Origin of the sequence: Pararhizobium polonicum, assembly GCF_001687365.1 — a bacterium.
Classification (GTDB): domain Bacteria; phylum Pseudomonadota; class Alphaproteobacteria; order Rhizobiales; family Rhizobiaceae; genus Pararhizobium; species Pararhizobium polonicum.
This window is the reverse complement of sequence record NZ_LGLV01000004.1, coordinates 397060-453978: the sequence shown is the minus strand read 5'-3', so window position 1 is coordinate 453978 and position 56919 is coordinate 397060. Positions and strand designations below refer to the sequence as shown.

Here is a 56919-nt window from a genome sequence, read left to right as displayed (position 1 = left end):
GCTGGAGAAAATCTCCAACTTCGACATCAACTGGAACATCGTCTCCTATCCCAACCCCGCCTGGGCGCGACAGATGTTTCCCGGCGATACCGAAGCCGTCGCCGTCGAAAAGCTCGCCAATGCGATCTTTGCCGCCTCGCGCGTCGATGTTGCCGATCCCGTTGCGGCCTGGGCTGAACACAATGCCAATCTCGCCAAACGTTCCTCCTGGCTGAACGGCGAGCGCTTCTCGGCGCTGCATTTCACCGGTCCGGGTACGGATCTCACCGTCGGTCTCGCCGATGGCCATGAGTGGCACGGCGGCGCCTCGACCGCGAAGAACGGCATCACCTGCAATCCCAATATCCCGACCGAGGAAGTCTTCACCACGCCGCACGCGTTGCGGGTCGAAGGTCATGTGTCGAGCACCAAGCCGCTGTCGCATCAGGGCACGCTGATCGACAATATCCGGGTTCGCTTCGAGGGCGGCCGGATCGTCGAGGCCAAGGCTTCGAAGGGCGAAGAGGTGCTGAACAAGGTTCTGGATACGGACGAGGGCGCGCGGCGCCTCGGTGAAGTGGCGCTGGTGCCGCATTCCTCACCAATCTCGGCCAGCGGCGTGCTGTTCTACAACACGCTGTTCGACGAGAATGCCTCCTGTCATATCGCGCTTGGCCAGTGCTACTCGAAATGCTTCCTCGATGGCGCCTCGCTGTCCCAGGAACAGATCACGGCGCAGGGCGGCAATTCCAGCCTGATCCATATCGACTGGATGATCGGCTCCGGCGAGGTCGATATCGACGGCGTGCGGGCCGATGGCGCGAAAGTGCCGGTCATGCGCAAGGGCGAGTGGGCTTGACCACAGTCGGCGTCATCGGCGGAACCGGCTGGCTGGGCGGCACTTTGCTCCGCCCGGCAGCAGATGGCAGGCGTGCAATGGCAACGGAAATGGGCCGCTAGGGCCTGACAGATTCCGCCGCAGCGGATGCAACTGGCTGCGGTCTCATCTGCGCCCGCTGACCGAGCCATACGCTCACGAGTACGGTGACCATGCCGATCATCTGCAGCGGCGTCAGGTTCTGGCCGAGCACGCCCCATCCGAGCAGCGTCGCCACCAGCGGGCTGAGGAAGCCGAGCGAGGCGACGGCTGCGGGCTCGAGCCTGGACAGGCCGCGAAACCACAACAGATAGGTGAGCGCCGCGCCGATCAGCCCGAGCCAGGCGATGCCGAGGATGTTGGCCGTGGTCGGCACCGGCAGGCTGGGCTCGAACAGAAGGGCGACCGGCAGCAGCAGCAGGCCGCCGGCGGTCAGCTGCCAGGCGGTGAAGGTCAGGCTCGATACCGGTGGCGCCCAGTGCCGGGTCAGCACCGTGCCAAAAGCCATGGAGACGGCACCGGCCAGCCCGGCGACGATGCCGACCGGATCGAGTGCCGCACCGGGCGTCAGCACCAGCAGTCCGACCCCGGCCATGCCGACGACGCCTGCGATAATGGCAAGCATCCGCACCGGCGTACCGATCAGCATGCGCGCCAGCATGACGACGATCAGCGGCTGGATGGCGCCGACGGTCGCCGCCACGCCACCCGGCAGGCGGTAGGCCGAGATGAACAGCATCGCCCAGAAGAACGAGAAATTGAGTGCGCCGAGAATGAGGCTGCGCGCCCACCAGATGCCCTGCGGCAGCTGCCGGACAATGAGCAGAAGGATGATGCCGGCCGGCAGGGCGCGCAGCATGGCGACCGTCAGCGGATAGCCGTGCGGCAGGAATTCGGTGGTCACCAGATAGGTGCTGCCCCAGATGGCGGGTGCAATGGCCGTCAGGCCGATATCGGTGAGCGATGAGGATTTTATCTTCACATCAAATATCTCGATTTCAAGATAAAATCAGCATAGCGGCGATTATCTTGACGTCAAGATGATTTCTGCCTACCACGAAAGCATGGATGAAGATCACGTCGACAGAATTCTGGCGCAATGGCGCAGGGAGCGGCCGGACCTCGATGTCGCGCCGATGGGGCTGCTGGGCCGGCTGGCCCGGCTATCGACCTATCTGGGACGTGAAGTCGAAAAGACATTTCTGGAACGCGGGCTGTCGTCGGCGAGCTTTGACGTTCTGGCCGCACTCCGGCGTTCCGGCAAACCGTACCGCCTGTCGCCGGGCGATCTCCTGACGACGATGATGATCACCTCGGGCACGATGACCAACCGCATCGACCAGCTGGAAAAGGCTGGCCTTGTCGAGCGGCTGACCAATCCGCAAGATCGGCGCAGCGTGCTGATCGCACTGAGGCCGGAGGGGCTTGATCTGGTCGAGCGCACGGTGACGGCGCATGTCGCCAACCAGCATCGGCTGACGGAGCTGATCGATCCGGAGGAGCGGGCAGCTTTGGATGCGGTCCTCAGAAAATATCTAGCGGCCTTCGAATAGACCTCAGCAGGCGAGATCGGCAACCACCGCATCGAGGATCAGCATGCCGGCGGGCGTGCAGCGCAGGCGGGAATTGCCCAGCCGCTCGATGAAGCCATGTTCGATCAGGAATTGCTCGCGGTCCGGATCGGGCTCGCGGCCGGACAGGCTTTGCCAGCGCACGAGATCGATGCCCTCTTTCAGCCGCAGGCCCATCAACAGCAGTTCGTCGGCCTGCTCGTCATAGCCGAGCACTTCCTGGTCGATCATGCCGTGGCCGTGGTCCTCGACCCGTTGTAGCCAGTCCTCCGGCTTGCGCTCGGTCGATGTGGCGATCTTGTCGCGGCCGCGCGTCAGCCGGCCATGCGCGCCGGGGCCGATGCCGGCATAATCGCCATAGCGCCAGTACGTCAGGTTGTGGCGGCTTTCGGCGCCGGGAGCGGCATGGTTGGAAACCTCGTAGGCCGGCATGCCGAAGCCTTCGGTGATCTCCTGCGTCGCCTCATAGAGCACGGCGGAGTGCTCCCCGTCCGGCACGATCAGCTTGCCGGCCTTGTGCAGGCCGTAGAAGGGCGTGCCTTCCTCGATCGTCAGCTGGTAGAGCGACAGGTGATCGACGGCATAGGAGACGGCCTGCTTCAGCTCCTGCTCCCAGGCCTCGACCGTCTGGTTCGGGCGGGCGTAGATCAGATCGAAGGACATGCGCGGAAAGATATCGCGCGCCAGCCCGATCGCCTTCAGCGCATCCTCGACATTGTGCAGCCGGCCGAGGAACTTCAGGTCCCGGTCGTTCAGCGCCTGCACGCCGAGCGAGACGCGGTTGACGCCGGCGGCACGGTAGCCGCGGAAACGGGTCGCCTCGACACTCGAGGGATTGGCCTCCATGGTGATCTCGATGCCATCGGGCACATGCCAGAGATTGGCGATGCCATCGAGAATGGCCTCGACCGTCGATGGGTTCATCAGCGACGGCGTGCCGCCGCCCATGAAAATGCTGGTGACGGTGCGCGGACCCGACATATGCCGCATCGCCGCCATTTCGGTCAGAAACGCGGTGACGAAACGCGGCTGGTCGACCGGCTGATGCCGGACATGGCTGTTGAAATCGCAATAGGGACATTTGGCAGCACAGAATGGCCAATGGACATAGACCCCGAAACCGGGCTCCTTGCTGTCGCTGAGGGAAGAAAAAGTAGCCATTCTGTTTCAGGTCTTTCAGGCGCTTTGGCGCAGAGTAATCGAGGTCGCAGGTATTTACGGGTTGGATCGGAAACTTACCACACCGTCATTCCTGTGCCCGTCACAGGAATCCAGCCACGCGACGTCCGTCGCGTGAAAGAGTCCCGAGCGTCGCAGACGCGACGCCACTGGATCCCTGTGACTAGCACAGGGATGACGGAGGAGAGATATTCAGTCAACCTCCAACTCACCCACTCGCGGCACTCGGGAGAGCCTTCGATCTACGCACTCAGGCAGGTCTCGGCAAAAAGCTTGAACGCCCGCGCCCGGTGCGACAGCGCGTCCGCATCGCCCAGTTTCCAGCCGTGTTTTTCCTCAGCGCTCATTTCACCGAATGTGGTGTCGTAACCGAGCGGTTGAAAGACCGGGTCGTAGCCAAACCCTTGGTCCCCGCGCGGCGGCCAGACGATGTGGCCTTCGACCTCGCCGCGGAACAGCTCGACATGGCCATCCGGCCAGGCCAGGCAAAGCACCGAGACGAAGCGGCCGGTGCGCCGGTCGAAGGCGGTAGCGCCCGCGTCCTGAATGGCGGTTTCGACCTTTTGCATCGCCATGGCGAAATCGCGCGTGCCGTCGGCGGTCTCCGCCCAGTTGGCCGTATAGACACCCGGATCGCCGTTCAGGGCATCGACGACAAGGCCGGAATCGTCCGAAAGGGCAGGCAGGCCCGACGCCTTTGCCGACGCCAGCGCCTTGATCGTCGCGTTTTCCTCAAATGTCGTGCCGGTCTCGTCCGGCTCGACGAAGTTGAGATCAGCGGCCGACTTGGCCTCGAAGCCCATCGGGCCGATCAGGTCGCGGATTTCGCGGATCTTGCCGGCATTATGGCTGGCGACGATCAGGGTCTTGTCCTCAAGCTTGCGCATCTACGTCTTTCTCGCCAATTCGTGTCAGTTCAAATTCCAGAGGCTGGCCTCTGCGCATTCCAGGCTATTTCCCGCCGGATCGCGGAAGTAGAAGGAGCGCGCACCCGACGGCCATTGCACACCGGATTCGATGGCGATGCCGGCGGCCTTCAGCTTTTCTTCCCAGGCATCCAGATGTCCGGCCGGCACCCGCAAACACATGTGCCCCGAACCCTGCGTGCCATGCGGCGGAACCTGCAAGCCGTCTGCCGGCGGCGGCTTCACCGTTTCCAACGGATTGAACAGCAGAAGCACACCGGGTCCGCAACGAAAGAAGATATGCCTGTTGCCGGCGCGGCTGATTTTCTCAAGTCCGAGAACGAAGCCGTAAAAGGCCTCCGCCCGGTCGAGATCGTCAACATAGAGCGCCGTCTCCAGAATGCCTTCGAATTTCAGTTCACTCATGCGCATTGCCCCTCACCCCAGCCCTCTCCCCGCCTGCGGGGAGAGGGGACGACCGAGATTGCCGTCTGGTCCGTCTCCCCGTCACGACGGGGAGAAGGTGCCCGATAATGAGGGGCATTGATCGCATGAACGCAAGCTCCTCAGCCCCCGATCGTCTGCTTCTGCAGGGCCACCAGTTCGGCGATGCCGTTCTTGGCAAGACCCATCAGCGTGCCGAACTCCTCTTCCGAGAAAGGCTTGCCTTCCGCCGTGCCCTGGATTTCGACGATGCCGCCGGAGCCGGTCATGACGAAATTGGCATCGGTCTCGGCCGCCGAGTCTTCCAGATAATCGAGATCGATCACTGGCTGGTTGGCGAAGATGCCGCAGGAGATGGCGGCGATATGATCCTTCAGGACCTTTTCGACCTTGATCATGTTGCGGGCTTCCATCCAGGCGAGGCAATCGCGCAGTGCGATCCAGGCGCCGGTGATGGAGGCCGTGCGGGTGCCGCCATCGGCCTGGATGACGTCGCAGTCGATCGAGATCTGGCGTTCGCCGAGCGCCTGCAGGTCGACCACGGCACGCAGCGAGCGGCCGATGAGGCGCTGGATTTCCTGCGTGCGGCCGCTCTGCTTGCCGGATGCCGCTTCGCGCTTCATCCGTTCGCCGGTGGCGCGCGGCAACATGCCATATTCGGCGGTGACCCAACCCTTGCCGCTGTTGCGCAGCCACGGCGGCGTCTTTTCTTCCAGACTTGCCGTCACCAGCACATGCGTGTCGCCGAACTTGACGAGGCAGGATCCTTCTGCGTGCTTGGAAACGTTGCGCTCGAAGGAAACCTTGCGCATCTGGTCGGTTTTTCTGCCGGAGGGCCGCATCATGAACTCCTGTGATGTTTGTCAGCCTTCTAGCCTAAGTTCGGGGGAAGGGAAATCATTTGCGCTAAAAGAGTGGAGGAGAGGCAAAAGGCGCTGTACGGCGGGCTTTCCGGCCAATTTCTCTTTTGCTATCCGGGCCGGGATCACTATATTTCAATAGACTTCAACAACATGGGTTTTCGCGTTCGAATGGTACTGGATAAATCTGCAATGCGGGAAAGACTTTCGGCGCTCGACGAGCGTTCGGGCGAAATCTTCCGTCGCATCGTGGAAAGCTATCTGGAAAGCGGTGAGCCGCTCGGTTCGCGCAGCCTGTCGCGTATTCTGCCGATGTCGCTGTCGCCGGCTTCCGTGCGTAACGTCATGAGCGATCTGGAAGATCTCGGCCTTATCTATTCGCCGCATATCAGTGCCGGCCGCCTGCCGACCCAGGTGGGGCTGCGCTTCTTCGTCGATGCCTTCATGCAGGTCGGCGATCTGTCGGCGGAGGACCGCGCTTCGATCGACCGGCACGTGCGCCGCGCCGACCGCGACCAGCCGGTCGAAACGCTGCTGAACGATGCCAGTCAGATGCTGTCGGGCATGTCGCGCGGGGCAGGGCTTGTCATCACTGCCAAGAACGACCCTGTACTGCGGCATGTCGAGTTCGTCCGCCTGGCGCCGACCAAGGCGCTGGCGGTGCTGGTCGGCGAACACGACCAGGTTGAAAACCGCATCATCGAGCTTCCCGCCGGCGTCACCAGCTCGCAGCTGACGGAAGCGGCCAATTTCCTCAACGCCCATCTGGCCGGACAGACATTGCCCGAGGTTCGCGGCCAGCTTGAAAAGGTCAAGGAAACCCTGCGCCGCGAACTCGACACGCTCTCCCAGGATCTGGTCGAGCGTGGCCTTGCCATCTGGTCGGGCAGCGAGGTGGACGACAAGCCGACGCAGTTGATCGTGCGCGGCCGGGCCAATCTGCTCGAGGGCCTGGCCGGTGCCGAGGACGTCGACCGGCTGCGCATGCTGTTCGACGATCTGGAGAAGAAGGACAGCCTGATCGAGATCCTTAATCTTGCCGAAAGCGGGCCGGGCGTGCGCATTTTCATCGGCTCGGAAAACAAGCTGTTCTCGCTCTCCGGTTCGTCGCTGATCGTCGCCCCCTACAAGGATAGTGACGACAAGATCGTCGGCGCCGTCGGCGTCATCGGGCCGACGCGGCTGAATTACTCGCGTATCGTGCCGATGGTGGACTATACGGCGCAGCTGATGTCGCGTTTGTCGCGGTAATCGCCCGGGAAGAAGCCGGTTTTTCCGGCAGCTTTCGATTGCACCCTTGATTTTTCGGCTTCAAAGCTCGATATCGACACCAAATCCAAACATGTTGACATTCCGGAGACCGTCATGACCGACGATACGAACAAACACGGTGCTGAAGCGAACGTGGACGAAGCTGCCGCCACCTATGCCGAAGCCGCCGCTGAACAGGTCGATGCGGCCGTTTCCGAGCCGGATCCTTTGGAGCTTGCCAAGGCCGAAGCGGCCGACATGCGCGACCGTTATCTGCGCCTTGCCGCCGAGATGGACAACCTGCGCCGCCGCACCGCCCGCGACGTCAAGGATGCAAAATCCTATTCCGTTGCCGGCTTTGCCCGCGACATGCTCGCCGTCTCCGACAATCTGCGCCGCGCGCTGGACGCCATTCCGACAGAGGCCCGCGAGTCCGGCGATGCCGGCTTCAATGCACTGATCGAAGGCGTTGAGATGACCGAACGCGCCATGCTCTCGGCGCTCGAGCGCCACGGCGTCCAGAAGCTGGAGCCGGTCGGCCAGAAGTTCGACCCGAACTTCCACCAGGCGATGTTCGAAATCCCGAACACGGAAGTCCCGAACAACACCGTCGTTCAGGTCGTTCAGGCCGGCTACACCATCGGCGAACGCGTCCTGCGCCCCGCCATGGTCGGCGTCGCCAAGGGCGGACCGAAGGTTGTTGCTGGGGAAGAGACGCCGGCGGCTTGATTTTTTGCAGTTCCATGAGAACTGGTATCAGGCTGGGCGAACTTCCAGCCTGATACCGCGTTGACTGCCAGAGTCATAAATAAACCGGTACTTTCGCCTTCAGCAATGCGATCAAATTCGGGTCCATAAAATCGTATTCATCGGGAATATGCAGGCAGATCAGCCGTTTTCCGTTGAGGTTGGCCCTATATTTGGCCTGGACCTTGCTGCGATGCGCCTTCTCCATGACGAAGATGATATCGGCCCATTCGATTTGCTCTGATGACAGTGGGTTTTCCGCATCCTTGTTCGTTCCGGCGGACAAGGTCTCGATACCGGGCCAATTTGCGAACACTTGCTCGGCAGTCGGGCTGCGCAGCTTGTTCTGGCTGCATATGAATAAGACGTTTTTCACCATTCCTCCGTTTGCGTTACCCGAACAACTGCTTCAGGTGATCGTTCAAGAAGCGCCCTTCCGGATCGAGCCTGTTGCGTAGAGCCTTGAAATCTCCCGCGCGCGGATAAAGCGCCGTCACGTCCTCCGCGCCCATGAAATGCAGCTTGCCCCAATGCGGGCGCGAACCGAACTGGCGCAGGATGTCGTCGACATCCTTCAGGTAGTTCCAGTAGTCCGTGCCCGGCTGGCCGGAGACTGAAAGCGTGATCGAGTCCTGCTCGAAAAACGGGCTGATCCAGCCGCCGTCGCCGGCGGTGAAGCGGTATTCGATCGGGTAGATGCAGGTCGGGTGCTTCTCCAGCATCAGCTTGCGCACTTCGGTGCAGGCCTGCTTGCCGTATCTGACCGGCACAGCATATTCCAGCTCGTGGAAATTCGGCACATATTCGATCGGATAGATTTCCGAGGAATAGGCGATCTTCTCGAAGCCGCTTTCCATCGGCGGCGCGTCGGTGATGTCGATGGTCTTCATCTCGCAGACGTCGGAGAGGCTCGTCGTGGTCGAGACGGAGGATGTATCCGGCAGGCAGTAGCAATGGCGGCTTTCCGGCACGGGGCACCAGAAGAAGCCGAAATGGCGGTGGTTGGCGGCCAGATCGTCGTGGCTCTCCATGCATTCGCCGAAGCTGCAGCGCCAGAGCTTTTCGTGCAGATTGTAGCTGTCCATCACCTGCAGGGTGATTTCGGAGATGACGCCGAGCATGCCGATGGACACGCGGGCGGCGTTCAGCATGTCGGGCTCGCTGTCATCAATGGCCAGAATGCTGCCGTCCGGCTGCACCAGCCGCATGCCGACGATCTGCGAGGCCATGTTGCCGAGCTTGATGCCCGTGCCGTGCGTGCCTGTGGTCAGCGCTCCTGCCAGCGCCTGGCTGTCGATATCGCCCTGGTTGATCATCGACAGGCCGCTGCGCTTCAAGGCCTTGCCCAGCGTGTTGATCGTCGTGCCGGCATGGACGGAAACCCGCTTGCGCGCCGTGTCGATATGGGTGATGCCCTGCAGGCCGGACAGCGTCAGGTGCAGCCCGCTGGTCAGCGCCACCGGCGTGAACGAATGGCCCGAACCGGCGCAGCGCACGTTCAATCCGTTCGATGTCGCCTCACGCACCATCTCGGCCAGTGCCGCCTCGCTGTCCGGCGCTCCTCTATGCCGGACGATGCACGATTGATTGCCGACCCAGTTGCGCCAGTGTCCGCCTGCTTCCATCATGTTTCCGCTTCCTTATAAAAATCTGCCAGATTGTTGGAAATCCTGGATTTTCTCCACCAGCCATATCGCAATTTTCTCGACGGGCCCCGTGTAGTCGGTGTCAAGAAGGCACTTCTTCGGGTTGTTCGGATTGACAAGCAGTGAAACGGCGTTTCCCCGAGAATATGTCATCGCATCGTTGGAGCCCGTATTGAGCTTGCGAACATGAAATTCGCCGTTCAATTGAAACCGCACAGTAATAACGATCGTCGTTTCACTTGCAGGTGGTGGGACATCGCAATCAATGATCGAAGTATCGATCGAGATCCATTTACCTCGCAAATACAACTGTCGCGCCCTGACACTGATGTAGGTCCCAAAAATCATGATAAGCAGCGCGAAAAAAATGCCCAGGGAATTTCCCAACTGAGTTCCAGCCACTGCGCTTCCTTTTTCACATCGCCGTAAAGCAGTTATCCACGAACAGATGGGTGCCGTTGATGAAGCTCGACTCGTCGCTGGCGAGGAACAGGGCAGCCTGTGCCACTTCCATGGGGGCACACATGCGGCCCTGCTGGGCGGCGATTGCCGCGTCGGAGACATCGACGCCGTATTTGGCGAGACCCACCAGTTCGCGCTTGCCGTGGTCGGTAGCGATGAAGCCTGGGCAGACGGCGTTGGAGCGGATGCCGCGGTCTCGGAACTCGACCGCGATCGCCCGGGCAAACATGTGGCAGGCACCCTTGGTCGTGTCGTAGAGAACCTCCATCGGCGTTGCGGCCACGGCCGAGATCGACGAGGTGGAGACGATGCTGCCACCACCGGCGGCCAGCATGCCGGGCAGCACGGCCTTGGTCATCAGGAACATCGAGCGCACATTGACGGCCATCAGCCGGTCCCATTCGTCTTCTTCCGTCTCGAGGAACGGACCGACGGCGAGAATGCCCGCATGATTGAACAGAACGGTGATCGGCCCGAAGGCATCCTCGACGGCTTTTACCGCCGTCTTGACCTCGGACGAGACGGAAACGTCAGCGGGTGCAAAGATTGCCTGTCCGCCTTCGGCGCGGATGGCGGCGGCGAGCTCTTCGCCCTTGCTGCGCGGCAGGTCGACAATGCCGACTCGGGCGCCTTCGCGGGCAAAAAGCTCAGAGGCGGCAAGGCCGCATCCGCCTGCACCACCGCTGATCAACGCTGTCTTTCCCGCCAGACGTCCCGCCATTGCCGTTCTCCTTCTTGTTTGTTGGAAGGAGTATTGTCGAGCCGCGGGGCCGTGTCGATATCTCTTTGAACGGGAGCAGATAAAGTGCGCAGGCTGGCGAAACGCCATGGGCAAACAAAAAAAGCGCAGCCTCACAGCCGCGCTTCCATATATCGTTCGGTGTTGTTCGTCAGGCGGCGTTGGAGGCCTGGTCATCGCTGAGGAAAGCGTAGATCGCCGTGGCGGAATCCGTCGCACGCAGGCGGGCGACCATATCCGGATCGCGCAGGACGCGGGCAATCCGCGACAGCGCCTTCAGATGATCGGCGCCGGCCCCTTCGGGGGCGAGAAGCAGGAAGACGAGATCGACCGGCTGGTCGTCCAGCGCTTCGAAATCGACCGGCGATTCAAGGCGCGCAAAAATGCCGACGATCGACGACAGGTCGGTGAGCTTGCCGTGCGGGATGGCAATGCCATTGCCGACGCCGGTCGAACCCAGACGCTCGCGCTGAAGGATGACATCGAAGATTTCCCGTTCGGGAAGCCCGGTGATCTTGGATGCTTTTGCCGCCAACTCCTGAAGCAGCTGCTTCTTGGAATTGGCCTTCATGGCCGGAAGTATCGCATTCTGCTGCAGCAAGCCTGCCAATGCCATTCTTTTGTCCTCGTTCGCAGGTAGAAACCGCAGCGCCCGGCAAATGCCGGACGGCGGCTCTATCCATCGTTCTTTCGGCGGTTTCCCGGCGGACCATCAACGGTCTTCCGCGCATCCACCACCAGAAAAAAGCGGCCGTTCGAATGCCGGCGTGCCGGCACTCGAACGGATCCACTCAGCCCTTGATATTGGCTGCATCAATCCAGCCAATGTTTCCATCGTTGCGTCGATAGACGATATTCAACTGTTCATTACCAGGACTACGGAACATCAGAACGGGATCATCCGTCATGTCGAGCGCCATCACGGCGTTTGCGACAGACATCGTCTTCAGTTGTTTTGAACTCTCCGCAACGATCGTCGGTGCATAATTGTCCGGAAGCTCATCGTCTTCATCGGGCACGGAATCCATTACGGTGTAGGCTACTTCGGCAAATCCAGCATGGCCATTGCCATTGTGGTGGTCCTTGAGCTTCCGCTTGTACCGGCGGATGCGCTTGGCAATCCGCTCGGAGGCCGCGTCAAACGCGGCTTGCGGGTCGTTCGCTTCTCCACTCGCCTGCAAGGCGGCACCAGAATCGAGGTGTATCTTGCAATCGGCGCTGAAACGAGATCCAGACTTTTCCACAGTGACCTGGCTTGAATATCCTCCGTCAAAATATTTGGTTACGGCCTGTTCGATCTGGTCTTCGATCCGCAGACGAAACGTTTCGCCGATTTCCATATGTTTACCGGATACACGCACACTCATGGAGTTTCCTCTCTTTTCGTGATTTGCGTAGCCAGTCTATTCCAACCGCATCCGTCATCCAAGCATTTCACGCACGCAAAAGAATTTTGCGTCGGAACGGCCTGGATTTGGAGGGATATGCTTACGGCAGGCTCTATGCCCGTGCCCATTGCGGCCGCCTCATACTATCGGTTGCTGTCAAAGTCAATAAAACAGTTAAGGAATCTGAAATATCGGGCCCCGGGCCTGTTAATGACCGGGATAACGGGGATAACGAAAAGGCTATTGCCGGGCATTCACATCGGTCATGCGGAAACCTTCGCCATCGCCCGTTTCTCCCGGCGGCGCTGGACGGAGGAGGGGATGTTCATCGCCTCGCGGTATTTCGCCACAGTCCTGCGGGCAATGTCGACGCCGCCCTTTTTCAGGATATCGACGATATCGTCGTCGGAAAGAACGGCCTCCGGGCTCTCCAGCACGATCATGTTGCGAATGCGGTGGCGCACGGATTCCGCCGAATGTCCGTCTCCGCCCTCCGCCGATCCGATCGAGACGGTGAAGAAATATTTCAGCTCGAACAGCCCGCGCGGCGTCAGCATGTATTTGTTCGAGGTGACGCGGCTGACGGTCGATTCATGCATCTTGATGGCGTCGGCGACGGTCTTCAGGTTGAGCGGCCTGAGATGATCGACGCCGTTCATCAGGAAGGCATCCTGCTGGCGCACGATCTCGGTGGCCACCTTCATGATCGTCTTGGCGCGCTGGTCGAGGCTGCGGGTCAGCCAGTTGGCGGTCTGCAGGCATTCGGTGAGGAAGGCATGGTCGGCGCTGTTCTTCGGCGCATGACGGGAGACCGTCGCATAATAGGTCTGGTTGACGAGAACGCGCGGCAGCGTGTCGGGGTTGAGCTCCACCGCCCAGCTGCCGTCCTGCGCCGGGCGCACGACGATATCCGGGGTGATCGTCTCCAGGGGGCTGGCTTCAAAGCCTGTGCCGGGCTTCGGGTCGAGCTTGCGGATCTCGGTGAGCATGTCCATGAGGTCTTCCTCATCGACGCCGCAGATCCGCTTCAGGCTGGCAAAGTCGCGCCGGGCCAGCAGGTCCAGGTGGTCGAGCAGGGCGGCCATGGCCGGGTCGAGCCGGTTTCGCACCCGCAGCTGGATGGCAAGACACTCGCTGAGCGTGCGCGCGAAGACGCCGGGCGGGTCGAGCTGCTGCAGGCTGTCGAGAACCCGCGCCACGTCGCTGCTGGCACAGCCGAGCCGTTCGGCCATCTCGGTGATATCGGCATGCAGGTAGCCGGCTTCGTCGAGCTGGTCGATCAGATGCTGGGCAATCAGAAGATCGGCGGCGCCATGCACGCTGAAAGGCACCTGTTCGTTGAGGAAATCGCGTAATGTCACGCGGTTGGCGACGAAATCGTCGAGGTCGTAGCCGTCGCTGCTCTCGCCTTCGCCGCCGCCCGGCATGGATTTCCACTGGCTGAGCAGTTCCGGCGCATCGGCGCGCTGCGGTGCCGTGTCGTCGGGAAAGACATTCTCGAAATTGGCGTCGAGCTGTTCGCTCATCCGCTCGCCGGTGGCCGAAGTGGTGCTGTCGTAAACGTCGCCCAGCGGGTCGAAGGAGGCGCCCTCGGCATTGTCGCGGTCGGTGCGTTCATCCGGCGTGATATGCAGTTCGTCCTTGCCGTGCCTGTCCGCAAGCGCTGGCGTATCGTCGTTGGCGGCGAATTCGAGCAGGGGGTTTTTCTCGACTTCCAGCTCGATGAACTGGTTCAGTTCGAAATGCGTCATCTGCAGCAGCTGGATCGACTGCATCAGCTGGGGCGTCATGGCCAGGGTCTGGCTTTGACGCAGAAAGAGGCTGGCTGAAAGTGCCATTCGGACGCGAAACTCCCCTCAATTCTCCGAGCTGGCCCTCATCTTTTCAAGGGGTGAAGGTGCCAGTTCTTCAATTGGCCCAAAAATTGCTTATTAATGGGGTTTGGTCAAGCGGTCGCGGGAAATAAGATGAATATCGAGCGCGCCGGGCACTTTAATATGCAGTGAGCGTCTAAAATGATCGAAACGGGCAAAATCAGCCATATTTCGCGCGTTTGACGCATACCGGCGATCTCTTCGGGGCAGCCGTTGCTGAGGCAAATTTGCGGCAGCTGCGCTTTCCAAGCGCGTAAAAGTTGCGCGAATCCGGCAGCCGGTCAAGAGGCATGTTCCAGAAGCGGCAGATTTTCGCTGCCGCCGCCGTTTCCATTTACCATGTTGCCAAAAGTTTGCGCCTCAAAGGCTGAAATTGTCGCCGAGGTAGAGGCGGCGCACGTCCGGGTTGGTGACGATGTCGTTGGCCCGTCCATGCGTCAGCACTTCGCCCGCATGGATGATGTAGGCGCGGTCGATCAGTCCCAGCGTCTCGCGCACATTGTGGTCGGTGATCAGGACGCCGATGCCGCGCGAGGTCAGGTGGCGCACCAGCGCCTGGATGTCGGCGACCGAAATCGGATCGACGCCGGCGAAGGGCTCGTCGAGCAGCATGAAGGTCGGATCGGTCGCCAGCGCGCGGGCGATTTCCAGGCGCCGCCGTTCGCCACCCGAAAGGGCGACCGCCGGCGATTTGCGCAGGTGGGAAATGTTGAACTCGCTCAGGAGCTCGTTGAGCTTGCTTTCGCGCCGCTCACGGTTCTTGTCGTGAACCTCGAGCACGGCACGGATATTGTCCTCGACGGTCAGGCCACGAAAGATCGAGGCTTCCTGCGGAAGGTAGCCGACGCCAAGCCGGGCGCGGCGATACATCGGCATCGTCGTGACGTCGTTGCCGTTGATCTCGATCGAGCCTTCATCGACCGGCACGAGGCCGGTGATCATGTAGAAGCAGGTGGTCTTGCCGGCGCCGTTGGGGCCGAGAAGGCCGACGGCCTCGCCGCGGCGTACGACCAGCGACACGCCATTGACGACCCGGCGCCCCCGATAGGCCTTCGTCAGGCCGCGCGCGATCAGCGTGCCTTCGTAACGCGCCTTGTCGACGACACGGGCGGCCGCTTCGGGCTTGCCGCCCTGTTTGCGTTTGTGAAGAAAGGGAATGTTCACGTGGGCGTCTGCATCAGTTCGTTTTCTGGGACTTCGGGTCGAGCTGGATGCGAACCCTGTCGCCGCAGGCCTTCAGCTGAGCTTCGCCCGTCTCCATCTGGACGTCCAGCTGGCAGCCGGTAAAGACGTTCTTGCCCTCAGACAGCACCACCTGCTTGCCCTTCAGCACGAGCGTCTGCGCCGTCATGCTGAACTCGCCGGTATCGGCGGTCGCCTGCTGGGTGCCCGACTGGAGGAACACCTTCTGGCTGACTTCGATACGATCGATATCGGCATTGCCGCCGGAAATCGCGCCGCCGCCCTTCTTGTAGAAAACCACCATATTGCCGGCTTGCAGCGTCGTCGTTCCCTGAACGACCTTCACATTGCCGGTAAACAGCGCCTTGCTTTCCGCATCCTTGATCTCCAGCTTGTCGCTCTCGATCTGGATCGGCTCGTCGTTGGATAGCTGCAGCCCCTTCATCTTGCTCGTGGTCGCCTGGGCGGCGGCCGGGGACAAGGAGGCGCTGGTGAAAAGGCTCAAGAGAATGAATGTTCCGGCAAGCCGAAAGGAAAAGGCGGAAATGGCCGACATATGTGCACCGGTTTTCTAGTTGGCGGTTTTCTGGATGGTTTTGGGATCGACAACGACCTTGACCATGCCTTCAAATGTAACAATGCGTCCCTTATCCGTCATTCTCAGCGACTGTGCAACAATGGAACCGCCATTCATCGTGATTGCAATCGGCTTCCGGGTTTCCATCTCGCCGGCGTTGATGTCGAGAGCGGCCGCCTGGAAATCGGCGACGAGGCCGTTGTTCATGGTGATGGTGAAGGGCGCGTTCATGTCCAGTGTGTTGCCGCCCCGGTCGTAGACGCCGCTGATCGCCTCGACGGTGGCGATCAATGTGTCGTTGACGGGCATCTCCGCGTGGATCGTCTCCAGCGTGATGATATCCGGATTGGCGATGTCCTGCAGCGCGCGCACGGCCTTCATCGAGTAGCTGATGTCCTGCTTGTTGCGTCCGGAAATCGCCGGGCTCTGCATGACGATCTTGCCGTTTTCGATCGTTGCGTTCTCGATCTGCAGGTTTTCCGGCAAAAAGGCACGCACCACGGAAACGGCGACAAAGATCGCGCCGATCAGGACCGCGATCAGCGGCAGGATGATCTTCAGGCGTTTGACGCGCCGGGAATGGCGTGAGGCCATCGAATAGGCATCGGCGAGGATCGGCCCCGAATGCGGCAAGGCGCCGGAGAATTGCACTTCATTCAGCATGAAATAGACCTGTCGTTCAAAATACATCGCGGCGCAAATGCGCATGCGCTCTGCCTGCCAGGCGATGTGAATGACCGCGAATATGGAGATTTTTTTGTTCCACTACAATGGAGGCGCGAATTTTGTTCAAGCCGGGTTACAACGTGGCCGCGCTGCGGCTATTAAATTGTCCGTTTGGTGCAAAGGAGCGGTTCGTCCCGCGGCCCGTGAAAAGAAGGAAAGACCATGGATCAGCTCGCCATCGCCGACCGGCGCCAGCTTCGGCGAAAACTCGGTTTCTGGCGGATCGTGTCCATAGCCCTCGTGCTCTGCGCGGGCATCGCGGCCTATTTTTATTCCGACGCGGGGCAGGGCGGCGGCTTCAGCCGTCCGCATATTGCACGGGTCGATATTTCCGGGATCATCCAGGATGACCGTGAACTGCTGGAAAGGCTGAACCGTATTGCCGAAACCGATGCGGTCAAGGCCCTCGTCGTCACCATTTCCTCGCCGGGCGGCACCACCTATGGCGGCGAAGTGCTGTTCAAGGCGATCCGCAAGGTCGCAGAGAAAAAGCCGGTCGTCTCCGACGTGCGCACGCTGGCCGCATCCGCCGGCTATATGATCGCGCTCGCCGGCGACCGTATCGTGGCGGGGGATAACTCGATCACCGGCTCGATCGGCGTGATCTTCCAGTATCCGCAGGTCAAGGACCTGATGGACAAGATCGGCGTGTCGCTGGAGGAGATCAAATCGGCGCCGCTGAAGGCCGAACCATCACCCTTTCATCCGCCGAGCGACGATGCCAAGGCCGTGATCCAGGCGATGATCGATGACAGCTTCAACTGGTTTGTCGATCTCGTTGCCGATCGCCGCAATCTGCCGCGCCAGGAGGCATTGCAGCTGGCCGATGGCCGCATCTTTACCGGCCGTCAGGCGCTCAAGCTGAAGCTGATCGACGAGCTTGGCGGCGATGATGAAATCCGCGCCTTCCTCGATAGCCGCAAAGTCGGCAGGGAACTCGACGTGATCGATTGGAAAGCGCCCAGCACGTCCTTGCCGTTCGGGCTTGGGTCGGCCGCGGCCGTGTGGCTCAAATCCTTGGGATATGAGGCTTTTCCGTATCTTGGCAGCCTCGAAAAATTGGGTCACGACAAGTTGTTTCTTGACGGTCTGGTTTCCGTTTGGCAGGTTGGCGGCGATTGAAAGCACGCGATGACCTCTTGCCTGCCGTTTTCGCAGGCTTGAAAACGCCATGGTATCCCGCACTATAGGTGGACAAGCCGGTCCGTTGGGCTTAACGCTTTAAGAACACATGTAAATTCACCACAGGGGGCGACAGTGATCAAGTCAGAATTGGTGCAGATTGTTGCGGCTCGCAATCCGCATCTTTATCACCGTGATGTCGAAAATATCGTCAATGCGGTTCTCGATGAGATCACCGATGCCTTGGCCGGGGGAAACCGGGTCGAACTTCGCGGTTTCGGCGCGTTTTCGGTGAAGAACCGGCCTTCGCGTTCCGGCCGCAACCCGCGCACCGGCGACAGCGTGTTCGTCGAGGAAAAATGGGTTCCCTTCTTCAAGACGGGCAAGGAATTGCGCGAGCGCCTTAATCCTGGCGCCGATGATGAAGATGATGAATGAGCCGTGGTGATCCGCCCGGCAGCAGATAACGCCGGGCAGGCGGCATGACGGAGACGGAATGATGATGAAGAAGCTGTTGAATATCGTGGTGCTGGTTCCGGTCGCCATCGTTCTGATCGTTCTTTCGGTGGCCAACAGACAGACGGTGACGCTGGCGCTCAATCCGTTCAATCCGACAGACAGCGTCCTGTCCGCGTCCGCGCCCTTCTTCGTCTTCCTGTTTCTCGCGGTCATCTTCGGAATGATCGTCGGGTCGTTTGCCACATGGTTCAGCCAGGGCAAATACCGCAAGCGGGCGCGCAACGAGGCGCATGAAGCAATCAAATGGCATGCGGAGGCCGAGAAGCATCGCACCCGCGCCGAAACCATCGCCTCGCAGACGCTGGTTCCAGTCTCTTCCAAATAAGTGCCGATATAAAATCGTTGCTCAGGCCTATCGTGCCGCCTTGGCAAGCGCGGCGTTGCTGAAATCCGAGAAAAACTTCGCCGCAAGCTTGTTTGCGCTTGAGCCGACAAGGCGCGATCCCAGTTGCGCGAGCTTTCCGCCGATTTCCGCACTGGCGTCATAGGCAAGGATCGTCTCCTCGCCATCCGCCGTAAGCGCTACGTCGGCGCGGCCTTTTGCAAGCCCCGCGATGCCGCCGGCACTTTCGCCGCTGAGCGTATAACTGTGCGGCGCATCGACATTCGACAGCGTGATATTGCCAGAAAAGGACATCGGGATCGGTCCGATCCTGACCTTGAGCGTTGCGGTGAAATCTGTCGCTGACAGGCGATCGATCGCCGTGCAGCCGGGGATGCAACCTCTGAGTACCTCAGGATCGTTGAGCGCCGCCCAAACGAGTTCGCGGGGCGCTGCGATGCGTTCTTCCCCCTTCATTTCCATCGGTATTTTCTCCTTGCCGCCGCCGCACGATGTCTCTCAGATAGGAAACAGCTTTGCCAACCGAAAGAGCGATGCTATTTGCAGCCTTTGAACCATACAAGCTGACGGACGAAACGGCGTGAAAGATAAAGATCGACGGCCAAAGGGCAAAGCCGGACCGGCCACGTCATCGCGCGGCGTGCAGGGCCGCGCCGGGCAGGTGACGGCAAACCGGCAACCGCCGGCAAAGCCTTATGCCACGGGAAGCGGCGAGAGCCGTTCGCCGGCAAGAAACGCTCCGGAAAAGAGTGTGGCGAGGCCTGTGGTGGCAGACGCCGCCGCGCCGCGCGCCGAGGTTCGCGTTCGTAGCGGCGCCAAGCCGGATGAGCGTATTCCGATCATTCTGGAGACAAAGGGCGCGCGCGACTATCACCTGATCGATAGCGGCGACGGCCTCAAGCTCGAACAATACGGCCCGTACCGCATCGTCCGGCCCGAGGCGCAGGCGCTCTGGCCGAAAACGCTGCCGGCGCATGTCTGGGACAATGCCGACTCGATCTTTACCGGCGATACCGACGAAGACGGCATGGGGCGCTGGCGCTTCCCAAGGCAGGCACTCGGCGAAACCTGGCCGATGCAGATTCTCGATGCCGAATTCTACGGCCGCTTCACCGCCTTCCGCCATGTCGGCGTTTTTCCCGAGCAGCTCGCCCACTGGAGCTGGATGAAGGAACAGATCGAGACGGCGGGCCGTCCGCTGAAGGTCCTCAACCTGTTCGGCTATACCGGCGTCGCCTCGCTGATCGCCGCAAAGGCGGGCGCCGAGGTCACCCATGTCGATGCCTCCAAGAAGGCAATCGGCTGGGCGCGGGAAAACCAGGCGCTCGGCCGCGCCGATCATCTGCCGATCCGCTGGATCTGCGAGGATGCGATGAAGTTCATCCAGCGTGAGGAGCGCCGCGGCAGCCGCTACGACATCATCCTCACCGATCCGCCGAAATTCGGCCGTGGCCCCAATGGCGAGGTCTGGCAGCTGTTCGAGCATCTCGCCCTGATGCTGGATATCTGCCGCGAAATCCTGTCGCCCGAAGCCAGGGGGCTGGTGCTGACAGCCTATTCGATCCGCGCAAGCTTCTATTCCATCCACGAGCTGATGCGCGAGACGATGCGCGGGCGCGGCGGCGCGGTGGAATCGGGCGAACTGATCCTGCGCGAAGGCGGCCTTGACGGCAACGAGCCGGGCCGGGCGCTTTCCACGTCTCTCTTTTCCCGTTGGGTGCCGAAATGAATGACTATCATCGCGACCAGGGTGCCCGGCGCGTCGGCCAGGTGAAGGAAGTCACCAGCCTTGCCAATCCGATCATCAAGGATATCAAGGCGCTGTCCAACAAGAAGGAGCGTGACGAAACCCGCTCCTTTATCGCCGAAGGCCTGAAGCTGGTGATCGATGCGCTCGATCTCGGCTGGACGATCAAGACGCTGGTCTATGCCAAGGCGGCCAAGGGCAAGACCCAGGTGGAGCAGGTGGCGTTGAAAACGGTTGCCACGGGCGGCCTGGTTCTCGAAGTCAGCGAGAAGGTGCTCTCGGCGATCACCCGCCGCGACAATCCGCAGATGGTCGTCGGCGTTTTCGAACAGCGTTATGCCAATCTCAGGGACGTGAAGCCGGCGCTCGGCGAAACCTATGTGGCGCTCGACCGCGTCCGCGATCCCGGCAATCTCGGCACCATCATCCGCACAGCCGATGCGGCGGGTGCCTCCGGCGTCATTCTCGTCGGCGAAACCACGGATCCGTTCTCTCTGGAGACCGTGCGCGCAACGATGGGCTCGGTGTTCGCCATGCCGCTCCTGCGGGCAAACGTTGCGGAGTTCGTCAAATGGCAGAAGGCCGCGGGCGTACAGCTCGTCGCCACCCACCTTGCCGGCGCCGTCGATTACCGCACCATCGACTACCGCAAGAAACCCGTCGTGCTTCTGATGGGCAACGAGCAGGCAGGTCTGCCCGACGAGCTTGCGCGGGAAGCCACGGCGCTTGCCCGCATTCCGCAGCAGGGCCGCGCCGATTCGCTCAATCTGGCAATCGCCACCGGCATCATGCTGTTTGAGACGCGCCGCCACCTGCTGACACTGGACGACAGGACATAATGGAAAAGACGACGCTTTTTTCACGCCCGCTGCCGATCCTTCTGCTCGTCATTGTCGCCATGCTGCTCGATCAGGCGATCAAGGTCGCGGTCGAGATGTGGCTGCCGTTTCAACAGGCGGTGCCGGTCATTCCGATGCTGGCGCTGTACCGGACCTATAATTACGGCGTCGCCTTCTCCATGCTGTCGGGCATGGAAGGCTGGTTCATCGTCAGCATGCGCCTGGTTGTCGTGGCCTTCGTCATCTGGCTGTGGCGCCGCACGCCAAAGGACCGGTTCTTCGCCCATCTTGGCTATGCGATGATCATTGCAGGCGCGCTTGGCAATCTCGTCGACCGGCTGATCTTCGGCTATGTCATCGACTACGTGCTGTTCCACACGGCGACATGGTCCTTTGCCGTCTTCAATCTCGCCGACAGTTTCATCACCATCGGCGCCGGCGCCATCATCCTTGACGAGCTGCTGCAGATGAAAAAGCGGGACCATTAAAATTTTACGGACCGGCTGAAGCCAATCAAAACGCTTGCCGTGCTAGGCAAGTGTCATGAGCGACCTGCCAAACCTGAGAAAACGGATTGCAGCCGAGTTCAGCGTGCCGGGCCGCACGCTGGGCCAGAGACGCGCGTCCGCCACGATCCCGGACGACGATCCCCACTCGCTGGAGCCGGACGATGGCTTCGATGTGCCGAAGGAGCGATACCCGGCGCTGAAGCCCGCATTGGCGGGAGCCGGGCTTCTCTGCTCGGCGGCGATCCTCGGTACCGGCATCGATGCGGGCTTCCGCCTGCTCTCCATAGGCCTTGCCATCGCCGGTGTGACCGGTGCGGCGCTCTTGCTGCGCGACTGGTACCGTTCCTCCCTTGCTCCCGTCGCGGTCCAGGGCGGCATACGCGCTGAAAAGGCGAGCGACAAACAATGGGAGCGCAGCGAGACATCGCAGCTGCTCTCCACCATCCACGATGCTCTCGGCGACATCGCCATCATCCGCGAGCCGGGCGGCAAGATCGTCCAGGCCAGCTCCGTCTTCTGCCGGCTGACCGGATGGTTGAAGCCGGAAGGCATGACCTGCGAGGCGCTCGGGATCGAATTCGAGCCGGCATCCGGCCCCAATCACTACCGCGTCCGGATCGTCACCGATACCGGCGTCAAAATCTTCGACTGGCATGACGTGATCGCCCGCGAGCCGGCAAGCGGCGCCTTCATGCTGCACAGCATTGCCCGCGACGTGACCGAAGAAAACCGGATCGCCCGCGAAAGCGAGGAGGCACGCCGCCGCGCGGAGAATGCAAGTCAGGCAAAGTCGCGATTGCTGGCGACTGTCAGCCATGAAATCCGCACGCCGCTGTCCGGTATTCTCGGCATGAGCCATCTGATCGGCCAGACACGGCTGACAGGCGAGCAGAAGAATTATCTCGCCGGCATGCGCCAGTCGGGCCATGCGCTGGTGCAGCTGGTCGACGATCTCCTTGATTTTTCCTCGATCGAGGCCGGCCGGTTCCAGCTTCGCCCGGCGCCCGAGCCCTTGCGCGAAACGATCGAGAGCGTCGTCGAGATGCTGTCGCACCGGGCCCATGAAAAGGGCATCGAGATCGGCGCCACCGTGACCGCGGATGTGCCGGGCCTGATGGATTTCGATGCGGCCCGCCTGCGCCAGGTGCTGTTCAACGTCATCGGCAATGCGGTCAAATTCACCCATGCCGGCGGCGTGCTGGTCAGCGCTTCGGTGGAGCGCGAAACCATCGTCATCCGGATCGACGACAGCGGACCGGGGATGAGCCCGCAGGAGCAGGAGCGGGTGTTCGACGAGTTCGAACAGGCGGGCGGGATCGCGCAGCGCGCCGGCGGTTCCGGCCTCGGGCTGGCGATCTCGCGGCACATCATGGAAGAATATGGCGGTTCGCTGACGGTCTCCAGCGTTCCCGGCAAGGGCAGCACGTTCGAAATCCGATTTCCAGCCCTTGGTTGCGATCTCGCCGCCGCCGCCCGCGCCAGAAAGGGTGTGCTGGCCGGCTCCCGTGTGCTGGTCATGGCACCGGCGGGGCCGGCGTCCAGGGCGCTTTCCGCCACGATCAGGACGCTTGGCGGCCTTTGCGACTGCGTCGAAACGGTGGAAGACGCGCAGGCCGCTGCAGTACGGGCGCTGTCGACGTCTGCACCGCTGACGGATATCATCGTCGATCATCGCCACGCCGGGCAGCTCCGCAGGCTGCTGGTGCAGATGCCTGGCCTTGAACGGCAAAAGCTGCGCAAGACCTATCTGGTCAACCCCGAAGAGCGCAACGGCCGGCCGATCAATCAGATGGATGGCTACCACGCCTGGCTTATCCGCCCCTTGCGGGAAAAATCACTGGTCGAGGTGCTGCGCGGCCGCATGAAGGGAATGGAAGTGCGCGACGCAATCAATGACAATCGCCCGATGTTGCGCGAGGTGCCGATCCTGCGTGACAGGCCGGCCGAAGGTGGCGTGCTGCTGGCCGAGGACGACCCGATCAATGCCTTCATGGTGCGTTCCGTTCTGGAGCGTGCCGGTCACTCGGTCCGCGTCGTCGGCGATTTCGAAGCATTGGCTGCGGCTCTGTTCGATGCGCCGGCCGCTACCCGATCCGCGCCGGAATTGATCATCACCGATCTGAATATGCCGGGTGGGGACGGCTTTTCGATGCTGCAGCGCCTTCGCGAGGATGAGCGGCGCTCGGGCCAGGGCCCTGTTCCGGTCATCGTCCTGACCTCCGATAGCCAGCCCGACACGCGCCGGAATCTCATGGCGGCCGGGGCAAGCGCCGTGCTGCTCAAACCCGCCGATCCCAAGGCACTGACGGCAGAGATAGACCGCCTGCTCGATCGTTGATTTTAAGTGGTTTTCTTGTAGCTCCAATGTCACTATCCTGTCGCAGAAACATGGTTTAAGCCGGATAGGATCAAAGCGACGAGGATGACGCGCGATGACAATCGAACCTTTGGATCTGGTAGTCGTGGCTGATCAGCCGCAGGCCCGTGTCCGGGGCGTCAATGCCCCCGCGCATGACGTGCTCGGCCGTATCGGCAATCTGGAAACCCGCCTTGCCCGCAATGCGTCGGAGATCGATGCGGCGCAGGCCGTCCGCTATAAGGTCTTCGTCGAGGAGATGAAGGCACAAATCCCGCAGGATGCCGATCGCCGCAAGCGCGATGCCGATGCGTGGGATCTCGTCTGCGATCATCTCTTGGTGCTCGATACGTCGATCGACGGCGATCCGGAAGACCAGATCGTCGGAACCTATCGCCTGCTGCGGCAGGATGTTGCCGCGCAGACCGGCGGCTTCTATTCGGCCTCCGAGTTTTCGGTGGGCTCGCTGCTGGAGCGCCATCCGGACAAGAAATTCATGGAACTCGGCCGTTCCTGCGTCCTGCCGGAATACCGCACCAAGCGCACCGTCGAGCTTCTGTGGCAGGGCAACTGGGCCTATGCGCTGAAATACGGCGTCGATGCGATGTTCGGCTGCGGCTCGTTTCCGGGCGTTATTCCGGAAGAGCATGCGCTGGCGCTGTCCTTCCTGCATCACAACATGGTGGTGCGCGACGAATGGGACGTATCGGCCCGCCCGGAACTGTTCCGCACCATGGACCTGATGCCGGTGGAAGCCATCAACATGCGCAAGGCGCTTGCGGCCCTGCCGCCGTTGATCAAGGGCTACATGCGTCTCGGTGCGATGGTGGGCAAGGGCGCCGTCGTCGATCACGCTTTCCGGACCACGGACGTGCTGATCGTTTTGCCGATCACCAACATCTCCGGCCGCTACCTGAACTATTACGGCGCGGATGCCGGCCGTTTCGCAAGCTGAAACGGCCGATGGAATGTTCGCGTCTGCGAAACAACTTGACGCGATGCAGCATTATTGAATACAGTTTGCTTGTGAATGGATGTTTTTCGATCATATCTTCGATACTGCGTAAGAAGTATTCACTCGCATCTTTTTGATCAAGCTCGATATTTCGCATGAAAAAGCCCGCTCCGGGGCTTCCGGGCGGGCTCTTTTCGTTTCCGTATTGCCGTCGGTCAACTGTTGGCGTTATGCGCCGCAAGTGCTGCCATGTTGACGATATCGGAATCCTTGGCTGTCATCGAGACGATCTGGACCGACTTGTCGAGGCCGACGAGCAACGGGCCGATCACGGTCGATCCGCCGAGCTCCTGAAGCATCTTCGTCGAGATCGATGCCGAATGGAACGCCGGCATGACCAGTACGTTGGCCGTGCCCGACAGGCGGCAGAATGGGTACTGTTCCATCACCTTGGCATTCAGCGCCACATCGGCCGCCATTTCGCCGTCATACTCGAAATCGACGCGGCGCTTGTCGAGAATGTTGACCGCTTCGCGCACCCGCTCCGAGCGTTCGCCGGACGGATGGCCGAAGGTGGAATAGGCCAGAAGCGCCACCCGCGGCACGTAGCCGAGCCGGCGGGCGAGATCCGCGGCCTCTTCGGCGATATCCGCCAGCTCTTCGGCCGACGGCATGTCATGAACCGCCGTATCGGCAACCAGTACGGTGCGGCCGCGGCAGAGCGCCAGCGACACGCCGATCACCCGATGTCCAGGCTTCGGATCGATGCAGCGGCGGACGTCATCGAGCGCGGTGGAATAGTTGCGGGTGATGCCGGTCACCATGCCGTCCGCATCCCCCATCGCCACCATGCAGGCGGCGAAGTGATTGCGGTCGTTGTTGATCAGGCGCTGCGCATCGCGGAACAGATAGCCCTGCCGCTGCAGCCGTGCGTAGAGATAATCCGTATAGGCGCCGGTGCGCTTGGAAATGCGGGCATTGACGAGCTGGATGCCGGGCCGGTCGAGATCGATGCCTTCGCGTTCCGCCGTCTCGCGCATCCGGTCCTCGCGGCCAAGAAGCAGCGCGGTGCCGAGTTCCTGGTTGGCATAGGCGAGCGCCGAGCGCATCATCTGCACCTCTTCGCCTTCGGCAAAGACGATCCGCTTCGGCTGGCGGCGCACGCGCTCATAAATGCGCTGCAGCGTCGAGGCGATCGGGTCGCGGCGAGCTGACAGCTGCCGGCCATAGGCGGCCAGATTCGGAATCTGCTTGCGGGCGACGCCGCTCTCCATCGCTGCCTTGGCGACGGCGACCGGGATGGCCGAGATCAGGCGCGGATCGAAGGGCACGGGGATGATGTATTGCGGGCCGAAACGCGGGCGGTTGCCCTGGTAGGCGGCGGCCACGTCATCCGGGACGTCTTCCTTGGCAAGGCTCGCCAGCGCCTGTGCGGCGGCAATCTTCATCGCCTCGTTGATCGTCGAGGCGTGCACGTCGAGCGCGCCGCGGAAGATGTAGGGGAAGCCCAGAACATTGTTGACCTGGTTGGGATAGTCGGACCGTCCGGTCGCCATGATCGCGTCGTCGCGGATGCGGGCGACTTCTTCCGGCGTGATTTCCGGATCGGGATTGGCCATCGCGAAGATGATCGGCCTGTCGGCCATCGAACGGATCATCTCTTCCGACAGCGCGCCTTTCTGGGAAAGGCCGAACACCACGTCGGCGCCGTCCATGGCTTCCGTCAGCGTGCGCCGGTCGGTCTTGACCGCATGCGCCGATTTCCACTGGTTCATGCCCTCGGTGCGGCCCTGGTAGATGACGCCCTTGGTATCGCACAGGATGATGTTGGCCGGGTTGAAGCCCATCGACTTGATCAGCTCGATACAGGCAATCGCCGCGGCCCCTGCACCATTGCAGACAAGCTTGGTGGTCTTGAAATCGCGGCCCGTCAGCGTCAGCGCGTTGATCAGGCCGGCGGCGGCGATGATCGCCGTGCCATGCTGATCGTCATGGAAGACCGGGATATCCATGATCTCGCGCAGCCGCTGCTCGATAATGAAACATTCCGGCGCCTTGATATCCTCCAGATTGATGCCGCCGAAGGACGGCCCGAGGAAACGCACGCAGTTGATGAACTCTTCGACATTCTCCGTGTCGACTTCCAGATCGATCGAATCGACATCGGCAAAACGCTTGAACAGCACCGACTTGCCTTCCATCACCGGCTTGGAGGCCAGCGCTCCGAGATTGCCAAGGCCAAGGATGGCTGTGCCGTTGGAGATGACGGCCACCATGTTGCCGCGCGTGGTGTAGTCGTAAGCCTTGGAAGGGTCGGCGGCGATCGCCTTGACCGGAACGGCGACGCCGGGCGAATAGGCAAGCGACAGGTCGCGCTGCGTTGCCATCGGCTTGGTGGGCGAGATCTCCAGCTTTCCGGGCCGGCCCTGCGAGTGAAAATCGAGCGCTTCCTGATCCGTGACGCTGGTCGAGCTGCGGCCGGGTTTGTCATTTGCGGGCATGGGTCCTCCAACCTTTTGTGGGCGACGGCTCTCCAGGGCCGCTTTGTTGTTGTCTTCTATAAACGCGCATGGATAGTGTGGCACCACTTTTTTGGAACCAGCATGACTTTTGTAGCCGAGCCGATCACCCGCAATCCCGAGGTTCTCACCGCCGCTCAACTGGCGACGGAGGAAAGCCGCGCCACAGCCACGCCGATGATGGAACAATTCATCGAGATCAAGGCGAACAATCCCGATTCGCTGCTGTTCTACCGGATGGGCGATTTCTACGAGCTGTTCTTCCAGGATGCCGTCGAGGCGTCGCGGGCGCTCGGCATCACGCTGACCAAGCGCGGCCAGCATCTCGGCCAGGAAATCCCGATGTGCGGCGTGCCGGTTCATGCCGCCGATGATTACCTGCAGAAGCTGATCGGAATGGGCTTCCGCGTCGCCGTCTGCGAGCAGGTCGAGGATCCGGCGGAAGCCAAGAAGCGCGGCGGAAAATCGGTCGTCAAGCGCGACGTCGTGCGCCTCGTCACGCCAGGCACGATCACCGAGGACAAGCTGCTCTCGCCATCCGAATCGAATTATCTGATGGCCTTGGCCAGGATTCGCGGCGGTGCCGAGCCGGCCATCGCCCTTGCCTGGATCGATATCTCCACCGGCGTCTTCCGGCTGGCCGAAACCACCGAGACCCGGCTGCTCGCCGATATCCTGCGCATCGAGCCGCGCGAGCTGATCCTTGCCGATACGGTCTTCCACGACCCGGACATGCGGCCGGTGATCGATATCCTCGGCCGCGTCGCCGTTCCGCAGCCGGCCGTGCTGTTCGACAGCGCCACGGCGGAAAACCGCGTCACCCGCTATTACGGGGTCAAGACACTCGACGGCTTCGGCAGTTTTTCCCGCGCCGAGCTTGCCGCCGCATCGGCCGCGATTTCCTATGTCGAAAAGACCCAGTTCGCCGAACGGCCGCCGCTGGGGGCCCCGGAGCGGGAAAGTGCGGCCTCGACGCTGTTCATCGACCCCGCCACCCGCACCAATCTCGAACTGGTCAAGACACAGTCGGGTGACCGCAACGGCACGCTTTTGAAGGCGCTGGACCGGACGGTGACCGGTGGCGGTGCCCGGTTGCTGGCCGAACGGCTGATGTCGCCGTTGACCGATCCCGAGCGGATCAATGCGCGGCTCGATTCGATCTCCGCGCTTGCCGACCAGCCGTCGTTTTGCAGTGACCTGCGCTCGGCGCTGAAGCACGTGCCGGACATGCCGCGTGCCCTGTCTCGCCTGTCGCTGGGACGTGGCGGCCCGCGTGATCTGGGCGCGATCCTTGCCGGATGCCAGTCTGCGGTCGAGGTTGCCGGCTTGCTCGGCCGGGGCGATCTTTCCGAAGAGTTGCGCCTGGCGCTGCAGTCGGTCAGCGCATTGCCAAACGACATGGTCGAGCAACTTTCCACCATTCTCGGCGACGAACTGCCGTTGCTCAAGCGAGACGGCGGCTTCCTGCGCGATGGGGCAAGCCCCGAGCTTGACGAGATGCGGGCGCTGCGCGACCAGTCCCGCCGGGTGATCGCCGGCCTGCAGCTCGACTATGCCGAGGAAACCGGCATCAAGTCGCTGAAGATCAAGTACAACAATGTGCTTGGCTATTTCATCGAGGTGACGCAGGGCAATGCGGGGCCGATGACCGACAGTCCGGAGGCCAAGGCCCGCTATATCCATCGCCAGACGATGGCGAATGCGATGCGTTTCACCACGACGGAACTGTCCGATCTCGAAACCAAGATCGCCAATGCGGCCGACCGGGCGCTGACCATCGAGCTTGAGGCCTTCGACAGGCTGTCGGCAGCGGTGGTGGCGGAAGCGGAAGCCATCAAGGCGGCCGCGCTGGCGCTGGCCGTGGTGGATGTCTCGGCCGGGCTGGCAACGCTTGCCGAGGAGCAGGCCTATTGCCGCCCGCTGGTCGACCAGTCGAAAATGTTTGCCATCGACGGTGGCCGCCATCCGGTGGTCGAACAGGCGCTGCGCCGCCAGTCGGGAGCGGCCTTCGTTGCCAATGCCTGCGATCTGTCGCCGCATGACGGCGAGGGCGACGGGGCGATCTGGCTTTTGACCGGTCCCAACATGGGCGGTAAATCGACCTTCCTGCGCCAGAACGCGCTGATCGCCATCATGGCGCAGATGGGCTCGTTCGTGCCAGCCGCGTCCGCCCATATCGGCATTGTCGACCGGCTGTTTTCCCGCGTCGGCGCATCGGACGATCTGGCGCGCGGCCGCTCAACCTTCATGGTCGAGATGGTCGAGACGGCGGCAATCCTCAATCAGGCCACCGACCGCTCATTGGTCATTCTGGACGAGATCGGCCGCGGCACGGCCACCTTCGACGGTCTGTCGATCGCCTGGGCATCGGTCGAGCATCTGCACGAGGCCAACCGCTGCCGCGGATTGTTCGCCACGCATTTCCATGAACTGACGGTGCTTTCCGAAAAGCTGGGGCGGCTGTCCAACGCCACCATGCGGGTCAAGGAATGGGACGGAGACGTCATTTTCCTCCATGAGGTCGGACCCGGCGCGGCCGATCGTTCCTATGGCATTCAGGTCGCGCGGCTGGCCGGCCTGCCGGCCTCCGTCGTTTCTCGCGCCAAGGATGTGCTGGCGAAACTCGAGGATGCGGACCGCAAAAACCCGGCCAGCCAGCTGATCGACGACCTGCCGCTGTTTCAGGTGGCGATCCGCCGTGACGAGCGGACCAAGGCCGGTCCGTCGCAGGTAGAAGAGGCTTTGAAAGGCCTCAATCCGGACGATATGACCCCGCGCGAGGCCATGGATGCGCTTTATGCGCTGAAGAAACAGCTGGGGAATTGATAGAGCCTTAGCCGCAGGTCTCCGGCCGATGAAGACATCTATTTGTCTTCAAAAACAATGTCGTTCGTTCGTTTTTGTCAAAATTTATGGTTGAAATTTCGACCCCTGCCCCCGTAGGTTATGTTTCGGGATCAGGGGATGCGAATGACGATCTGGTACTATAAACTGGGGACGGAACAGGCCGGACCGGTTTCTGCGGATGCGCTTCTCGAGTTGGCAAAATCGGGCGCGGTCAAGCCGGACACATTGGTCTGGCATGCCGGGATGACTGCGTGGGAAAAGGCAGCCAAAACCTCCGAGCTGGAGCTATCCTTTCCAGAAATGCTGACGGACATCGCCCCTATAGGACGTGATCTGCCACTGGCTGGCCCGTGGGAACGGCTCTGGGCCAGATTGCTCGATGTCTACATTTTCACGCTGGTCCTGGGAGGTGCCGCGGCAGTGCTTGCCGACCTCTACATGCCGTCATTCCTGGTCGGATTTTTCAATTTGCCTGGCGTATTGCTGGACATCATATTCCTCCCGTTCGCGGGCCTCGCCGCAGCGGCAATCATGCGCATAACGGGAACCACGATCGGAAAGGCTATCGTCGGCATAAAGGTCCGGCGTCTATCTGGACCCAATACGTTGCCTTTTTTGCTGAAGCGCGAATTCAAGGTCTGGATATTCGGCCTCGGAATCGGGCTACCCTTGATAAATCTCATCACCATGATCAACCAGCATCGGCACATCTCAAAGACGGGATCAGCTGGATATGATCAGGGTGTCGCGCAGGTGACGAGCAGGGGTTCGCTGGCGCGCTGCTCGGTGGCCGCTCTTGCCTTCGCTGCCATATTGTTCTCCGCATGGCATCTCGAGGCGATAGACAAGTCGGCAGCGGACGATGTCAAGATCACGCGGGAGTGGACCAATCCGGCTACGGGCGGGCGCACCGTCGTTTCGAAGACGTGGACTTTCAAGGAGTTGAAAGCCGAGTTCGGCAGTACCTTTCATTTCTCTTCGAGCCACCTGTTGGCCGAAATGGTGTTGGGCTACGAGCCCTTGGATCAGGATAACATTGATCCGTTCACGTACGGAGAAGCGCTTCAAGAGGTGATCTCCGAAGATTTGCGTGTCACTTCGGAATGGAAACCTGTCGAGGTTGCCGGCATCAAATCGGTACGGGCCACCGCGGTTCACAAGACAGCGGCAGATACGAATGTCGAGATTACGGTGACTGTCGTCGGGAGAAGTGCCTGGCGTCTTTTCGTTTTCGTCAGGGGCCAGCCGGCGGATCAGTTCATCGAGGGCAAAGCGGCGGCACAATCGCTGTTCTTGACGATCAAGGATATCAATCTCCCGACAGATCTGCCCTGCGGCGATGGCCGCTGCGTGTAGTTTACGTCCTCCGGCAAACCTCGGTGGTGTTGAGAACGAAACAATCCTCAGTGAGCGTCGTCGGATGTGGTTTTGATGGCCCATGCCCGGAATGCTGAGGTTTTGAAACGCGCCGATCCGGGGATAGGACATTACGTCGAGTGCTGGCCCTGCTTTGTGCGCAGCAACAACTTGGCAATTTCTGACCGCTAAAGTCTTGTCCATTCTCGGGCAAAAGGTTTATAGCGCATGCACAAGCAGCGGCTCGCAGAGCCCGCCGGACAGGAAGACGGTCGGCCTTTGATGACCAAACACGAAACGTCATTTCCCGACATCCTGGATGTCGCAGCGCTCAGAGCCCGGTGCAGCTTCATCGCTTCGGCCCATGCGGAACACCGCGATCTGATGCGCCAGGCGCTGTTGGCGGCGTTCAAGCAGGCCAATCTCGACGGCCGCGAAAAGGCGCGCGAACTGTTGGCGCGGGACGGCAGCGGCCTGAAATGTGCCGAGCGGATTTCCTGGCTGCAGGACCAGCTGATCACGGTTCTGCATGATTTTGTTCTGAACGAGATCTTCAACGCCGCCAATGCGCAGCCCTGGACCCGCATCGCCGTCACCGCCGTCGGCGGCTATGGCCGCGGCACGCTGGCGCCGGGCTCGGATATCGACCTGCTCTTCCTGCTGCCGGTCAAAAAGGCTGTCTGGGCCGAGCCGGCCATCGAGTTCATGCTCTATATCCTGTGGGATCTCGGCTTCAAGGTCGGCCATGCCACGCGCACGATCGACGAGTGCATCCGGCTGTCGCGCGGCGACATGACGATCCGTACGGCAATTCTCGAAACGCGCTATATCTGCGGCTCGAAGGAGCTGGCGGAGGAACTCGAGACCCGCTTCGACAGCGAAATCGTCAAGAACACCGGTCCGGACTTCATTGCCGCCAAGCTGGCCGAGCGCGACGAGCGCCACCGCAAGGCCGGCGATACGCGCTATCTGGTCGAGCCGAACGTCAAGGAAGGCAAGGGCGGCCTGCGCGACATCCACACGCTGTTCTGGATCGCCAAATATTTCTACCGGGTCAAGGATTCGGCCGATCTGATCAAGCTTGGGGTCCTGTCGCGGCAGGAATATCACCTCTTCCAGAAGGCCGACGATTTTCTTTGGGCGGTGCGCTGCCACATGCATTTCCTCACCGGCAAGGCGGAGGAGCGGCTGTCTTTCGACATTCAGCGCGAGATCGCCGAAAGCCTCGGCTATCACGACCATCCGGGCATGACGGCGGTCGAGCGCTTCATGAAGCACTATTTCCTGGTCGCCAAGAATGTCGGCGATCTCACCCGCATCTTCTGCGCAGCGCTCGAGGACCAGCAGGCCAAGCAGCTGCCGGGGTTTACCGCAGCGCTCAGCCGCTTCACCCATCGCATCCGCAAGATTGCCGGAACGCTGGAATTCGTCGACGACGGCGGGCGCATCGCGCTGGCAAGCCCGGATGTTTTCAAGCGCGATCCGATCAACCTGATCCGCATCTTCCATGTCGCCGATATCAACGGGCTGGAATTCCACCCTGCTGCCCTCAAGCAGGTGACCCGTTCTCTCGCCCTGATCACGCAGCCCGTGCGCGACGACGAGGAAGCCAATCGTCTTTTCATGTCGATGCTGACGTCGCGCCGCGACCCGGAGCTGATTCTGCGGCGCATGAACGAGGCCGGCGTGCTCGGCCGCTTCATTCCGGAATTCGGCAAGATCGTCTCGCTGATGCAGTTCAACATGTATCACCACTATACGGTGGACGAGCATCTGCTGCGCGCCGTCGATGTCCTGTCGAGGATCGATCAGGGCCGCGACGAGGAGCTGCATCCGCTCGCCGTCAAGCTGATGCCGGGGGTCGAGGATCGCACCGCGCTGTTCGTGGCTGTGCTCCTCCACGATGTCGCCAAGGGCCGCCCGGAAGATCATTCGACCGCCGGTGCCAAGGTTGCGCGCAAACTCTGCCCGCGTTTCGGCATGACACCGAAGCAGACGGAAACGGTGGCATGGCTGATCGAGGAACATCTGACCATGTCGATGGTCGCGCAGACGCGCGATCTCAACGACCGTAAGACGATCATCGATTTCGCTGAAAAGGTGCAGTCGCTCGACCGCCTGAAAATGCTGCTGATCCTGACCATCGCCGATATCCGCGCCGTCGGTCCCGGCGTGTGGAACGGCTGGAAGGGCCAGCTGCTGCGCACGCTCTATTACGAGACCGAGCTGCTCCTGTCCGGCGGCTTTTCCGACCTGCCGCGCAAGGAACGCGCCGCCCACGCCGCCGCCGTGCTCTTCGACGCGCTGCCCGACTGGAGCCAGAAGGACCGCAAGACTTACACCAAGCTGCACTATCAGCCCTATCTTCTCTCCGTGCCGCTGGAAGATCAGCTGCGCCATGCCGTGTTCATCCGCGAGGCCGACAAGGCCGGCCGGGCGCTGGCGACGATGGTGCGCACCCATCAGTTCCACGCCATCACCGAAATCACCGTGCTGTCGCCCGACCATCCGCGCCTCCTGGCCGTGATCGCTGGCGCCTGCGCCGCTGCCGGCGCCAACATCGTCGACGCGCAGATTTTCACCACCTCCGATGGCCGGGCGCTCGATACGATCCTTATTACCCGCGAATTCCCGGTCGACGACGACGAGATGCGCCGTGCGGCCAGCATTGGCCGGATGATCGAGGATGTGCTGTCGGGCACCAAGCGCCTGCCGGAGGTGATTGCCAGCCGCACCAAGCATCGCAAGCGCAACAAGGCCTTCACGGTGCCGCCGGCCGTCACCATCAGCAACAGCCTGTCCAACAAGTTTACCGTCATCGAGGTCGAGTGCCTCGACCGCACCGGCCTCCTTTCGGAAGTCACCGCCGTGCTCTCCGATCTCTCGCTCGACATCGCCTCGGCGCATATCACCACCTTCGGCGAGAAGGTCATCGACACGTTCTATGTCACCGATCTCGTCGGCCAGAAGATCACCAATGAGGGGCGGCACGGCAATATCGTGGCGCGGCTGAAGGCGGTGATGTCGGACGAGGCGGACGAAATGCGCGACCGCATGCCCTCGGGCATGATCGCGCCGCAGCATACGCGCTCGGTCACGGGCGCAAAAAGGGCCAAGGCAGAATCATGAGTCTCGTCCGGAAGTTCATGACCGTGGGCGGCGCCACGCTCGGCAGCCGCATCTTCGGCTTTGCCCGCGAAACGCTGATGGCGGCGGCACTCGGCACCGGTCCGATGGCCGATGTCTTCTACGCGGCCTTCCGCTTTCCCAATCTCTTCCGCCGTCTGTTTGCCGAAGGCGCCTTCAATGCCGCCTTCGTGCCGCTGTTTTCCAAGGAGATCGAGGCCAACGGCACCGATGGCGCCAAGCGTTTCTCCGAAGAAGTCTTCGGCGTGCTGTTCACCGTGCTGCTGCTGATCACCATCGTGATGGAACTCTCGATGCCGCTGCTGGTGCGCTTCGTCATAGCGCCCGGTTTCGCCGATGATGTCGAGAAATCGAGCCTCACCGTGCGCATGGCAATGGTGATGTTTCCCTATCTCATGTGCATGTCGCTGACGGCGATGATGAGTGGCATGCTCAATTCGCTGCACCATTTCTTCGCCGCCGCCGTCGCGCCGATCTTCCTCAACGTCGTGATGATCGGCGCTCTGTTCTATGCGCTTTATACCGGGGCCGATCCGCTCACCACGGCGTGGTATCTTTCCTGGGGTGTTCTGGTCGCCGGTATCCTGCAGCTTGCGGTCGTCTATTTCGGCGTCATTCATGCAGGCATGAGCATCGGCCTCAAGTTTCCCCGCTTCACGCCCAACGTCAAGCGCCTGCTGATCCTTGCCGTGCCCGCCGCCATCACCGGTGGCATCACCCAGATCAACCAGCTGATCGGCCAGGCGATCGCCTCGGCGCAGGAGGGGGCCATCTCCGCCCTGCAATATGCCGATCGTATCTACCAGCTGCCGCTGGGTGTCGTCGGTATCGCCGTCGGCGTCGTGCTGTTGCCGGAATTGTCGCGCGCGCTGAAGGGCGGCAATCTGCGCGAGGCCGGAAACCTGCAGAACCGGTCGATCGAGTTCGTGCTGTTCCTGACGATCCCGGCCGCCTTCGCGCTCTGGATCCTGTCCGATGAGATCATCCGCGTGCTGTACGAGCGCGGCGCTTTCCATGCGCAGAACACCGCCGTCGTCGCATCGATTCTTGCCATCTACGGCATCGGCCTGCCGGCCTTCGTGCTGATCAAGGCGCTGCAGCCGGGTTTCTATGCCCGTGAGGATACCAAGATGCCGATGCGCTTTTCGGCCATCGCCGTCACCGTCAATTGTGCCCTCGCGATCACGCTGTTTCCCCATTTCGGTGCACCGGGGATCGCGGTTGCCGAAGCCACGGCCGGCTGGATCAGCACGGTCCTGCTGTTTGTCACGCTGCTGCGCCGCGGCCATCTTGCCTGGGATTGGGCGCTTGCCCGCCGCGCGGCTCTTCTCGTCGTGGCAGCGGCGATCATGGGCGGCGTTCTCTATTATCTGCGTGGCGTCTTTGCCGCCTCGCTTGCCTCGGGCTCGCCGCTGCTGACCAAATTGGGCGCGCTGGGGCTTCTGATCGGCGTCTCCATGATCGTCTATTTCGCCGTTGCCTTCCTGATCGGCGGGGCCGATCTCGGCATGATCCGGCGCAACATGAAGCGCAAGGCCTCCGTTGAGCCGCCACCGCCGGCCGATCTTTAAGGCGGGGATATGGAGGTTGAGGCTTCAGGCCCGCCGGGCCGACCGGCGTTTGGCGCTGAGGATGCCGCCGCCCGATTTTCCGCAATATGTCCATTGACGCCTGGGGCCGATATCGACGTGAATAATCCCGTTGCAATAGCGGCCGATGCCGCCGATGCCGGGCGCCGTTTTGGCTGCGGCGATGATCGTGCTTTCGGACACGCCGGGCACACGGATATCGGCTGCCTGGCAGCGCCTGTGCAGCGAACCGGCGCGATGCGCGCGGGGACGGTGGCCCGATGTCACCAAAGGGCGGCGCCCGGTTTTCGCGGCGATATGCGCCAGGATGCCCTCAAGCTTGGGTGAAAAGCACTCCGTCGCAACGGAAACGGTCTGGACGGAATAGGCTGCCGTCATCCGGTGGACCGGCAGCTTTACCTTGCGCTGCCTGTCCTTGGCATCGGCTGTCGGAAGAAAGGCCGCCGCGAGCAGGCAGGCAAGAGCAATCGAAAAAACGGTACGCATGACAATCCCTTTGCTGCATGCCGGTTGCGGATACGGATTTGCCGTGGGCATGCAGACATCGCCGGTTCGGCAAAAGCTCGGAAACCATGGCGTGTTGAAAAGAGGCCGGATCAGATGACCGGCATTCGATGGGATGGGTAAATTCATCCGAAATAAAGCATTTTTATGGAATTATCTGCTTATAGTGCGCGATTGGTGTCCGCAATTTGGCCTTAATCTCTAAATGCCATTGTTAATTTAGAGGATAAAATTCCGGCCTGGCGGCTCGATGGTGGTTTTCATGGCCGTCACCGTGCCTCTTGATCACGGCTGCGCCTGCGTGCATAAGCCCGCCAACAGCAACACGAGGCCGGGCCCTCCACAAGCCCGAATGAGGACACGATGTCAGACTTCAAGCCGCTCGTTTTTTCCGGTGTTCAGCCCACCGGCAATCTGCATCTCGGCAATTATCTCGGTGCGATCCGCAAGTTCGTGGCGCTGCAGGAAAACAACGACTGCATGTATTGCGTCGTCGATCTGCACGCGATCACCGCGCAGCTCGTGCATGAGGACATGCCCGGCCAGATCCGCTCGATCGCCGCCGCATTCATCGCCGCCGGTATCGATCCGAAGAAGCACATCGTCTTCAACCAGTCGGCCGTGCCGCAGCATGCCGAGCTTGCCTGGATCTTCAATTGCGTCGCCCGCATCGGCTGGATGGAGCGCATGACCCAGTTCAAGGACAAGTCCGGCGGCAAGAATGCCGAGCAGATGTCCTTGGGCCTGCTTGCCTATCCGAGCCTGATGGCAGCCGACATTCTCGTCTACCGCGCCACCCATGTTCCGGTCGGCGACGACCAGAAACAGCATCTGGAATTGACCCGCGATATCGCCCAGAAGTTCAACATCGATTTCATGGAGCATATCCGCCGGACCGATTACGGCATCGACATCAAGGTCGGCGATGAGCCGGTCCATGCCTATTTCCCGATGGTCGAGCCGTTGATCGGCGGTCCTGCGCCGCGTGTCATGTCCTTGCGGGAGGGCACCAAGAAGATGTCGAAGTCGGATGCGTCGGATCTGTCGCGCATCAACCTGATGGACGATGCCGACACGATCTCCAAGAAGATCCGCAAGGCCAAGACCGATCCGGACGCCTTGCCAAGCGAGGTTGATGGCCTGAAGGGCCGCGCCGAAGCCGACAATCTCGTCGGCATCTATGCGGCGCTGTCGGACAAGACCAAGCAGGAGGTTTTGGGCGAATTCGGCGGTCAGCAGTTCTCCGTCTTCAAGCCGGCTCTGGTCGATCTGGCGGTGACGGTTCTGGCCCCGATCTCGGGTGAAATGCGCCGCCTGATGGATGACACGACGCATATCGACGGCATCCTGCGTGATGGTGGCGAGCGGGCGCGGGCGCGGGCGGACGTGACGATGAAACAGGTTCGCGAGATCGTCGGCTTTCTGCAATAATTCGCCGCAAAAGAGCTCTTGCAGTCAAAAATATCGGGTGTAAGAGTCCCGCCATGGTTTCACCGCGACTCTCAAGACTGGAAGGTCACCGCCGCAAATTCATGGCGGTGATCGACGATACGCCGGAATGCGGCCGCGCCGTCCATTATGCCGGCATGCGGGCGAGAAATTCCAATGGCGGTCTTGTTCTGCTCTACGTCATCGCCGATGCCGACTTCCAGCAATGGCTGGGCGTCGAGGGCATCATGCGGGCCGAAGCACGGGCTGAAGCGGAAGCAACGCTTGCCAAGATCGCCCAGACGGTGCGCGAGACGATCGGCATCGAGCCGGAAATGGTCATCCGCGAGGGTGGCGCCACGGACCAGATCTACAGCCTGATCGAGGAAGACCGCGATATCGCGATCCTGGTGCTGGCCGCCGGCTCCGCCAAGGATGGCCCCGGTCCGCTGGTATCCTCGATCGCCGGCAAGACGGCGGCGTTCCCTATCCCGGTAACGGTTATACCGGACCTCCTGACGGATGAGGAAATCGACGCTCTGAGCTGATCCCCACCGTTATGGCAGGATCAATGGAATTGATCCTGGGTCGGCCGAAACGCTGACCCATGCATCTTGAAGCTGCGATCCAAACGGACTATATTCTTTTGAATAATTCTAAACAGGCTGGTTGAACGCGATCCCGGCCGACGCGGAGTAAAGACATGTTCATCCAGACCGAAGCCACCCCGAACCCCGCGACGCTGAAATTCCTGCCCGGCAAGGTGGTGATGGAGAACGGCACGGCGGAATTCCGCGATGAGGAAGAGGCTGCTGCCGGCTCTGCGCTTGCCGCCCGCCTGTTTTCGATCCCGGGCGTCACTGGCGTCTATTTTGGCTATGATTTCATCACGGTCACCAAGGAAGCGCAGGAGTGGCAGCACCTGAAGCCGGCCATCCTGGGCTCGATCATGGAGCATTTCATGTCCGGCCAGCCGGTCATGGCGGTCCATACCCGCGCCGAAGAGAGCGATCAGGACGGCGAGTTCTTCGAGGAGGGCGACGAAACGATCGTCGCGACCATCAAGGAACTGCTGGAAACCCGCGTTCGTCCGGCCGTTGCGCAGGACGGCGGTGACATCACCTTCAAGGGCTTCCGCGACGGAACGGTCTTCCTCAACATGAAGGGCGCATGCTCGGGCTGCCCGTCCTCGACGGCAACCTTGAAGCATGGCGTGCAGAACCTGCTGCATCATTTCATTCCTGAAGTGCAGGCGGTCGAAGCCGTCTGAGCGAGCGTTCGTCCGTGCTGAGACTGTCCATCAAAGTCCAGAAATCATGATCGTCCTGGCCATCGATACGGCGGGGACGGGCTGCTTTGCCGCAGTCTATGACAGCGCCGATGATACGGTTCTGGCCTCTGCCGGTGCCGATATCGGCCGTGGTCATGCCGAGCAGCTGATGGCCTTCATCGATGATGCGCTGGCGGCAAGCGGCAAATCTCTCCCGGATATCGACCGCATCGCCGTCACCATCGGTCCCGGCTCTTTCACCGGCATTCGGGTTGGCGTTGCCGCCGCGCGCGGTTTCGCGCTGGCGCTCGGCGTGCCGGCCATTGGCATTTCCGTGCTGGCAGCGCTTGCCGGGGCAACCCGTGAGGCGCATCCCGGACAAGCGGTGCTGGCCGCAATGGACGCCAAGCGCGATGAGCTCTATTGCCAGAGTTTCGAGGCCGATGGTACGGCTCGCACCGAGCCGCAGATGCTTGAACTTTCGGAGGCCCGGCGCATCTTTGCCGGTTTCGATGGTGTCATCTGCGGGACGGCCACGAAGCATCTGATTGATAATCCACCGGAAAACGTCGCACAAACCGACATGACCGATATCCGCATCGTCGCACGGCTTGCCGCTGCTGCCGATCCTTCTCAGGGCAAGCCGAGCCCGCTTTACCTGCGCGGCCCCGACGTCAAGTCGCAGGCCGGTTTCGCGGTGGCGCGGGCATAACATGTCGCTGACCGATTATTTCGTCCGCAAGCCCGAATTCGAGATCTTTTCTCTGGAAACGGCCGACCTGCCGAAGGCGGCGGATATCCACAAGCTGCGCTTCACTCCCTCCTGGAGCGATGGCGAACTGCATGCGCTGCTGGTGCAGGACACGGTTTTCGGTTTCATCGCCCGCCAGAGCAATGCCTATGCGCGGCCCTTGGCCGGCGGCTTCGTGCTGTCGCGTGTTGCGGCCGGCGAGGCGGAAATCCTGACGATCGGCGTCGATCCGCGCTTTTCGCGCATGGGGCTCGGCTGGCGGCTGATGCGGGCGGCGCTGCGCGAGGCGCGCGATCAGGCGGCCGAGGCGGTTTTCCTCGAGGTCGACGAGACCAATACCGCAGCCGTCGCGCTCTACCGGAAACTCGGCTTTGCAAAGGTCGGCGAAAGACGGGCCTATTATCAGGATGTTAACGGCGTGAAAACCGCCGCCCTTGTCATGCGCCTCGATCTTGGCTAGCCGTATCGGCTTTGAGAGAGGGAAGCGCTTGCGCCGCAACGCCGACATGACCTGCTGGTATGATGAACGGGATGCTGGCGCACGGCCGCCGATGCGGGACGTGTGTGCGTGATCAACTGGCTGCGTGTCACGCTGTGCATGACGATCCTTGTTCTTGCGACGCTCGTGATGGCGCCGGCGCAGATCGTCTTGCTCTGGCTGGATAGGCCGCAGCGCCGCACGCTTCCCCGCCTCTGGCACCGCATGGCCTGTCGTCTCGTCGGCATTCGCGTGCGCGTCCATGGCACGCCGGACCGCCAGCGGCCGCTGATGCTGGTGGCCAATCATGCCAGCTGGAAGGATATCCTCGTCCTCGGTTCGATCGCCGATGTGGTGTTCGTCGCCAAGTCCGACGTCAAGGCCTGGCCGGTTTTCGGTATTCTGGCCCGCCTGCAGGCGACGATCTTCATCGACCGTGACCACAAGCGCACCACCGGCAATCAGGTCAACGAGATCGGCAAGCGGCTGGCCGATGGCGAAATCGTCGTGCTGTTTCCCGAAGGCACGACATCGGATGGCAACCGGCTCCTGGAAATGAAGACCTCGCTGTTCGGCGCGGCTGCCGCTGCCGTGCCGCTATCGCCGACCGGGGCCGTCCATGTTCAGCCCGTTGCCATCGCCTATACCGGCCTTCATGGCATGCCGATGGGGCGCTATCACCGGCCGGTTGCCGCCTGGCCCGGCGATATCGCGCTGGCGCCGCATCTCCTCGGTATCCTCTATGAGGGCGCCGTCGATGTGGATGTGATCTATGGCGAGCAGATCACCTATACGGCCGAGAGCAATCGCAAGGTGGTCAGCCGCCAGATCGAGAAGAACCTCCGTTCCATGCTGGCGCTGAAGCTGCGCGGCCGGTGAATGAGCAAGAGCGCTTGGGGCTTCAATTTTGCCCCTCTATGCTCTATGGAACCGGGCATGACACAGGAAATCGCCGTTTTATCCACAAAGCCCGAAATGGCTCTCGAAAGCCCAGCCGTCCGCAAGGTCTTCGTCAAGACCTACGGCTGTCAGATGAACGTCTACGATTCCGACCGGATGACCGACGCGCTGGCCAAGGACGGTTACGTCTCGACCGATGTGATGGAGGACGCCGATCTCGTCCTGCTCAACACCTGTCATATCCGCGAGAAGGCCGCCGAGAAGGTTTATTCGGCGCTCGGGCGCCTGCGTGACCTGAAGAAGAAAAAGGCCGGCGAAGGCCGCGAGATGATGATCGGCGTCGCCGGCTGCGTCGCGCAGGCCGAAGGCGACGAGATACTGCGCCGGGCGCCGGCTGTCGATCTGGTCATCGGCCCGCAAACCTATCACCGGCTGCCCGAAGCCTTGAAGCGCGTCCGGCGCGGCGAGCGCGTGCTGGAGACCGATTATGCCATCGAGGACAAGTTCGAGCATCTGCCGGCCCCCGACAAGGCAAAGACCAGGGCGCGGGGCGTCACGGCCTTTCTCACCGTGCAGGAGGGCTGCGACAAGTTCTGCACCTTCTGCGTCGTGCCCTACACGCGCGGCTCCGAAGTGTCGCGCCCGGTCGCCCAGATTGTCGCCGAGGCGCAGAAGCTGGTGGATGGCGGCGTGCGCGAAATCACCCTGCTCGGCCAGAACGTCAATGCCTGGCACGGCGCCGGGCCGGACGGCGAAAAATGGGGCCTTGGCCAGCTTCTCCATCGCCTGACCGAAATCGAAGGTCTTGCCCGCCTGCGCTACACCACCAGCCATCCGCGCGACATGGACGATAGCCTGATCGATGCGCACCGTGACCTGCCGCAGCTGATGCCCTATCTGCATCTGCCGATCCAGTCCGGCTCGAACCGGATCCTGAAGGCGATGAACCGGCGCCACACGACGGCCGAGTACATCGCCCTGATTGCCCGCATCAAGACGGCCCGTCCGGACCTTGCGCTCTCGGGCGATTTTATCGTCGGTTTTCCCGGCGAGACCGACGAGGACTTCGAGGATACGCTGCGGCTTGTCGAGACGGTCGGTTATGCACAGGCATTTTCCTTCAAATATTCCACCCGTCCGGGAACGCCGGGTGCCGATCTCGAGGATCAGGTGCCGGAAGACGTAAAAGCCAAGCGCTTGGAAAGATTGCAGGCTTTGCTGCTGTCCCAGCAGAATGCATTTGCCCAACAGTGTATCGGCAAGACCATCGACCTGCTTCTGGAGAAGCCCGGCCGCATGCCGGGGCAGCTGATCGGCCGCTCGCCCTGGCTGCAGTCGGTGAATGTTGATGCAAAGTCATCGCAAATCGGTGACATTGTTTCTGTACGAATCACTGGTGCGGGCCCTAACAGTCTGTTTGCCGAGGTGGTAAGCTGAGGGACCGTCAACTCAAGGAGCCTGACCGCTTGAACGGACACGAATTGGTTTCATCCTCGCCGCGCCAGTCGAAAACATCCGCGACAGACGTCAATCACTTCGTGCTCACATTTGAGAACAACCGGTTCGCCAGCGAGTTGTTTGGTCAGTTTGACCAGAATCTCAAGTTGATCGAACAGCGCCTGCATATCGATGCACGACCGCGCGGCAATTCCGTTTCGATCTCGGGTGAAGTGGTCGCCACCAATCAGGCCCGCCGGGCGCTCGATTATCTCTATGGGCGCCTGCAGAACGGCAGCACCGTCGAGGCCTCCGATGTCGAAGGCGCCGTCCGCATGGCCGTTGCCGCCGATGACCAGCTACAATTGCCGACCATGGAAAAGAAAGCCAAACTGAACCTCGCGCAGATTTCCACCCGCAAGAAGACCGTTGCTGCCCGCACACCGACGCAGGACGCCTATATGCGCGCGCTGGAGCGGTCCGAGCTTGTCTTCGGCGTTGGCCCCGCCGGTACCGGCAAGACCTATCTGGCGGTGGCGCATGCAGCCCAGCTTCTCGAACGCGGTGCTGTCGATCGTATCGTCCTGTCGCGCCCGGCTGTTGAGGCCGGCGAGCGCCTCGGCTTCCTGCCCGGCGATATGAAAGACAAGGTCGATCCCTATCTGCGGCCGCTCTACGATGCGCTCTACGACATGATGCCCGGCGACAAGGTCGAGCGGGCGATCACCGCCGGCGTCATCGAAATCGCCCCTCTGGCGTTCATGCGCGGCCGCACGCTGGCCAATGCCGCCGTCATCCTCGACGAGGCGCAGAACACCACGACCATGCAGATGAAGATGTTCCTGACGCGTCTCGGCGAAAACGGCCGGATGATCGTCACCGGTGATCCGAGCCAGGTCGACCTGCCGCGCGGCGTCAAGTCGGGACTTGTCGAGGCCCTGCAGATCTTGAAGGGCGTCGAGGGCGTTTCCGTCGTCCGCTTCAAGGATGTCGACGTGGTGCGCCATCCGATGGTCGCCCGTATCGTGCGCGCCTATGAGGCGACGACCGCCGTGCATGACGAAAGCGAGCAAGGCGACCGCTGAGGCGGCCGCAGCCAATCATGACGAGCCTTGATATCCAGATCAGCGTCGAGGAAGGCCCATGGCCATCCGAGGCGGAACTCCAGTCCCTGAGCGAGCGTGTTCTTGGCGCCGGCGCAGATTTCCTGCGCCGGGAAGAGAAGCAGCCATTCCCGAAAATGCCGCCGGAAGTGTCGCTGGTCTTTACCGACGATGCCTCCATCCGCGCGATCAACGCCGAGTGGCGCGACCAGGACAAGCCGACCAATGTCCTGTCGTTTCCCGCCTTTCCGGTTGTGCCGGGCAAGATGCCCGGTCCCATGCTCGGCGACATCATCCTTGCCCATGAGACGCTGGTTCGGGAGGCCAAAGACCTCGGCAAGCCGTTCGACGCGCATCTCACCCATCTCCTGGTGCATGGATTTCTGCATCTTTTCGGTTATGATCACCTCGATGAGAGCGATGCGGAAAGAATGGAGAGCCTCGAGACTCGCATTTTGGCTGGTCTTGGTCTATCTGATCCCTATGGGGACAGTGATCCCGTTTGATAGTTTGGAACAATGAGCGATTTTAGAGCACAGCCGGCACCGGCTGTTAGAGATGAGGCGGAAGCCTCCAGTCAGGACGAGGCGGGCAGTAGTAGCACCGTTCCGAAACCTGAGAACGGTAAATCCGGTTCCTCCTTCTGGAGCCGTGCAGCCCGGATCTGGCGTGCCAGCAGCGGCTCCAGCCTGCGCGAGGATCTCGCCGATGCGCTGATGACCGGTGGCCCGGAGGGCGATACGGCCTTTTCGCCGGCCGAGCGGGCCATGCTCAACAATATCCTGCGGTTCCGGGAGGTTCGCGTCGAGGACGTCATGGTCCCGCGTGCCGATATCGAAGCGGTCGATCTGTCGATCACCATCGGCGAGCTGATGGTCATCTTCGAGGAATCCGGCCGGTCGCGCATGCCTGTCTATAGCGACAGTCTTGATGACCCGCGCGGCATGGTCCACATCCGAGACTTGCTCTCCTATGTCACCAAGCAGGCCCGCAACAAACGGCGCAATGGCAGCCGTGGCGCTGTCGGCACGCCGGTGACCGCGGCTGAAAAGCCGGAAAAGGCCGTTCGCCAGCCCAAGCCGAGCTTCGATCTCACCCGCATCGATCTGTCCAAGACCGTGGAAGAGGCGGGTATCATCCGCCAGGTCCTGTTCGTGCCACCGTCCATGCATGCATCCGACCTGATGCAGCGCATGCAGGCCGCCCGCATCCAGATGGCGCTGGTGATCGATGAATACGGCGGCACCGATGGCCTCGCCTCGCTTGAAGATATCGTCGAAATGGTCGTCGGCGATATCGAGGATGAGCATGACGACGAAGAGGTCATGTTCGCCAAGACATCCGACGATGTGTTCGTGGCCGATGCCCGCGTCGAACTGGAAGAGATCGCCGCCGCGATCGGCCCGGATTTCGACGTGCGCGAGCAGCTCGAGGATGTCGATACGCTCGGCGGTCTGGTCTTTGCCGCGCTTGGCCGCATCCCGGCCCGTGGCGAAGTCGTCCAGGCCATACCCGGCTTCGAATTCCAGGTTCTGGATGCCGATCCGCGCCGGGTGAAGCGCGTGCGGATTGTCCGCAAACGTCCGCCGGCGGCCCGCCGCCGTCCGCTGAAGGACGGGGAGGAGGCCTCCCTTGAGGTGCCGCCACCCGCTGCACCTGAAAAATCCCTGCGCGAAACCGGATAAGAGATTCGCCAATCGCGCGCAGGCGCCGTTTCAGTGCAGGACAAGCCGCCGCTTTTTTGGAACACTGCCGACACGTTGATTCGGATGGATGGTCTTTGTGCCATGCCGCCCGCCGTGCTTTGGCCGGATGGCGGTTTGCGCCGATTGGGAGAACGGAATGGAGTGGCTTGCAGGCAGGATCATGCTGTTGTCGGGAGCCCGCCGGGCTCTGGTTGCCTTTGTTGCCGGACTGATCGCCGTTCTCGCCCTGCCGCCTTTCGGTATTTTCGCAGCACCGTTCCTGTCTTTTCCCATTCTCGTCTGGCTCATTGACGGTGCCTCGGGCAATCCCGATCATGGTCTGCTCCGGCGCCGGTTTCCCGCTTTCTTCATCGGCTGGTGTTTCGGCTTCGGCTATTTCCTCGGCGGCCTGTGGTGGCTCGGCAACGCGCTGCTTGTCGAAGCCGATGAATTTGCCTGGGCTTTGCCGCTGGCGGTGATCGGTGTCCCGGCGTTTCTCGCCCTGTTCTATGCCTTCGCGGCCGCGGTCGCCCGGATCCTCTGGTCGGACGGCATGGGGCGCATCGCAGCCCTTGCCTTCGCCTTCGGCCTGTTCGAGTGGCTGCGCAGCTTCATCCTCACCGGCTTCCCCTGGAATGCCATCGGTTATGCGGCCATGCCGGTTCCGTTGATGATGCAGTCGGCCGCCGTGATCGGTCTTGCCGGCGTCAACATGCTGGCGGTCTTTGTCTTTGCAGCACCGGCGCTTATCGGAACGCGCAAGGGCTTGCGGGCCGGGTTGAGCCTTGCCGTGCTGCTGGTTGCCGCCCATTTCGGCTATGGATTCTACCGGCTGGAACAGCCTCTGCCGCAGCCGGCCGATCCCGCCGTAACCGTCCGTCTCGTCCAGCCGCTGATCGATCAGTCCAAGAAGATCGATGACAGCGAGCGGATGGCGATCTTCGAAGAGCATCTCCAGTTGACGCAGGCGCTGCCGGCCGATGGTGGCAAAAGACCCGATATCGTCGTCTGGCCTGAAACCTCGGTGCCGTTCATCCTGACCGAAAACCCGGATGCGCTGTTGAGAATTTCCGACGTGCTGCAGGATGGCCAGATCCTCATCGCAGGCGCGGTACGGGCCGAGGACACCGGTGCTGGCCAGCCGCCACGCTACTATAATTCGATCTACGTGATTGACGATCGTGGTCAGATCGTCGGCGCTTCCGACAAGGTGCACCTTGTTCCCTTTGGAGAATATCTGCCGCTGGAAGGTCTTCTGAAGGCGGCGGGGCTGAATGCGATTGCCGCGGCCATGCCCGGAGGGTTCTCGTCGGCGGTGACACGCTCGCTGCTGACCTTGCCGGGTGGCAAGACGCTCTATCCGCTGATCTGCTACGAGGCGATTTTTCCGGGTGAGATCGGCAATGACGCGCTTGCGGCCAACGCCCTGCTCAATCTCACCAACGATGCGTGGTTCGGTAATACGCCGGGGCCCTACCAGCATTTTCAGCAGGCCCGGCTTCGTTCGGTGGAGACCGGTTTGCCGCTGATCCGCGATGCCAATACCGGCATATCGGCAATCGTCAACGGGCGCGGTGAAGTGGTGACCGGGTTTCCATTCGGCACAAGGGGCTTTGTGGACACAATTTTGCCGGGAAAAGTTGCTTTGCCTATGAGCCCTGGAGAGCAGGAAAGAAATGGAATGCTGCTTGCATGTTTTCTCTTTAGTCTGGCGTTGTTTTCCCGCGCTAGTTTTATTTTGAGAGAGAATTGACCAAAAACCCCTAAAATTGCATAGTGGCCTCCACCATCGATCCTTGCCCATGTCCGGAGGGTTTCCGCCCGGCTATACACAACGTAGCGTGTAGTCTGCTTTCGACAGGTGTCCAGGTTATGGAGCAATTGAAACTTCGCTTATTAGGAAACCGTTATGATAGAAAACAAGAAGAAGCCGAACCCGATCGACATTCATGTCGGTAGCCGGATTCGCCTTCGCCGCACCATGCTGGGCATGAGCCAGGAAAAGCTCGGTGAGAGCCTCGGCATCACCTTCCAGCAGATCCAGAAATATGAAAAGGGAACGAACCGGGTCGGTGCCAGCCGTCTTCAGAACATTTCAAGCATCTTGAATGTTCCGGTATCCTTCTTCTTCGAAGATGCACCGGGCGATCCGTCCACCGGAGCGTCGGGCACGGCAGAAGCCTCGAGCTCGAACTACGTGGTCGATTTCCTGTCGTCCTCGGAAGGCCTTCAGCTCAACCGCGCATTCGTCAAGATTGGCGATCCCAAGGTGCGCCGCAAGCTGGTGGACCTGGTCAAGGCTTTGGCAGCTGAGGCGGAAGCCGAGTAAAGGCCGACGCAAGGCGGAACTGAAAAAAAGCGGCCGGACAGTGCCGCTTTTTTTGTGCCCGGTTGCCGGATGTCGAGGGCGGGTTATCTGCCGTAAAGTGCGGCTTTACCGCATCGAAAGCCAGGAAAAACGTTCCCGTCTTGCGCATATAAAGATATATTTATGTCCTTGTGTGCTTGTTTTTTCGTGGCAAAATCACTAACACGTTTCAAGCAGTTTTTCTTTGAGGGGACTTCCCGCATGCGCGCTAACTACCTGTTTACGAGTGAATCCGTGGCAGAAGGTCATCCGGACAAAGTCTGTGACCGGATCTCGGATGAAATTGTCGATCTTGTGTACCGTGAAGCTGCCAAAACGGGCGTCGATCCCTGGGGGGTCCGCATCGCCTGCGAAACGCTGGCAACGACCAACCGGGTGGTGATTGCCGGTGAAGTCCGGGTGCCCGATACCCTCCTGAAGAAGGACAAGGAAGGCAACGTCCTGAAGGACGCAGCCGGCCATCCGCTGATCAATCCCGCCAAGTTCAAGGCCGCCGCCCGCAAGGCGATCCGTGAAATCGGCTATGAACAGGCCGGCTTCCACTGGAAGACGGCCAAGATCGACGTGCTCCTGCATCCGCAATCGGCCGATATCGCCCAGGGCGTCGACAACGCCGCCGACAGGCAGGGCGACGAAGGTGCCGGTGACCAGGGCATCATGTTCGGCTACGCCTGCCGCGAAACGGCGGAGCTGATGCCGGCGCCGATCTACTATTCGCACCGTATTCTCGATCTGCTGGCAACCGCCCGCAAGAAGGGCGTCGGCGAAGCCGGCCGTCTCGGCCCGGATGCCAAGAGCCAGGTCACCGTGCGCTACATCGACGGCAAGCCGGCCGAGGTGACCTCGATCGTGCTGTCGACCCAGCATCTGGACGAGAGCTGGGATTCGGCCAAGGTTCGCAGCGTCGTCGAACCCTATATCCGCGAAGCGCTGCACGACATCCACATCGCCAGCGATTGCAACTGGTACATCAATCCGACCGGCAAGTTCGTCATCGGTGGTCCGGACGGCGATGCAGGCCTCACCGGCCGCAAGATCATCGTCGATACCTATGGCGGCGCAGCGCCCCATGGCGGCGGCGCCTTCTCCGGCAAGGACACGACCAAGGTTGACCGTTCGGCCGCCTATGCCGCGCGCTACCTCGCCAAGAACGTCGTTGCGGCCAGCCTTGCGGACCGCTGCACGATCCAGATCGCCTATGCGATCGGCGTCGCACAGCCGCTGTCGATCTATGTCGACCTGCACGGCACAGGCAAGATCACCGAAGATCAGGTCGAAGCTGCGATCCGCAAGACGATGGACCTGTCCCCGTCGGGCATCCGCCGCCATCTCGACCTCAACAAGCCGATCTATGCCAAGACCTCCGCCTACGGCCATTTTGGCCGCAAGGCCGGCCGCGACGGGTCGTTCTCCTGGGAAAAGCTCGATCTCGTCAAGCCGCTCAAGGATGCCCTGAAGGAAGAAGCCCTCAAGGCAGCCTGATCCGCCCCTTTACGGATCGACTGATAAAACTGTAAAGCGGATGTTTCCTGACGGGAACATCCGCTTTTATCGTGAAAGACCACTGCCATGACCGACCAGCACCGCAACCGCTCGACCGAAGCCTTCTTCGGACGCCGCAAGGGCAAGCCTCTGCGGGCGCTGCAGGCAACGCATCTCGAAACGGTGCTGCCGCTGCTCCGGCTCGATCTGGCGTCGCCCGCACCCGCGGATGTGAAGACGCTGTTCAGGCATCCCGCCGACCGGGTGAGGCTGGAGATCGGCTTTGGCGGTGGCGAGCACCTGATCCACCGGGCTGTCGAGAACCCGGCAACCGGCTTCATCGGCGTCGAACCCTTTGTCAATTCGATGGCGAAACTGGTCGGTCATATCGAGGAGCGTGGCGCGGAAAATATTCGTCTGCACGATGACGATGCGACGCAGGTGCTGGACTGGCTGCCGGAAAATTCGATCGACCAGATCGATCTTCTCTATCCGGATCCCTGGCCGAAGCGGAAGCACTGGAAGCGCCGCTTCGTCTCAAACGTCAATCTCGACCGGTTCGCCCGTGTGCTGAAACCGGGCGGCACGTTCTGCTTCGCCTCGGATATCGATACCTACGTCAATTGGACGCTCGCGCATTGCCGCGATCACGCGGCATTCGAATGGACGGCGCAGAATGCCTCCGACTGGCTGACGCCCTATCCCGGCTGGCCGAGCACGCGCTACGAGGCCAAGGCGCGGCGGGAAGGGCGCAAATCCGCCTATCTGATGTTCCGGCGGGTCTGATCTCTCCGGGTCAACGGACCCGAAACAGACCATTCTCGTAAACGATAAGACCTTCACTGCCGTGGACGCGCAGATGGTGCGCGGCTTGCTTCCGGCATCGCTCGAACAGATTCATGCGCCGATTGCACCAGCGCCGACAACCGGCATGCGAGAATGCGGCCTCAATCGCTTCGGTCAAGCCGATGCCATGAACTGTTCTGAGTTCTTTTATGATCTGCGGCCAATCCGAATGCAGCCGGAACATCCGGTCGGCCGTCTCCCACTTGGATTCTGCCATGGGCCGCGACGCAGTATTTCAGTGCAGGCTGACGGTCTTCAGGTCGTCTTCGGCCGCCTTGAAGAAGGTGCTCGAACGGTTGTCGGTGAGAAGAATCGGCGTGCCGTCGGCGCCGAACAGGGCCCACAGGTCAAGACCGGGCTCCATATCGGGGGCTTCCGGGAAGACCCTCGACACTTCGTCCGAACGCATCTTGCGGATATAGCCAACTTCACCGGCGCCCAGGTGCGCCAGGTCGTTTTTCGACAGATGTGAGCTGACGTGTTTCAATCCCATGAGACGTACTCCGTGGCTTTGCGGATGTCCCGGCCATGAAGGCACAAGCGATCCGCAACTCATTGATTTACTGCAGGAAGTTTTAGGCTGTGGGGAAGCAGCCGAACGCTTGGTGCAGCCGGCAGACACTGCCGGTTATCCTACTCTGGGACCAAAATATTAATTTTCTTTACCATACGGACAGGTTCCGGACGGATGAGATCGACGGACAGCAGGCCGTTCTTCAATTCGGCCCTGGAAACCTGCATTCCGTCGGCCAGAACGAACATGCGCTGGAACTGGCGGGCCGCGATGCCGCGGTGCAGATAGTCGCGTTCGCCGGTTTCCGTCTGGCGTCCGCGGATGATCAGCTGGTTTTCCTCGGTCGTCACGTCGAGATCCTCGTCCGAGAAGCCGGCGACGGCCAATGTGATTCGCAGCCGTTCCGGCTCACCGGCCGGCTCATCGCCGCGGACACGTTCGATATTGTAGGGAGGGTAACCGTCATTGCCCTTGGCGATCCGCTCAAGGGTCTTTTCCATCGCATCGAAACCGAGCAGAAGCGGGCTCGTAAAGGGCGTAATCCGGGTCATATCGTAGTCCTTGGCTTTCAAGCGACTGTTCTTGCGGACCTGCGAGGCAGCATCCGCAGACTTCAATATGGTAGCTGTGTGTTGCGAGCGCAAGGCGCTTGCGCGGAGCCGGGAGGCAAATCATAGTCCGCCCGCTGATTTGAGAGGGAGACCCGCATGGCTGCGCCGAGAAAGATAATCATCGATACCGATCCGGGGCAGGATGACGCCGCCGCGATCATGCTGGCGCTCGGCAGCCCCGGCGAACTCGATGTGCTCGGCATTACGGCTGTGGCGGGCAATGTTCCGGTCGCCTTGACATCCCGCAATGTCCGGGTGATCTGCGAGCTGTGCAATCGCCGCGACGTCAAGGTGTTTGCCGGCGCCGACCGGCCGCTGGTCCGCCAGCTGGTGACGGCGGAACATGTGCACGGCAAGACCGGTCTCGATGGTCCGGTGGTCGAGGAGCCGACCATGCCGCTCCAGCCGCAATACGCCGTCGATTTCATCATCGAGACGCTGCTGTCGCACGAGCCCGGCACCGTCACGCTCTGCACGCTGGGGGCTTTGACCAATATTGCGCTGGCGCTGAACAAGGCGCCGGAGATCGCCCCGCGCGTCCGCGAGCTGGTGATGATGGGCGGCGGCTTTTTTGAAGGCGGCAACATCACGCCGGCGGCCGAATTCAACATCTATGTCGATCCGGATGCGGCCGATATCGTCTTCAAGTCCGGCATCCCGATCGTCATGATGCCGCTCGACGTCACCCACCGGGTGCTGACCTACAAGGTCCGTGTCGAAAAGATCAAGGCGATCGGCTCGCCGGCCGCCGTCGCCATGGCCGAGATGCTGGAATTCTTCGAGCGCTTCGATGTCGAGAAATACGGCACAGACGGCGGGCCGCTGCATGATCCGACGGTCATCGCCTACCTGCTGCGCCCGGATCTCTTCAAGGGCCGCGACTGCAATGTCGAAATCGAGACACAGTCGGAGCTGACGGTTGGCATGACCGTGGTCGACTGGTGGCAGGTCACCGGCCGCAAGCACAATGCCAGGGTCATGCGCGAGGTTGACGATCAGGGCTTCTTCGACCTTCTGACGGAACGTCTCGCGCGGCTGTGACCGGCCGCAGCGAACGCAAACAAAAAACGGCGCCGCAGGGGCGCCGTTCTCGTTTTTGATTTCTGCGGGCTCAGAATTCTTCCCAGTTATCCTCTGCCAGCGCCGTGTTGCCGGACACCTGCGGCGCCGCCTTTGGCAGGGGAGCGGCATAACGTAACGGCGCCGGTTTTGCCGGGGCGCTGTAGCTCGGTGCCGGTGCCTTGACGGGAGCCCGCATCCGCTCGGCCGTGCCGCGCAGCATATCGGCGGACGACTGGCCCTGGCGGGCGACGTGGAAGCGGGAGACCAATGTGCTCAGCGCACGTGCCTCTTCGTTCAGTGCCATGCTGGCAGCGGTGGTTTGTTCCACCATCGCCGCGTTCTGCTGCGTCACCTGGTCCATCTGGTTGACGGCGGTATTGATCTCCTTGAGGCCGACGGCCTGTTCGGAAGCGGAGCCGGAAATCTGGCGGATCAGGCCGTTGATCTGAACGACTTGGTCGGAGATCTTCTGCAGCGCGCCACCGGCGCGGCCGACGAGATCGACTCCGTCGCGCACTTGGCCGGCCGAGGTGTTGATCAGCGTCTTGATCTCCTTGGCGGCATTGGCCGAGCGCTGTGCCAGTTCGCGCACTTCCTGGGCCACGACCGCAAAGCCCTTGCCGGCATCGCCGGCGCGGGCCGCCTCGACGCCTGCGTTGAGCGCAAGCAGATTGGTCTGGAAGGCGATCTCGTCGATGACGCCGATGATGCGGCTGACTTCGCCGGACGACTGCTCGATGCCCTTCATCGCGGCAATCGCCTTCTGCACGACGTCGCCGGACTGTTCTGCGTCGCTGCTGGCGGTCTCGACGGACTTCGCCGCCACCTTGGCGTTGTCGGCACTGGCATTGACCTGCGCGGTCAGCTGATCGAGCGCTGCGGCCGTCTCTTCCAGGCTTGCCGCCTGCTGCTCGGTGCGGTGCGACAGGTCGTTGGCGGCATTGCTGATTTCGCTGGTGCCGGAGCCGATATTGACGACCGAGCCGTTCACCGTCTGGATCGTCTCTTCGAGGCTCTCCATGGCGGCGTTGAAATCGCTCTTCAGCTGCGCATATTCGCCGGGGAAATCTTCCGCGATGCGATAGGCAAGGTCGCCCGAAGAGAGCTGCGACAGCCCCTTGGCCAGTTTGGCGACGATGTCGCGCTGGATGGCGTTGGCTTCCGTGCGTTCGGCTTCGGACTGGTTGCGCTGCTCCTCGGACTGCCGCCGCTCGTGCTGCGCCTCGGCTTCCAGACGCTTGCTGTCGGCGAGCTGATGGCGGAAACCTTCCAGCGCCTTGGCAACGGAGCCGGTTTCGTCGGTGCGGTCCTGGCCGGAGACGGCATGGGTGTAGACGCCTTTGCTCAGGTTCTCCACATCGCTCACAAGGCCCGCGAGCGGCTTTTGCACAAAGCGGCGGACGGCGAGATAGAGGCCGAGCAGCACAGCGCCGAGCACGATCAGGCCACCGACGATCATCATATAGGTCTGGTCGGCAACCGGGGCGTTGATGGCGCTCTGCGGCACGTCGACCAGCACGATCCAGGTCGTGTTCACATCGGGCAGGGCAAAGGGATAGACCACCCGCTCGAAGGTTTCGCGGCCGTCATAGCTCAGATCGTGGATCATGCCGGGTTGCGCGGTGGACAGCGCAGCCTTGACGATATCGGCGCCGATGCCGTCATACTCTTTCATCAAGAGATCCGGGATCGGGGCGACAAGCCATTTCCCGGTCTGCGAAAGCAGCGTGACGCGGCCGGAGCCGAAGGGGTGAATGTCCTTGAGCTTGTTGGCAAGCGAGGTCAGCGAAACATCGACGCCGCCAACGCCGAGCAGCTTGCCGTTGGACATGATGGGGTAGGCGATCGACGACATCGAATTGTTGTCGCCTGTCGTGGTCTCGGTATAGGGCGGGGTCATCGCGCCCTTGCCGCTCTTGGCCGCCAGCGCATACCAGTCGGCCGCATAATCGGAATTGAAGGTCGAGAAGTCGATGCCGGTCTTGCCCTTCGTCCAGTAGGGGTTGAACGCGCCGTCCTTGCTGGCGCCGAACTCTTTCTGGCCGGCATAATCCTTGGCCTTGCCGTCGAAGGCATTCGGCTCCTCGGCAAACCAGCTGCCGAAGGCGAACGTATTCTTCTCGACATTGGCCTTCAGCAGATCGACGATGTCCTTGCGGTCGAGATAGCCGCCTTCATGACCGCGTCCGATGACGCCGGCCGTCGAGCGGGCAGCCCCCGCCAGTTCGGCGATGTTGCTGGCGATGTCGGAGGCGATCGCCTTGGCTTCGATGCGCGCCTGGTCCAGCACCAGTGTTTCGACACGATCCTGCGTTTGGGAAATCAGCACATAGTTGGAGGCAAGAAGGACGAGCGCGATGGTCCCGCCCGTGACTGCGATAAGTTTGGTCGCCAGCGATTTGGCCTGGAACTTGAACATGAGTGTCCCCGCATGGTGAGAGGTCCGCGGATTTTCAAAGCCACGGAATGACGCGATCTGTTGTTGGGAAATGCCCCCTCATGGAGCGCCAGATGCCGACCGGCATCGGGAGGTTGTCTTTGATCTGGAAAGACAGACCTTTGCAGCTGCTTGAATAGCGCGGGATTTGTTAAAATTAGGCCAACGGAAAAGGCGTAAATCCCGCCGTTTTCGAGGGATTTACGCCCGGATGCCGTGTTGGCGACGCCGCGCTGTTCTGATTGCGCAGCGGCCGATCCGTGGATCTTGGCTGATCAGATTTTTGCGTCGACCTCGACGGCTTGCGGAATGGCCGGTTGCGCACCCGGGTTCAGGCAGGCAAGCGAACCGGCAACGGCGGCACGGCGCAGGGCCGCGGCAAAATCGATGCCCGCGTCGAGACTGGCGGCAAGATAGCCGCAGAAGGTATCGCCGGCACCGACGGTATCGACCGGCTCGATCTTCAGCCCCTTGGCGCGATGGATATCGCCGTTTCGAACGGCCACCACGCCTTCGGCGCCGAGCGTGACGATGACGGTTTGCCCCGTTTCCCGCGACAGCTTTTGCATGGCCTCTTCGCGCTCCGCCGCCGACAGCCCCTCGCGCCCGGCCAGCAGTTCGAATTCCGTTTCGTTGGCAACGACAATATCGGCCATCCGCCCCAGGCGGGCAGCATCAGCCGTCAGCGGGGCGATGTTGATGATCGAGGTGATGCCGCTGCTCTTGGCCGCGGTGAGCGCCTTCTCGACGGAGGCGGGCGGTATCTCCAGCTGCAGCATCAGCGTATCGCCGGCAGCCATCTTTTCCACGGCGGACTGCGCATCATCTTCGCTGACGGCGCCGTTGGCGCTTGCCACGACGACGATGACATTCTCTCCATCGCCGCCAACCAGAATATGGGCGGTGCCGGTGGGTTCGCCGACAGTCTTCGTCAGCGACAGATCGGCGCCTGCCTGTTTCAGCAGGGCCAGCGCCCCATCGGCAAAGCTGTCCGATCCGACGGCGCCTGCCATGCGGACGGATGCGCCGGCCCGGCGCGCGGCCAGCGCCTGGTTGGCGCCCTTGCCGCCGGCTGCGGTCGAAAAGCTTGTTCCGGCAACGGTTTCGCCGGGCTTCGGCAGGCGTGCGGTGGTGGCGATCAGGTCCATATTGATGGAACCAAAAACTGTAATCATGTGGACGAGGTCTCCGGGCAGTCGATTTTTGCGGGACAGTGCCCGAGAGGGTCAGTCCTCGTCAACCACCCGCAGCTTCAATTGTCCCATGCGATTGTCGAAGGCTTTTGGCTCCGTCTTGGCATCCGGCAACGCGCCGGCGGTTTCAAGATCCAGCGCCTCGATCCTGGTGCCGCGCCGCTTGAGTTTTTCCGAGGAGACCAGGATGTCGTCGACATCCTTCTGCGTGGTGAGGAAATGGCCGTGCAGCTTGCGCACGCGGTCGTCGAGCCGGGTCAGGTCCTCCATCAGCCGGATCACCTCGCCCTGGATCAGATGCGCCTGCTCGCGCATCCGGGCATCGCGCAGGATCGCCTGGATCACCTGGATCGACAGCATCAGGAGAGACGGCGAGACGATGACGATGCGCGACCGGTGGGCCTTCTGGACGATGCCTTCGAAATGCTCGTGGATTTCGGCAAAGATCGATTCGGAGGGCACGAACAGGAAGGCCGTCTCCTGGGTCTCGCCGGGGATCAGGTATTTGCCCGAAATATCCCGGATATGCACCTCCATGTCGCGGCGGAACTGCTGCTGCGCCTGCCGGGCCGCGTCCGGATCGCCGGCGCTGCGA

Annotated in this window: 55 protein-coding genes (2 of these 55 cut by a window edge); 31 read left to right on the top strand and 24 right to left on the bottom strand. The window is 61.6% G+C overall.

Translation table 11 applies throughout. The features are described from left to right. Positions 1 to 838: the 3' portion of an aminopeptidase gene (locus tag ADU59_RS03875; RefSeq protein WP_068951842.1), read on the top strand. It extends 407 nt beyond the left edge of the window; the window shows 838 of its 1245 coding nt (coding positions 408-1245); the start codon falls outside the window, past its left edge; the stop codon is at positions 836 to 838. 97 nt (positions 839 to 935) lie between these two features. On the opposite strand, the gene ADU59_RS03870 is transcribed toward ADU59_RS03875, so the two are convergent. After that, positions 936 to 1838 (bottom strand): EamA family transporter, encoded by a 903-nt coding sequence (locus ADU59_RS03870; protein ID WP_068951840.1) that lies wholly within the window; start codon positions 1836 to 1838, stop codon positions 936 to 938. Positions 1839 to 1896: 58 nt separating this feature from the next. On the opposite strand from ADU59_RS03870, the gene ADU59_RS03865 reads away from it, so the two are divergent. Next, positions 1897 to 2409, top strand: coding sequence for a MarR family winged helix-turn-helix transcriptional regulator (locus tag ADU59_RS03865; protein ID WP_425331994.1), 513 nt, complete (start codon positions 1897 to 1899; stop codon positions 2407 to 2409). 3 nt (positions 2410 to 2412) lie between these two features. Here ADU59_RS03865 and hemW read toward each other — a convergent pair whose 3' ends face one another. The 4 genes from hemW to rph all read right to left on the bottom strand — a co-directional run bounded on the left by hemW (position 2413) and on the right by rph (position 5797). Then, positions 2413 to 3588, bottom strand: a complete 1176-nt coding sequence (hemW, locus tag ADU59_RS03860) for a radical SAM family heme chaperone HemW (RefSeq protein ID WP_068951838.1) — start codon at positions 3586 to 3588, stop codon at positions 2413 to 2415. Positions 3589 to 3848: 260 nt separating this feature from the next. Next, a complete protein-coding gene (gene rdgB / locus ADU59_RS03855) occupies positions 3849 to 4493 on the bottom strand; it encodes an RdgB/HAM1 family non-canonical purine NTP pyrophosphatase (protein WP_068951836.1) in 645 nt (214 codons plus the stop codon). A 24-nt stretch (positions 4494 to 4517) separates the two neighbouring features. Then, positions 4518 to 4937 (bottom strand): VOC family protein, encoded by a 420-nt coding sequence (locus ADU59_RS03850; RefSeq protein ID WP_068952560.1) that lies wholly within the window; start codon positions 4935 to 4937, stop codon positions 4518 to 4520. A 140-nt stretch (positions 4938 to 5077) separates the two neighbouring features. Further along, positions 5078 to 5797, bottom strand: coding sequence for a ribonuclease PH (gene rph, locus ADU59_RS03845; protein WP_068952557.1), 720 nt, complete (start codon positions 5795 to 5797; stop codon positions 5078 to 5080). 210 nt (positions 5798 to 6007) lie between these two features. Here rph and hrcA point away from each other — a divergent pair, with 210 nt between their 5' ends. Together hrcA and grpE are read left to right on the top strand one after the other, a co-directional pair. Then, positions 6008 to 7066, top strand: a complete 1059-nt coding sequence (hrcA, locus tag ADU59_RS03840; RefSeq protein WP_425331993.1) for a heat-inducible transcriptional repressor HrcA — start codon at positions 6008 to 6010, stop codon at positions 7064 to 7066. Between the two features lie 114 nt (positions 7067 to 7180). Next, the gene (gene grpE, locus ADU59_RS03835) at positions 7181 to 7795 is read left to right on the top strand and encodes a nucleotide exchange factor GrpE (protein ID WP_068951833.1); all 615 of its coding nucleotides are present in this window, start codon (positions 7181 to 7183) and stop codon (positions 7793 to 7795) included. 73 nt (positions 7796 to 7868) lie between these two features. Here grpE and ADU59_RS03830 read toward each other — a convergent pair whose 3' ends face one another. The 10 genes from ADU59_RS03830 to lptC form a co-directional block, all read right to left on the bottom strand. Then, a complete protein-coding gene (locus ADU59_RS03830) occupies positions 7869 to 8189 on the bottom strand; it encodes a low molecular weight protein tyrosine phosphatase family protein (protein ID WP_202970060.1) in 321 nt (106 codons plus the stop codon). 16 nt (positions 8190 to 8205) lie between these two features. After that, positions 8206 to 9441, bottom strand: a complete 1236-nt coding sequence (locus ADU59_RS03825; RefSeq protein ID WP_068951829.1) for a D-arabinono-1,4-lactone oxidase — start codon at positions 9439 to 9441, stop codon at positions 8206 to 8208. A gap of 12 nt (positions 9442 to 9453) precedes the next feature. Next, entirely contained in the window at positions 9454 to 9861 is a 408-nt protein-coding gene (locus ADU59_RS03820; RefSeq protein WP_068951828.1) for a DUF3592 domain-containing protein, read from the bottom strand. A 13-nt stretch (positions 9862 to 9874) separates the two neighbouring features. Beyond that, positions 9875 to 10642 carry an SDR family NAD(P)-dependent oxidoreductase gene (locus ADU59_RS03815; RefSeq protein ID WP_068951825.1) on the bottom strand — a complete coding sequence of 256 codons (768 nt, stop codon included), beginning with the start codon at positions 10640 to 10642 and terminating at the stop codon, positions 9875 to 9877. A 169-nt stretch (positions 10643 to 10811) separates the two neighbouring features. Then, a complete protein-coding gene (ptsN, locus tag ADU59_RS03810; RefSeq protein ID WP_068951823.1) occupies positions 10812 to 11276 on the bottom strand; it encodes a PTS IIA-like nitrogen regulatory protein PtsN in 465 nt (154 codons plus the stop codon). Positions 11277 to 11451: 175 nt separating this feature from the next. Beyond that, complete coding sequence (gene hpf / locus ADU59_RS03805) at positions 11452 to 12027, bottom strand: ribosome hibernation-promoting factor, HPF/YfiA family (RefSeq protein WP_068951821.1); 576 nt, start codon at positions 12025 to 12027, stop codon at positions 11452 to 11454. Between the two features lie 284 nt (positions 12028 to 12311). Next, positions 12312 to 13838: an RNA polymerase factor sigma-54 gene (gene rpoN, locus ADU59_RS03800; RefSeq protein ID WP_483414158.1), complete on the bottom strand. Its 1527-nt coding sequence runs from the start codon at positions 13836 to 13838 to the stop codon at positions 12312 to 12314. A 444-nt stretch (positions 13839 to 14282) separates the two neighbouring features. Then, positions 14283 to 15086: an LPS export ABC transporter ATP-binding protein gene (lptB, locus tag ADU59_RS03795; protein WP_068951817.1), complete on the bottom strand. Its 804-nt coding sequence runs from the start codon at positions 15084 to 15086 to the stop codon at positions 14283 to 14285. A 13-nt stretch (positions 15087 to 15099) separates the two neighbouring features. Next, entirely contained in the window at positions 15100 to 15660 is a 561-nt protein-coding gene (locus ADU59_RS03790) for an LptA/OstA family protein (protein WP_068951815.1), read from the bottom strand. Positions 15661 to 15675: 15 nt separating this feature from the next. Continuing rightward, positions 15676 to 16344 carry an LPS export ABC transporter periplasmic protein LptC gene (gene lptC, locus ADU59_RS03785; protein ID WP_068952555.1) on the bottom strand — a complete coding sequence of 223 codons (669 nt, stop codon included), beginning with the start codon at positions 16342 to 16344 and terminating at the stop codon, positions 15676 to 15678. Between the two features lie 225 nt (positions 16345 to 16569). Here lptC and sppA point away from each other — a divergent pair, with 225 nt between their 5' ends. The 3 genes from sppA to ADU59_RS03770 all read left to right on the top strand — a co-directional run bounded on the left by sppA (position 16570) and on the right by ADU59_RS03770 (position 18373). Then, a complete protein-coding gene (sppA, locus tag ADU59_RS03780; RefSeq protein ID WP_068951813.1) occupies positions 16570 to 17529 on the top strand; it encodes a signal peptide peptidase SppA in 960 nt (319 codons plus the stop codon). 54 nt (positions 17530 to 17583) lie between these two features. Beyond that, positions 17584 to 17967, top strand: coding sequence for an integration host factor subunit beta (locus tag ADU59_RS03775; protein ID WP_274534643.1), 384 nt, complete (start codon positions 17584 to 17586; stop codon positions 17965 to 17967). A gap of 61 nt (positions 17968 to 18028) precedes the next feature. Further along, the gene (locus ADU59_RS03770) at positions 18029 to 18373 is read left to right on the top strand and encodes a DUF1049 domain-containing protein (protein ID WP_068952553.1); all 345 of its coding nucleotides are present in this window, start codon (positions 18029 to 18031) and stop codon (positions 18371 to 18373) included. Positions 18374 to 18400: 27 nt separating this feature from the next. Here ADU59_RS03770 and ADU59_RS03765 read toward each other — a convergent pair whose 3' ends face one another. Beyond that, the gene (locus ADU59_RS03765) at positions 18401 to 18853 is read right to left on the bottom strand and encodes an SRPBCC family protein (RefSeq protein ID WP_068951811.1); all 453 of its coding nucleotides are present in this window, start codon (positions 18851 to 18853) and stop codon (positions 18401 to 18403) included. A gap of 118 nt (positions 18854 to 18971) precedes the next feature. Here ADU59_RS03765 and ADU59_RS03760 point away from each other — a divergent pair, with 118 nt between their 5' ends. The 5 genes from ADU59_RS03760 (at position 18972) to olsB (ending at position 24797) form a co-directional block, all read left to right on the top strand. Further along, positions 18972 to 20120, top strand: a complete 1149-nt coding sequence (locus ADU59_RS03760) for a class I SAM-dependent methyltransferase (RefSeq protein ID WP_083198110.1) — start codon at positions 18972 to 18974, stop codon at positions 20118 to 20120. Next, positions 20117 to 20977: a TrmH family RNA methyltransferase gene (locus ADU59_RS03755; protein ID WP_068951806.1), complete on the top strand. Its 861-nt coding sequence runs from the start codon at positions 20117 to 20119 to the stop codon at positions 20975 to 20977. The genes ADU59_RS03760 and ADU59_RS03755 overlap by 4 nt, the downstream gene beginning before the upstream one ends. Further along, on the top strand, positions 20977 to 21465 hold the full coding sequence (lspA, locus tag ADU59_RS03750) for a signal peptidase II (RefSeq protein ID WP_068951804.1): 489 nt from the start codon (positions 20977 to 20979) through the stop codon (positions 21463 to 21465). Before ADU59_RS03755 ends, lspA begins: the two co-directional genes overlap by 1 nt. A gap of 55 nt (positions 21466 to 21520) precedes the next feature. Continuing rightward, positions 21521 to 23824 carry a hybrid sensor histidine kinase/response regulator gene (locus ADU59_RS03745; protein WP_068951802.1) on the top strand — a complete coding sequence of 768 codons (2304 nt, stop codon included), beginning with the start codon at positions 21521 to 21523 and terminating at the stop codon, positions 23822 to 23824. Between the two features lie 94 nt (positions 23825 to 23918). Beyond that, positions 23919 to 24797 carry a l-ornithine N(alpha)-acyltransferase gene (gene olsB, locus ADU59_RS03740; protein WP_068951800.1) on the top strand — a complete coding sequence of 293 codons (879 nt, stop codon included), beginning with the start codon at positions 23919 to 23921 and terminating at the stop codon, positions 24795 to 24797. Between the two features lie 215 nt (positions 24798 to 25012). Here olsB and ADU59_RS03735 read toward each other — a convergent pair whose 3' ends face one another. After that, positions 25013 to 27298: an NADP-dependent malic enzyme gene (locus ADU59_RS03735; protein ID WP_068951798.1), complete on the bottom strand. Its 2286-nt coding sequence runs from the start codon at positions 27296 to 27298 to the stop codon at positions 25013 to 25015. Between the two features lie 102 nt (positions 27299 to 27400). Here ADU59_RS03735 and mutS point away from each other — a divergent pair, with 102 nt between their 5' ends. From mutS to murJ, 4 genes are all read left to right on the top strand, one after another. Continuing rightward, entirely contained in the window at positions 27401 to 30142 is a 2742-nt protein-coding gene (gene mutS / locus ADU59_RS03730) for a DNA mismatch repair protein MutS (protein ID WP_068951796.1), read from the top strand. A gap of 144 nt (positions 30143 to 30286) precedes the next feature. Continuing rightward, entirely contained in the window at positions 30287 to 31519 is a 1233-nt protein-coding gene (locus ADU59_RS03725) for an RDD family protein (RefSeq protein ID WP_158515695.1), read from the top strand. Between the two features lie 282 nt (positions 31520 to 31801). Continuing rightward, complete coding sequence (locus ADU59_RS03720) at positions 31802 to 34648, top strand: [protein-PII] uridylyltransferase (protein ID WP_099050755.1); 2847 nt, start codon at positions 31802 to 31804, stop codon at positions 34646 to 34648. Next, on the top strand, positions 34645 to 36237 hold the full coding sequence (murJ, locus tag ADU59_RS03715) for a murein biosynthesis integral membrane protein MurJ (RefSeq protein WP_068951789.1): 1593 nt from the start codon (positions 34645 to 34647) through the stop codon (positions 36235 to 36237). Before ADU59_RS03720 ends, murJ begins: the two co-directional genes overlap by 4 nt. A 24-nt stretch (positions 36238 to 36261) precedes the next feature. On the opposite strand, the gene ADU59_RS03710 is transcribed toward murJ, so the two are convergent. Beyond that, positions 36262 to 36741: a YcbK family protein gene (locus ADU59_RS03710; RefSeq protein WP_068951787.1), complete on the bottom strand. Its 480-nt coding sequence runs from the start codon at positions 36739 to 36741 to the stop codon at positions 36262 to 36264. Between the two features lie 381 nt (positions 36742 to 37122). Between ADU59_RS03710 and trpS the strand changes: the two genes are divergently transcribed. The 14 genes from trpS (at position 37123) to trmB (ending at position 50447) form a co-directional block, all read left to right on the top strand. Continuing rightward, positions 37123 to 38190, top strand: coding sequence for a tryptophan--tRNA ligase (gene trpS, locus ADU59_RS03705; protein WP_068951785.1), 1068 nt, complete (start codon positions 37123 to 37125; stop codon positions 38188 to 38190). Between the two features lie 53 nt (positions 38191 to 38243). Then, positions 38244 to 38735, top strand: coding sequence for a universal stress protein (locus ADU59_RS03700; RefSeq protein ID WP_068951782.1), 492 nt, complete (start codon positions 38244 to 38246; stop codon positions 38733 to 38735). A 155-nt stretch (positions 38736 to 38890) separates the two neighbouring features. Beyond that, positions 38891 to 39457, top strand: coding sequence for a NifU family protein (locus tag ADU59_RS03695; protein WP_068951780.1), 567 nt, complete (start codon positions 38891 to 38893; stop codon positions 39455 to 39457). A gap of 46 nt (positions 39458 to 39503) precedes the next feature. After that, on the top strand, positions 39504 to 40169 hold the full coding sequence (gene tsaB / locus ADU59_RS03690) for a tRNA (adenosine(37)-N6)-threonylcarbamoyltransferase complex dimerization subunit type 1 TsaB (protein ID WP_068951778.1): 666 nt from the start codon (positions 39504 to 39506) through the stop codon (positions 40167 to 40169). 1 nt (position 40170) lies between these two features. After that, positions 40171 to 40668 carry a GNAT family N-acetyltransferase gene (locus ADU59_RS03685; protein WP_068951776.1) on the top strand — a complete coding sequence of 166 codons (498 nt, stop codon included), beginning with the start codon at positions 40171 to 40173 and terminating at the stop codon, positions 40666 to 40668. A gap of 108 nt (positions 40669 to 40776) precedes the next feature. Beyond that, complete coding sequence (gene olsA, locus ADU59_RS03680; RefSeq protein WP_068952551.1) at positions 40777 to 41565, top strand: lyso-ornithine lipid O-acyltransferase; 789 nt, start codon at positions 40777 to 40779, stop codon at positions 41563 to 41565. A 57-nt stretch (positions 41566 to 41622) separates the two neighbouring features. After that, the gene (gene miaB, locus ADU59_RS03675) at positions 41623 to 43023 is read left to right on the top strand and encodes a tRNA (N6-isopentenyl adenosine(37)-C2)-methylthiotransferase MiaB (protein WP_068951774.1); all 1401 of its coding nucleotides are present in this window, start codon (positions 41623 to 41625) and stop codon (positions 43021 to 43023) included. A 29-nt stretch (positions 43024 to 43052) separates the two neighbouring features. Then, positions 43053 to 44108, top strand: coding sequence for a PhoH family protein (locus ADU59_RS03670; protein ID WP_068951772.1), 1056 nt, complete (start codon positions 43053 to 43055; stop codon positions 44106 to 44108). 17 nt (positions 44109 to 44125) lie between these two features. Continuing rightward, positions 44126 to 44632 (top strand): rRNA maturation RNase YbeY, encoded by a 507-nt coding sequence (gene ybeY / locus ADU59_RS03665; RefSeq protein WP_068951770.1) that lies wholly within the window; start codon positions 44126 to 44128, stop codon positions 44630 to 44632. Positions 44633 to 44644: 12 nt separating this feature from the next. Then, the gene (locus tag ADU59_RS03660) at positions 44645 to 45811 is read left to right on the top strand and encodes a transporter associated domain-containing protein (protein WP_068951768.1); all 1167 of its coding nucleotides are present in this window, start codon (positions 44645 to 44647) and stop codon (positions 45809 to 45811) included. Between the two features lie 157 nt (positions 45812 to 45968). After that, positions 45969 to 47564, top strand: a complete 1596-nt coding sequence (gene lnt, locus ADU59_RS03655; RefSeq protein ID WP_068951766.1) for an apolipoprotein N-acyltransferase — start codon at positions 45969 to 45971, stop codon at positions 47562 to 47564. A 156-nt stretch (positions 47565 to 47720) separates the two neighbouring features. Beyond that, positions 47721 to 48140, top strand: coding sequence for a helix-turn-helix domain-containing protein (locus tag ADU59_RS03650; RefSeq protein WP_068951764.1), 420 nt, complete (start codon positions 47721 to 47723; stop codon positions 48138 to 48140). 240 nt (positions 48141 to 48380) lie between these two features. Further along, positions 48381 to 49661, top strand: a complete 1281-nt coding sequence (metK, locus tag ADU59_RS03645; RefSeq protein WP_068951761.1) for a methionine adenosyltransferase — start codon at positions 48381 to 48383, stop codon at positions 49659 to 49661. Positions 49662 to 49748: 87 nt separating this feature from the next. After that, positions 49749 to 50447, top strand: coding sequence for a tRNA (guanosine(46)-N7)-methyltransferase TrmB (gene trmB, locus ADU59_RS03640; protein WP_068951759.1), 699 nt, complete (start codon positions 49749 to 49751; stop codon positions 50445 to 50447). A 10-nt stretch (positions 50448 to 50457) separates the two neighbouring features. On the opposite strand, the gene ADU59_RS03635 is transcribed toward trmB, so the two are convergent. The 3 genes from ADU59_RS03635 to ADU59_RS03625 form a co-directional block, all read right to left on the bottom strand. Further along, positions 50458 to 50724 carry a hypothetical protein gene (locus ADU59_RS03635; RefSeq protein ID WP_068951757.1) on the bottom strand — a complete coding sequence of 89 codons (267 nt, stop codon included), beginning with the start codon at positions 50722 to 50724 and terminating at the stop codon, positions 50458 to 50460. Between the two features lie 18 nt (positions 50725 to 50742). Beyond that, the gene (locus tag ADU59_RS03630) at positions 50743 to 51000 is read right to left on the bottom strand and encodes a BQ00720 family protein (protein ID WP_068951755.1); all 258 of its coding nucleotides are present in this window, start codon (positions 50998 to 51000) and stop codon (positions 50743 to 50745) included. Positions 51001 to 51140: 140 nt separating this feature from the next. Beyond that, positions 51141 to 51572: an Hsp20 family protein gene (locus tag ADU59_RS03625; protein WP_068952549.1), complete on the bottom strand. Its 432-nt coding sequence runs from the start codon at positions 51570 to 51572 to the stop codon at positions 51141 to 51143. A 156-nt stretch (positions 51573 to 51728) separates the two neighbouring features. Here ADU59_RS03625 and ADU59_RS03620 point away from each other — a divergent pair, with 156 nt between their 5' ends. Then, entirely contained in the window at positions 51729 to 52673 is a 945-nt protein-coding gene (locus ADU59_RS03620) for a nucleoside hydrolase (RefSeq protein ID WP_068951753.1), read from the top strand. A gap of 70 nt (positions 52674 to 52743) precedes the next feature. Here the strand turns inward: ADU59_RS03620 and ADU59_RS03615 are convergent, their stop codons facing one another. From ADU59_RS03615 to ADU59_RS03605, 3 genes are all read right to left on the bottom strand, one after another. Continuing rightward, entirely contained in the window at positions 52744 to 55113 is a 2370-nt protein-coding gene (locus tag ADU59_RS03615; RefSeq protein WP_068951751.1) for a methyl-accepting chemotaxis protein, read from the bottom strand. A gap of 293 nt (positions 55114 to 55406) precedes the next feature. Then, a complete protein-coding gene (locus tag ADU59_RS03610) occupies positions 55407 to 56306 on the bottom strand; it encodes a ribokinase (protein ID WP_068951749.1) in 900 nt (299 codons plus the stop codon). A gap of 51 nt (positions 56307 to 56357) precedes the next feature. Continuing rightward, positions 56358 to 56919: the 3' portion of a DNA recombination protein RmuC gene (locus ADU59_RS03605; protein WP_068951747.1), read on the bottom strand. 638 nt of this gene lie beyond the right edge of the window; the window shows 562 of its 1200 coding nt (coding positions 639-1200); its start codon lies off the right edge, out of view; its stop codon occupies positions 56358 to 56360.

Coding starts and splice junctions, on each gene's coding strand:
- ADU59_RS03865 (WP_425331994.1), top strand. CDS start 1,897: ATGATTTCTGCCTACCACGAAAGCATGGATGAAGATCACGTCGACAGA.
- hemW (WP_068951838.1), bottom strand. CDS start 3,588: ATGGCTACTTTTTCTTCCCTCAGCGACAGCAAGGAGCCCGGTTTCGGG.
- rdgB (WP_068951836.1), bottom strand. CDS start 4,493: ATGCGCAAGCTTGAGGACAAGACCCTGATCGTCGCCAGCCATAATGCC.
- ADU59_RS03850 (WP_068952560.1), bottom strand. CDS start 4,937: ATGAGTGAACTGAAATTCGAAGGCATTCTGGAGACGGCGCTCTATGTT.
- rph (WP_068952557.1), bottom strand. CDS start 5,797: ATGCGGCCCTCCGGCAGAAAAACCGACCAGATGCGCAAGGTTTCCTTC.
- hrcA (WP_425331993.1), top strand. CDS start 6,008: ATGCGGGAAAGACTTTCGGCGCTCGACGAGCGTTCGGGCGAAATCTTC.
- grpE (WP_068951833.1), top strand. CDS start 7,181: ATGACCGACGATACGAACAAACACGGTGCTGAAGCGAACGTGGACGAA.
- ADU59_RS03825 (WP_068951829.1), bottom strand. CDS start 9,441: ATGATGGAAGCAGGCGGACACTGGCGCAACTGGGTCGGCAATCAATCG.
- ADU59_RS03815 (WP_068951825.1), bottom strand. CDS start 10,642: ATGGCGGGACGTCTGGCGGGAAAGACAGCGTTGATCAGCGGTGGTGCA.
- ptsN (WP_068951823.1), bottom strand. CDS start 11,276: ATGGCATTGGCAGGCTTGCTGCAGCAGAATGCGATACTTCCGGCCATG.
- hpf (WP_068951821.1), bottom strand. CDS start 12,027: ATGAGTGTGCGTGTATCCGGTAAACATATGGAAATCGGCGAAACGTTT.
- rpoN (WP_483414158.1), bottom strand. CDS start 13,838: ATGACGCCCCAGCTGATGCAGTCGATCCAGCTGCTGCAGATGACGCAT.
- ADU59_RS03790 (WP_068951815.1), bottom strand. CDS start 15,660: ATGTCGGCCATTTCCGCCTTTTCCTTTCGGCTTGCCGGAACATTCATT.
- lptC (WP_068952555.1), bottom strand. CDS start 16,344: ATGCTGAATGAAGTGCAATTCTCCGGCGCCTTGCCGCATTCGGGGCCG.
- sppA (WP_068951813.1), top strand. CDS start 16,570: ATGGATCAGCTCGCCATCGCCGACCGGCGCCAGCTTCGGCGAAAACTC.
- ADU59_RS03770 (WP_068952553.1), top strand. CDS start 18,029: ATGATGAAGAAGCTGTTGAATATCGTGGTGCTGGTTCCGGTCGCCATC.
- ADU59_RS03765 (WP_068951811.1), bottom strand. CDS start 18,853: ATGGAAATGAAGGGGGAAGAACGCATCGCAGCGCCCCGCGAACTCGTT.
- ADU59_RS03755 (WP_068951806.1), top strand. CDS start 20,117: ATGAATGACTATCATCGCGACCAGGGTGCCCGGCGCGTCGGCCAGGTG.
- lspA (WP_068951804.1), top strand. CDS start 20,977: ATGGAAAAGACGACGCTTTTTTCACGCCCGCTGCCGATCCTTCTGCTC.
- ADU59_RS03745 (WP_068951802.1), top strand. CDS start 21,521: ATGAGCGACCTGCCAAACCTGAGAAAACGGATTGCAGCCGAGTTCAGC.
- olsB (WP_068951800.1), top strand. CDS start 23,919: ATGACAATCGAACCTTTGGATCTGGTAGTCGTGGCTGATCAGCCGCAG.
- ADU59_RS03735 (WP_068951798.1), bottom strand. CDS start 27,298: ATGCCCGCAAATGACAAACCCGGCCGCAGCTCGACCAGCGTCACGGAT.
- mutS (WP_068951796.1), top strand. CDS start 27,401: ATGACTTTTGTAGCCGAGCCGATCACCCGCAATCCCGAGGTTCTCACC.
- ADU59_RS03725 (WP_158515695.1), top strand. CDS start 30,287: ATGACGATCTGGTACTATAAACTGGGGACGGAACAGGCCGGACCGGTT.
- ADU59_RS03720 (WP_099050755.1), top strand. CDS start 31,802: ATGACCAAACACGAAACGTCATTTCCCGACATCCTGGATGTCGCAGCG.
- murJ (WP_068951789.1), top strand. CDS start 34,645: ATGAGTCTCGTCCGGAAGTTCATGACCGTGGGCGGCGCCACGCTCGGC.
- ADU59_RS03710 (WP_068951787.1), bottom strand. CDS start 36,741: ATGCGTACCGTTTTTTCGATTGCTCTTGCCTGCCTGCTCGCGGCGGCC.
- trpS (WP_068951785.1), top strand. CDS start 37,123: ATGTCAGACTTCAAGCCGCTCGTTTTTTCCGGTGTTCAGCCCACCGGC.
- ADU59_RS03700 (WP_068951782.1), top strand. CDS start 38,244: ATGGTTTCACCGCGACTCTCAAGACTGGAAGGTCACCGCCGCAAATTC.
- ADU59_RS03695 (WP_068951780.1), top strand. CDS start 38,891: ATGTTCATCCAGACCGAAGCCACCCCGAACCCCGCGACGCTGAAATTC.
- tsaB (WP_068951778.1), top strand. CDS start 39,504: ATGATCGTCCTGGCCATCGATACGGCGGGGACGGGCTGCTTTGCCGCA.
- ADU59_RS03685 (WP_068951776.1), top strand. CDS start 40,171: ATGTCGCTGACCGATTATTTCGTCCGCAAGCCCGAATTCGAGATCTTT.
- miaB (WP_068951774.1), top strand. CDS start 41,623: ATGACACAGGAAATCGCCGTTTTATCCACAAAGCCCGAAATGGCTCTC.
- ybeY (WP_068951770.1), top strand. CDS start 44,126: ATGACGAGCCTTGATATCCAGATCAGCGTCGAGGAAGGCCCATGGCCA.
- ADU59_RS03660 (WP_068951768.1), top strand. CDS start 44,645: ATGAGCGATTTTAGAGCACAGCCGGCACCGGCTGTTAGAGATGAGGCG.
- lnt (WP_068951766.1), top strand. CDS start 45,969: ATGGAGTGGCTTGCAGGCAGGATCATGCTGTTGTCGGGAGCCCGCCGG.
- ADU59_RS03650 (WP_068951764.1), top strand. CDS start 47,721: ATGATAGAAAACAAGAAGAAGCCGAACCCGATCGACATTCATGTCGGT.
- metK (WP_068951761.1), top strand. CDS start 48,381: ATGCGCGCTAACTACCTGTTTACGAGTGAATCCGTGGCAGAAGGTCAT.
- trmB (WP_068951759.1), top strand. CDS start 49,749: ATGACCGACCAGCACCGCAACCGCTCGACCGAAGCCTTCTTCGGACGC.
- ADU59_RS03635 (WP_068951757.1), bottom strand. CDS start 50,724: ATGGCAGAATCCAAGTGGGAGACGGCCGACCGGATGTTCCGGCTGCAT.
- ADU59_RS03630 (WP_068951755.1), bottom strand. CDS start 51,000: ATGGGATTGAAACACGTCAGCTCACATCTGTCGAAAAACGACCTGGCG.
- ADU59_RS03625 (WP_068952549.1), bottom strand. CDS start 51,572: ATGACCCGGATTACGCCCTTTACGAGCCCGCTTCTGCTCGGTTTCGAT.
- ADU59_RS03620 (WP_068951753.1), top strand. CDS start 51,729: ATGGCTGCGCCGAGAAAGATAATCATCGATACCGATCCGGGGCAGGAT.
- ADU59_RS03615 (WP_068951751.1), bottom strand. CDS start 55,113: ATGTTCAAGTTCCAGGCCAAATCGCTGGCGACCAAACTTATCGCAGTC.
- ADU59_RS03610 (WP_068951749.1), bottom strand. CDS start 56,306: ATGATTACAGTTTTTGGTTCCATCAATATGGACCTGATCGCCACCACC.